Consider the following 57,671-nt stretch of genomic DNA (forward strand, 5'->3'; position numbering starts at 1 on the left):
TCGTCAACATTCAGAGCTTTCGTGTGTTTGAGTAGCCTGGCCCCGGCCACATTGCTATACGCAGCAACGGACCCCCAGGTCGAAGCACTAAAACAAGAACTCATGGAGTTGAAACAGCGTTACGAAGCACAACAGAACGCGCTGATGGTACTCGAGCAACGCGTTCGCCAAGTGGAAGAAGCACCTGCGACACCGGCTCCCAAACGCCTGACCAAATCCCCCGCCGAAACGACCCAGGGTGGCCAGACGGTGGCCGCTGGCGCGCCGGGAACCACGGGCAGTTCATACGGCCAATCGCTCAAGGATGATTCGGAGCCTGCGCAAAGCGTTTCCAACCTGTACGACGAAGCCAGCGGCTTTTTCGGCGGCGGCAAGTTCAGTGTCGAAACCGGCCTGACCTACACGCACTACGATACCCGTGCACTGGTGCTCAACGGCTTCCTGGCACTGGACTCGATTTTCCTCGGCAACATCAACCTCGACCGCATCAAGGCCGACAACTGGACCCTGGACCTGACCGCCCGCTACAACCTGGCACAACGCTGGCAGTTCGACATTAACGTTCCCGTGGTGTATCGCGAATCAACGTATTCCTCCGGTGGCGCTGGTGGCGCTGGCCCGGTGACGTCGGACGCAACCGTTACCCGCGACCCGACCATCGGCGATGTCAACGTTGGCGTTGCCTACAAGTTTCTGGATGAGTCGGCCAGTCTGCCCGACGCGGTCCTTACCCTGCGCGTCAAGGCGCCGACCGGTGATGACCCTTACGGCATCAAGCTGGTCAACGACCCGAACAACGATAACCTCTCGGTACCCGAGGACTTGCCTACCGGTAATGGTGTCTGGTCGATCACCCCGGGCATCTCGCTGGTCAAGACCTTCGACCCGGCCGTGCTGTTCGGCAGCCTGGCCTACACCTACAACATGGAAGAATCGTTCAGCGACATCAGCCCTCAAATCAACTCCAAGGTGCCTGGGGACGTGAAACTGGGCGATTCCTGGCAGGTCGGCGCCGGCATTGCATTCGCCTTGAACGAGAAGATGAGTATGTCGTTCTCGTTCACCGATCAGTTCGCCAGCAAGAGCAAGATCAAGCCGGATGGTGGCGATTGGCAATCGATTTCCAACAGTGATTACAACTCGGCCAACTTCAACATCGGCATGACCCTGGCCGCAACCGATAACCTGACGATCGTGCCCAACCTGGCCATCGGCCTGACCGAGGACTCGCCCGACTTTTCCTTCAGCCTGAAATTCCCGTACTACTTCTGATCGGCACTAACAAAAAAACCGCTTTTTCGGCGCAATGCTGTTCAGTTAAGAAGCGCTTAAAGCGAGTAAAAGCCCCCGTGGCGAGCGAGCTTGCTCGCGCTGGGGCGTGAAGCGCTCCCAACAAAGCGACTGCGGCCTTTCAGAACGAACTCGGCGATAGTTTTTGGGGCTGCTGTGCAGCCCAGCGCGAGCAAGCTCGCTCGCCACGGGGGATGTATTGAGCCCCCCTATCCTTAACTCAGCGCTTAACTGCAGCCAAGAACTTGCAGCTCAACGTATCTGATGCTTGTGCAACAAACGGTAGAACGTAGGCCTGGATATCCCCAGCACTTTGGCGGCGATGCTCAGGTTATCGCTGTGACGGATAAGTACATCACACAGGGCCTGGCGCTCGGCACGGGTCTTGTAATCCTCCAGGGTGCCCATGGGGGGCGCTACCGCCTGATGGCTGATCAACCCCAGGTCCCGGGCCTCGATCTGCCGACCTTCGGCGAGCACCAGCCCGCGGCGGACCCGGTTGGCCAGTTCGCGCACATTGCCCGGCCAGTCGTGCTTGCCCATGGCCACCAGGGCATCCTCGCTGAAAGTACGGGGGCGGCGTCCGGTTTCCTGGCTGTAGAAATGGGAAAAATGGTTGGCCAGCATCGGCAAGTCGCCGTGGCGTTCGCGCAAGGGAGCGGTGATCACCTGCAGCACGTTGAGCCGGTAGTACAGGTCCTCACGAAAGCGCTTGGCTTCGATGGCCGACTCGAGGTCGACGTGGGTAGCCGCCAATACCCGAACATCCACTGCAATCGGCTGGTTGCCGCCCACGCGCTCGATGTGCTTTTCCTGGAGGAATCGCAACAGATTGGCTTGCAGCTCCAGGGGCAGGTCACCGATCTCGTCGAGGAACAACGTGCCGCCGTTGGCGGCTTCGATACGCCCGACCTTGCGTTGATGGGCACCGGTAAAGGCCCCCTTCTCATGACCAAACAGCTCGGACTGGATCAAGTGTTCGGGAATCGCCCCGCAATTGATCGCCACAAAGGGTTTGCTGTGGCGTTGCGACTGGCGGTGCAAGGTTCTGGCCACCAGTTCCTTACCGGTGCCGCTTTCTCCGCGGATCAACACCGGGGACTCGGTGGGCGCCAGTTTGCTCAGCAGTTTGCGCAACTCCCGGATCGGTTTGCTGATGCCCAGCAGCTCATCCTCCAGCTGATCGATGTGGATCGTGCCCTTGCCACGTAGCCGCGCCATGCCAAACGCGCGGCCGAGTGTCACCTGGACCCGGGAAACGTCAAACGGCAAGGTATGAAAATCGAAAAACCACTCGCAGACAAAGTCACCGACATTCTGCAAGCGCAACATTTCCTGATTGAGGACAGCAATCCACTCCGCGCCACTACGGCTGATGAGCTCCTTGACCGCCTCTGGCCGCTCAAGATGAAAAGGCTGCAGACGCAGCAATCCGACGTCGCAGGTGCAATCGGCGGCGTTTTCGAGGGTGCTGCTGTCGACATCCCAACCGATGTCACGCAAGCCTGGTAACAAGCGGTGGCAATCCTCACAGGGATCTACCACCAACAAACGGCGCACTGCAGGTGTATCGATCATGACTGTTCCTTGACGCCAAAATAATAGAAAAGGTATTAGAAACAGTCGTTTGGCGGTCCTGCGGTTAACGTTAGCAAGATCTTGACGCTTACTTGTATCGATTAACGATAAGGTTAATCGTATTTTCGTTATAACAACCCCCCTGACAAGCCCGCTATCGATTGGAAACCTTTCATTCAGCTTTCAATGCAGCGCTTTATCTCGAGTATTTGAAAGAAAGATGAAATTTCTTTTGATTGTGTGTGACCTGCCCATGGGTTGCGGGCATCAGTACAAGTAACCAGCCGAACGGTAAGCCCAACCGACGGCACTTCACTTGATTGGGCACATAGAGAGAAGACCCCATGAACGCCCCGCTGCGTATCAACGAAGCTCTTTTGATTGCCGACCGCGCATTCACACCTTTCCAATGCGTGGCCTGGGCCCCACAGGACGGTACTGGCGAACTGACGCTGACTGTCATCGACCGCACCAGCAACCCTATTGGCCGCAAGCAGATCCCTTGCAGCGCCTACAGCGATCCGGCACAACTTGAAAACCTGCTCAAACAGGCCCGCGCCGAACTGAGCGAAGAAGGTTATCAACTGCAATCCTGGACGATGCCGCAGTAACTTGAAGAGCCGGTGGATGACTGCCAGGTCATCCACTTCTCTTTATAGGCTCCCTCCCCGCGCCCCCTGCCGACGGATGGGCCTTAGTTGGTCTTTAGTATTTGCCTGATGGCTGCATACTTATAGTTTTCGACGGGACTGGCGATCAACGGTCGTATGCGGCCGTTAAAACTCTAAACGTCTCCAAAAGACACTGTTCTGGCACAAAACGCCGCTCCGCCTGTGATTTCTGCCAGTTGTACATCGTCGCGATCAGCGCTTGAATGATGACATCGTGGAGTCCTCCCCTTGATTCTGGATCGGGTCGACCCACAGGGAGATGCGGCATGTCCACCCGTCACGCTTTTGCCTTCGCTGCGGCCCTCGAGCCGGCGGGTCAACTCGATACCAGCTTTGCATCCGCCGGCAAGGCCTGGGTCGACTTTGCCGGCAGCCAGTGGAGCATGGTCAACGATGTTGTCGTCGACGCCACGGGCCGGCTACTCGTGGCGGCCAAGGTAGGCATGAACGGCACCTGCCACTATGGATTGGCCCGGCTGCAGGCCGATGGCTCAGCGGATCCGGGCTTCGGCACCCGGGGCAGTTTGACCGGGCAGTTCGAAGGCGGCTTTGAAGCCACCGGCAGCAAGGTTCAGGAACTGCCCGATGGGCGGATCCTGTTGTCCGGCCTGCTGTATGAAACTCCCCATCGTACGCTGCCAGCCCTGGCGCGGTTTGATCAAGACGGACGTCCAGACCTGACCTTTGGCAATCAAGGCGTGCAGGTGGTGCGTCTGCCCGGCGATTTGTCCCGGGGGCTGCGAGACGACTGGTTACCTCCGGGAGTGCCCGGCGCCGAAGCCTGCGACACTCAGGTCCAGGCTGACGGCCGCCTCCTGCTGCTGGCCAATCATCACTATGAGCTCGCGGACCACGTGGGCATCCTGATCCGCCTTGAACCGGACGGAACACTGGATACCACCTTCAACGATCGTGGTTTTATCATGGTCCGCCACCTGCTACTCAACACCTGGCTTGCCCGCTTGTTGCTGCAAAAGGACGGCAGGATCGTGGTGGCCGGCTCCATCGATCTACCGCAGGAAGGCTTGCTTGCGCGCTATGACGGCGATGGGCAGTTGGACAGCAGTTTTGCCGAGCAGGGTTTTCTCAGTTTCCGCACCCAGGGCCGCAGTGCACAGGTCAGCCATGTCATCGAACAGCCTGATGGACGCCTGCAGTGTTTTGGCAGCAGTCGCGACCCCATGCACTGCCTAATGCTGAACGTACGCAGTGATGGCCGACCCGACAGTCGTTGCAATAGCGGACGTGCGCAGGTGTGCGAAATCGGTCGCATCCCCAGCCAATGGACTGCGGCCACTGTTTGCCCCGATGGTCGGGTACTGAGCGCAGGCTCGACCATCGGCGGGATTGAAGGGGATTTCCTGCTGGCGCGCTACCTGCCGAACGGACAGCTGGATCGCGGCTTCGGCAGGGGCAGAGGCTGGGTCCGTACCCGCTTGGGGCGCAGCCAGGACACGGCGACCTCGGTGGCGCTGCAGGCGGACCTGCGGATTGTGGTCGGTGGGCACTCCCTGGACGGCCACCATCGTGCCGTACTGGTGCGCTATCTGGGCTAACGCTTGCTATCCACGCGCAGCAATAATAATCAAGAACTTGATCTTCAAGGAGTGTTACGGCAAGTTGCGCGCTTCTTAAACAAAGGAGCAACCGATGTCCGGCTCAATGGCCCAGGCGTTTGCACATAATTTCCTCGGGCATTCACCTCGCTGGTACAAGGCGACCATTCTCGCGTTCCTGATTCTCAACCCCCTGGTGCTGTGGACCGCAGGTCCGGTGGCCGCCGGCTGGTTGCTGGTGGTGGAGTTCATTTTCACCTTGGCCATGGCGCTCAAATGCTACCCGCTGATGCCGGGCGGCCTGTTGATGGTTGAAGCGCTGCTGTTGCGCATGACCACGCCACAAGCCCTGTACGACGAACTGCTGCACAACTTCCCGGTGATCCTGCTGCTGATGTTCATGGTGGCCGGCATTTACTTCATGAAGGACCTGTTGCTGTTCCTGTTTTCCCGACTGCTGCTGGGGGTTCGCTCCAAGGCCGTGCTGAGCCTGATGTTCTGTTTCCTCTCGGCCTTCCTGTCGGCGTTTCTCGATGCCTTGACGGTCACCGCCGTGATTATCAGCGCCGCCGTGGGGTTCTACTCGGTGTACCACCGCGTGGCCTCGGGCAATGACCCACGCCAGGACAGCGAGTTCAGCAACGACGACAACCTGCCGGTGCTGCATCACGAAGACCTGGAACAATTCCGCTCGTTCCTGCGCAGCCTGTTGATGCATGGTGCGGTAGGCACGGCACTGGGCGGCGTCTGCACCCTGGTCGGGGAGCCGCAGAACCTGCTGATCGGCCATGAACTGGGCTGGCACTTCGCGGACTTCTTCCTCAAGGTCGCACCCGTCTCGCTACCGGTGCTGGTGGCCGGCCTGGTGACCTGTGTCTTGCTGGAGAAACTGCGCTGGTTTGGTTACGGCACCCTGTTGCCGGACAACGTCCGCACCGTGCTGGCCAACTATGCCGCGCAAGACAACGCAGAGCGTACCTCGCGCCAGCGTGCCGCCTTGTTGGTGCAAGGTGCGGCGGCGCTGATTCTGATTGCCGGCCTGGCACTGCACATAGCCGAGGTCGGGTTGATCGGCCTGATGGTGATCGTGCTGATTACCGCGTTTACCGGCATCACCGACGAACATCGGGTCGGCAACGCGTTCAAGGACGCCATGCCATTCACCGCCCTGCTGGTGGTGTTCTTCGCCGTGGTGGCGGTGATTCATGACCAGCAACTGTTTACCCCGCTGATTCACTGGGTACTGAGCCTGCCCACCGATCAGCAGCCAGGCATGCTGTTCATCGCCAACGGCGTGTTGTCGGCCATCAGCGACAACGTCTTCGTGGCCACCATCTACATCACCGAGGTCAAGCAGGCGTTCCTCTCCGGCCATATGAGCCGTGAGCACTTCGAAACCCTGGCGATTGCGATCAACACCGGCACCAACCTGCCTAGCGTCGCGACACCCAACGGCCAGGCCGCGTTTCTGTTCTTGCTGACCTCGGCCATCGCCCCGCTGATTCGCTTGTCTTACGGGCGCATGGTGTGGATGGCGCTGCCATACACCATTGTGATGGGGCTTCTGGGTTGGTATGGCGTGAGCTACTGGTTGTAATCGGTGCAGGCCAGTGTCCGGTACACACCTGCACTGGCCTTCGTCGATCCGTACCTGAACGCAGGTGGCGGCTGTCAGGTCGCCATCGCCAATCCCCCGGTGCAGATCGCTCTACAGCCTCATCCCAGGCTGTGCCAGACGCGACCATCGCGTACCAGCAACTCATCGGCGCCATTCGGGCCATCCTCACCGGCGGCGTAAGCCTGGACGCCGGCATCCTCCCTCCAGGCGTCGAGGAAGGGTTGCACCGCACGCCAACCGTTCTCGATATTGTCGGCACGCTGGAACAGGGTCTGGTCGCCGGTCAGGCAGTCGTAGATCAAGGTCTCGTAGCCCGTGGAGGGCTGCATTTCGAAGTAATCCTTGTAGGCAAACCCCAGTTCGATATTGGCCATGTCCAGCGCCGGGCCAGGGCGTTTGGCCAGCAGGTCGAACCACATGCCTTCGTTGGGTTGAATCTGAATCCTGAGGTAAGTCGGTTGCAGCTCATCGACTTCCGTATCGCGAAACTGCGCGTAGGGCGCAGGCTTGAAGCAGATGGCAATTTCAGTGTCACGCACGCTCATGCGTTTGCCGGTGCGCAGGTAAAACGGCACGCCCACCCATCGCCAGTTGTCGATCATGACCTTGAGTGCCACGAAGGTTTCCGTGGTGCTGTCGGGCGCAACGTTGGGCTCTTCACGATACCCGGGCAACGGTTTGCCGGCGATCTGGCCGGCGCTGTACTGGCCACGCACCGAATTGGCGCGCGCTTCTTCAGTGGACCACGGGCGAATCGCCCCGACCACCTTGGCCTTCTCACCGCGTACCGCATCGGCGCCAAAAGCCGCGGGCGGCTCCATGGCGACCATGGCCAGTAACTGGAACAGGTGATTGGGCACCATATCGCGCAATGCGCCCGTGTGTTCATAGAAGCTGCCACGGGTTTCGACCCCCACGGTTTCAGCCGCGGTGATCTGTACGTGATCGATGTAATGGTTGTTCCAGAACGCTTCGAACAGGCTGTTGGAAAACCGGCTGACCAGGATGTTCTGCACGGTTTCCTTGCCCAGGTAGTGGTCGATCCGGTAGATCTGCTTTTCGGTCATGACCTTGAGCAAACACGCGTTCAAGGCTTCGGCCGTTGGCAGGTCGGAGCCAAAGGGCTTTTCCACCACAACCCGGCGGAAGGCCTCCGCGCCCTCCTCCAGCAGCCCGGCCGAAGCGAGCCGGCGCACCACTTCACTGAAGAAACGCGGCGCGGTCGCGAGGTAGAACACCGCGTTGCCCGTGCCGCTTTCGGCGATTTTGGCCGCCAGCGCCTGGTAGGTGCTGTCATCCAGAAAATCGCCCTGGACGTAGCTGATGCCCTGGGCCAGTTTGGCCCAGAGCGCAGGGTCCAGGGTGTCGTGATGGCTACCGACCTTGTTGGCCGCTTCGGCGCGAATGAAGTCTTCGAGTTTTTTCGCGAAGTCCGCATCGCTGATGGCGTTGTGGTCGACTCCGATGATCCGCATTCCGTCCCCCAGCAACCCGTCGCGACGCAGGTTGTACAGCGCCGGCATCAGCAAGCGCTTGACCAGGTCGCCATGGGCACCGAACAGAAACAGCGTGGTCGGTGGTGCCGGTTGTGCCTTGGACTTCCTGCGGATCGAGGTCATTTTTTCGGGGTCTCGACATGGCCGCCAAAGCCGAAGCGCATGGCCGACAGGATCTTGTCGCCATAGGCGCCTTGCTGGCGCGAGCGGTAACGGGAAAACAGCGAGCTGGAGAGCACCGGCACCGGCACCGCTTGCTCCATGGCCGCTTCGATGGTCCAGCGACCTTCGCCACTGTCCGCCACGGAACCGGAGTAACCGTCCAGTTTTGGATCGCTGGCCAGGGCATCGGCGGTCAGGTCCAGCAACCAGGACGAGACGACGCTGCCACGGCGCCAGACTTCGGCGATGTCGGCCACGTTGAGATCAAAACGCTGGTCTTCCGGCAGGATTTCCGACGCCTTGGTCTTGAGGATGTCGAAGCCTTCGGCAAACGCCTGCATCATGCCGTACTCGATGCCATTGTGGATCATCTTCACAAAGTGCCCGGAACCTGCGGGGCCGGCGTGGATGTAGCCACGTTCGGCGCGATCATCCTCGGCCACCCGGTCCTTGGTCCGCGGAATGTCGCCCATGCCTGGGGCCAGTGTGGCAAACAACGGGTCCAGTCGCGTAACTTCGTCAGCGTCGCCGCCGATCATCATGCAGTAGCCCCGCTCCAGGCCCCAGACGCCACCGGACGTGCCCACGTCGATGTACTTCAGGCCTTTTTCCGCCAGCGCCTTGGCGCGGCGTATGTCGTCCTTGTAGAAGGTGTTGCCGCCATCGATGATCACATCGCCGGCCTCCAGCAACGTGCTCAAGGTATCGATGGTGTCTTCGGTCGGCGCGCCAGCAGGCAGCATGACCCAGACCGCCCGGGGTTTATCCAGTGCCGCGACCAGCTTCGGCAAGTCGGCGACGCCAGTAGCGCCCTCTTGCACGAGGGTATCAACGAATGCGGTATTGCGGTCATAGACCACAGTGCTGTGCCCGTTGAGCATCAGGCGCCGCGCAATGTTGCCGCCCATGCGGCCCAGTCCAATAATCCCCAATTGCATGTGCTGATGCTCCTTAACTACAAAAAATGGTGTGCCAATGGTTATAGCGCAGTGAGCCAAGTGAAGCTTAGTCCAGTGCGCTTCCACATAGTTTCCGGGCATTTTGCCCTAACTATAGGGATAACGTCCGCAACGTTGGCGAAGACACAAGGACAACAAAAAATAAAAAAGTTCCATTAGGAAGCGAAAGAAATCAAAATCGGTGCCGTTCGTGGCCCGGACCCGACTGTTGAACGGTTCGACCACTGTTGTGATACGCCATTTGCGAGGTGAGCAATGGGCTCAGTAGTAAACGCACTGCCTCCACAGACCCTTTACGTCACTGTTCGTCGTGACGAACTGCGCCAACTCAAGGCCGAACGCGAGCAGTTGCTCAACGAAGTCGCGCACCTGCGTCAGCAGCTACAGGCGCAGCGCGGCGAAGGGCTGCCTGCTCGTATGCCGATACGCTCGCTGGATTGATCCCCCCCGCCTGAACGGTTGCGCCTGCTTCCCCGGCAAGCGCAACGCACTGATCAAGACACCAGGGCACGCTATGCCGTCGGTGGAACGGCATCGAAAAAGTACTTTTTCGCGAACGCCGCCTTCATTCCCCCCGGGTACACCACTTTTCCAGCGTTGAGCTCGGGGTGTTGCACTTGATCCTTGACCGTGACGAACCGCAAGCGCGCCAGCTTCAGGTGAGCCTCAGCCAGGGTCAGGACCGATTTTGCCGTACAGTGAAAATGTGCGTACCACAGTACCTTTCCAGCACCCGCGCTGGTGCTGTCGACGATGTCGTATTCCAGTAAAAAGCTCGCTTGATCAGCCGTCGACTTGTCCGTCCAGGACGGGCTTTCGATACGAATTTCCCGCGCCTCCAGCAGATACTCGAAACTGCCGGCATTGGGTGGCAGTTGCTTGGTAATCTCGACGCGCAGCTTTTTCCCTTCGCGGGTCAAGCGCTCGCTGGCGCTCCTGAGGTCCTGCAATACCTTGACCGCCGCTCCATGGTCCGCGCCCGTAACACCTCGCATTCCTTGTTGAATTTGCACAGCCAGCTCCGAGAGTTTTTTTGCCTGAGACAAAAACCGGTCTTCCACACTGGCGGGCTCGCGGTACCGGGAGGCATCTTTTTTATAGTTTACGATCAGCTGGGTTATCCCCTCGACCAGTTTCCTGCCCTTGTCCAGCAGCGATTGGAGCGCCGGGGCCGGCTTCGGTGGACCTACAGGGACTTCAGGCTCCTCCTCCCGCTGCCGGTAAAGATCTTGCCCTGCATCCTTGTAGAAAATGATCTGCTTGTCCGTTGCGGCGTCCTGGACCACCACCGTTTCGCCGGTTTCACCTGAACTTTTCTCGCGGACATCGCCCACTCGAAAACCATCCGCCGTCTGGATCAGGCGCTCGTTGGGGCGTTTGATTCGTCTTCTGGACTTTTTCACCCGCTCTTCGGCAGGTTGCGCACCCTCTTGCCCTGCGGGCTCTTCCTGCACGTCTTCACTGATCGATTCGCTGAGCTCTGCTTCCGCGATAGCGCGCACCCGCCTCAGCGCCTCAAGGAACTTCTCGAGAAACTGCTGCGGTACGTAGCTTTGTCGATCGCCAACCTTGCGCAGGTTGGCCGCCATCAGTTCCGCATCGTTGTAAACATTGACCGCGTCCTGCAGCAGCTCGACACGCTGCCTGGGCTCAAACCCCTGCGTCGCGCTCAAGCGCAACACGTTGTCCGTCACCACCCCCAATTTCGCCTTGCCCAACCCTTCCAGCCCCGCGACTTCCGCCAGACTGGGCTCAACAAGCCCAGGGTCACCCGCCAATGCACCACGCAAACACAACAACTCGTGCACGATCAGCCAGTCGGTGGTTTTCACCCGCTTGTCCAGTATGTCCTTGAGATGTTGTGTCTCCGCCGACAGATAGCCGGTTCTTTGCAGATAGCCTTTTCGGACACTGCGATCCAGCACCTCCAGTTCTGTCATCAGGCTCTCGAGCCGGGAGCTGATCCTGATGCGCTCCGCAAACCCATTGATGATGCGTTTCCTGGCTTCCAGCAGCACACTGTACGGCACATCGGTGACCGCGGTGCGCAGCTCAAAGGCCAGTGGAAAAAGGGTCCGCAATGAAAGCCCCGACTCCTCCCATACCGCCGACACCCGAATCAGGTTTTCGTCGACAACACCATGGCTGGCGACGAGCGCCTGCAGATTCTCCACAATGGCGTCACGCTGGTAGTCCTTGTCTTTTGCAAGCAGGATCGCGATCTCCTCATACACCTTGATCAGGTCCAGATGACCGTCAATGAAGGTCCTGGCTTTCTTCTTGTAATCGAGGTCGGCGGCGTGCAATTTCTTTCTCAGCGCCACATGCTCTTCCTGCCGCCGGCTGCGCTCTGCACCGATAGCGGCGTCAATGGCCTTGGTCTTGTCGAGGATCTCATTGGCGATCGCCGTCGCTCTTTCCAGCGCCCCCTGCCCAACCTCCTGGGCCTGGGTGATACTGGCGTCCAGGCCCGGCAGGCGATCCTTGAGTCGTTTGACTTTCAGCGCACAGTCGGCACGTCGCTCCCGCAGTTGTGAATCGGCGAAGACATCCGACAGGTAGCGACTCATGCCTGGCCCACCCCCGCGCACACGAAACTCCGGTGCCACCTCCCAAAGGTCCTGGCCATTGTTCTTCAGTTCCAGCCCTTGTACCTGCCTCCCGAGATGATCGAGGATGATCACGTTGCCACCCTCGACGGGCCCGACATTGGCCCATCCGTACCCACGCAGGCGTGGCGGCACGTGTGCATACCAGCGTCCTTCCACTACCACGATGCCTTGGGGCGCCGGCGTCGTGATGATCGACCCGCGTCCGGCCTGTTCGGTTTGCAGGAAGCGCTCCAGCATTCGACGTGAGTTAGCCGATACCGGGGTAGAGAAATCCAGCACACTGTCGCTGATGGCGCTGGCCGCGCCGGGTCCAATAGCCGGCCTGATCACAGCCTTGACTTCAATGGCGCCCGGCCGGGAGACCACCGAGTGGTGCTCAAAGGGTTTGACCGGCGTACCCGCACCCGGTGAGAGACGCCGGATCAACAACGCCACCGCCAGATTGATCAACAGGTTGTAGGTAAAGTCCCTGGCCGGCTCGCTGTCGCCGCTCGCCAGTGGCTCAAGGGCCTCCAGAACCGCGGTTTCCACCACAAACAACCAGCCAGCGGCGGCTGCAGGTCCGCTAACAAAGGGTAATACCGTGTTAAGCACGCTATTGAAGATGATCAAGCCCATCTCTTTCAGGGTGTCCCAGCGGTACTCGGCATTGGACAGCGTCTGTTCGTCGGCCAACTGGGCCAGGACGTTGGCGTTGGCTTCATACAAATGAGCCAGTACCTTGTCGTCGAGCTGCTGCAGGTCGAATCGGGCGGGAGCCGATGGCCATAGCTCCGTTTCGAATATGATTCCCACCGGGTGGGGTTCCAGAAAACCGCCATTGTCATAGATTTTCCGCACATCAGGTGCCAGCCAGTCGAGGATGCTTTGCTGTAACGATGGATTGGACTTGCTTGGCGGGACCGACACCAGCGCGGGCCGAGGATTGTTGCTGACAATCTCAGCCATCAAGGCATCGAGCGAAGCAAACTCGATCAATGGTTCGGGGTACAGCGGCCGATACAGTACATGAGGTCCGGCTGTCACCTCTGCAGGGCCAAACACAAACATATCGGTCACCACATGCGTGTGGCTCGATACGTCGGTCTCGAAGGCCAGGGTCCTGGCCCGCATCACTTGCCCGCTCACACGCCGGGCTTGCGGGTCCGGCTCCATGATGGCCGCCACGCAGCGATACCCGGCGTCAGTGAACCCCGAGCGCTTCCTGATCCTGTTCTCCAGTGCCAGCATTGGCAATTGAACACGCAATTGGTCGGTAAACAGCTTTTCGCGCTCGGCTCGCTGTATCGGATCATCGAGCAGTAGCCTTTTGATTTCATCGGGGTAGTTCTTGCCGATGTCGGCATCGCGAATCAGGTCCCTGACCGTGTCAAGGGTCATCCAGGCCGGTGCCGCCGAGCCATCCTTGCACGTGAACTCAGAGGCCAGGAATGGCACGCCGGCAAGGTTGTTCAACGCTCGCTGTGTCAGGCTGAGGGTTTCACTGGTAAACCGCCCGGCTCCTGGCCCTGCGATAATCAGCAAACCGTCTTCATTGCGATACTGAGTGATGTCGACCTGGTCTGGATCCACCGCCTCGCCATACGCGGCCATCCCGTCCTGCAGGACTTCCCGGGCGAACTGCCCGGCCGTACGAATCCCGTGACTGTACGCCTGCCCCTTGCTCGCCAACTGGAGGGAGGCCAGGCGGAACATGTAGCGACTGTACTCCTGGGTCTCGGCGGGCGTGGCCAGTTCTAGCCAGTCAGGCAACTGGCTGCCGACTTCGCCATACAGTGCTTGTTCATACACTCCGGGGTTCTGCTTGAGCAAATGGGGAGCCAGATCCGTCAGGCTCGCATAGCGCTCTTCCAGCACTTTCAGGTCCTGGCCTTCGAATGCCCCGAAGAAGTTCAAGCCTTCCAGTTGATTGTTGAGCAGCGCCTGGGCCTGAGTCACAAAGGCATCGCCGAACGACTCATAGGGTTGCAACTCAAGCACGCTGAGCTCCTGTCGGCGCCCCCATTTGTCTGCCTCTGAATCAGCGAAGGCCTGGAACGTGTCGTAGGTCTCGATAACGCCACTGGCGCCGATCCCGATCACGATTTCCCGCCTCGAAACCTTGCGCACAGCCACCAGGTCAAACGCCAGGTGAGCCTTGTAGGTACGTCCGGCCCGGGCGCGATAGTCAATGAGGAAAACCTGTGTGCAGTCCGGCCCGTAGTGAGCCACTCGATCTACCTTGATGGGGCAACGAATGACTTGCAGGACGGTATCGACCTGCCCGGTATCCAGGAACGCGCCGCTGCCCGAAGGCCCCATGCTGACCAGCAATGCGCTTCTGAGCACATCGCTGAGCCATTGCCAGCGGCTTGTACCGTCGACCGCCGGCTCGTTCCAGTAATCCGTCAGCGCCTGCTGCAATGCAGCAACCATGACCTTGGGCAATCGTCGCAAGAGGTCTTCGACTTCGCGCATTTCGACGGCGAGCCGCCTGTTTTGCCCGTCGCTCAGAAAGTGATCATGGGTGAACGTCAATTCGGCCCTTGCAGTAATGGCGTGAATCATCACCTCGAACAGCGGTGTTGTGGTGTAACCGTCGATCCACGGACCCTCGAGCGCGACAAAGTGACTGCTGTCGCCCTCCCCCTCAAGTGCAGCACGGTTTGCGCTGCCCCAGTTGGGTGAGTTGAGCGAGGTCGTCAACACGTCGATATTCAGCCCGGGGTACCGATTATTCAGTGCCGCGCCGAACTGTTTCAGGGCCGCCGTGACCACTATCGGTCGCCCCTTGAACTCTTCATGTACCGCCTGCGCCAAGGTGTCGGAAACGTCCTCGGGTGTTGCGCGAGTGTCTGTCATTTCAGCATCCTGTTGTCATGGAATGAGCAGCAGGCACCCTGGCCTGCCTCAACCGGATGTAATGCGGTTTTACTGAAGATCGTGCGGTAACTAAGTATCTTCACCCATGAACTTCACAAACTTTTCACATCAACTTACCGATACTTGCAAACACTGTTGACGCTCGTTTTTCGAGCGTTTTTTTGTCACTGGCGCTCAACGCTTTTCGCTGTTGAAGTCATGAATCAGCTGGAGCGCTGAATGGCGATGTTTAAACGCAGCAATACGTCTGCGAAAGGTTTCGACTGGGCTGGCCTGGGCTGGCTGTTCCTGTTCTTCTGGTATTTTTCCGGCATTACCCAACTCCTCATCCTGTTGACCGGCACCTCCGGGTTCTCTGGCTTCCGCCAGGCCTTCGTGATGAGCACCATCTGGCTCGCGCCCATGCTGCTGTTCCCGGCGCGCACCCGCCTGCTGGCAGCCGTGATCGGTGTGGTGCTCTGGGCCTGCTCGATGGCAAGCCTGGGCTACTTCTTCATTTACCAGCAGGAATTCTCGCAAAGCGTCATCTTCATCATGTTCGAGTCGAACATCTCTGAAGCGGGCGAATACATGACGCAGTATTTTGCCTGGTGGATGGTCCTGGCCTTCCTGGCCCACACCGCGGTTGCCGTGTTGCTGTGGACCCGTCTGCGCCCGGTCTATCTGCCACGGGGCAAAGCGCTGCTGGCAGCCACCGCGATCCTGGTGGGGGTGATCGGTTACCCGCTGGTCAAGCAGACCGCGCGTACCGGCAGCCTGGCCGCTGGCTACGAAAAATTCGAAACCCGCATCGAGCCGGCCGTGCCCTGGCAGATGCTGGTTGCCTACCGCCGCTACGGTGAAACGCTGGCCAGCATGCAAGGCATGCTCGACAACGCCAGCCAGGTTCCCCCACTGCACAACCTCAAGGATACGATGGCCAACCAGCCGGCGACCCTGGTGCTGGTGATCGGCGAATCCACCAACCGACAGCGCATGAGCCTGTACGGCTATCCGCGTGCCACCACGCCGGAACTGGACAAGCTCAAGGATCAACTGGCGGTCTTCGACAACGTCATTACCCCGCGCCCCTACACCATCGAGGCGCTGCAACAGGTGCTGACCTTCGCCGACGAAGAGAACCCCGACCTGTACCTCAAGACGCCGTCGCTGGTCAGCATGATGAAACAGGCAGGCTACAAGACCTACTGGATCACCAACCAGCAGACCATGACCAAGCGCAACACCATGCTCACGACGTTTTCCGAGCAGGCGGATGAACAGGTGTACCTGAACAACAACCGCAACCAGAACGCTCGTCAGTACGACGGTGATGTGCTGCAGCCCTTTTCCAAGGCCCTGGCCGATGGCGCGCCGCGCAAGTTCATCGTGGTGCATCTGCTGGGCACCCACATGAGCTACCAGTACCGCTACCCGCCGAGCTTCGACACCTTCACCGATCGCCAGGGCGTTCCACCCGGTGTGAGCGATGACCAGTTGCCGACCTACAACAGCTACGACAACGCGGTGCGCTACAACGACTTCGTGGTCTCGAGCCTGATCAAGGACTACGCCAAGACCGATCCGAACGGCTTCCTGTTGTACCTCTCCGACCACGGCGAAGACGTTTTCGACTCCCCGGGCCATGGCACGCTGGGGCGCAACGAGTCGAAACCGACCGCGCCGATGTACACCATTCCGTTCATGGCCTGGGCCTCGCCGAAATGGCGCGACAGCCATGACTGGAACTTCGCGCAAGACCTGCAACGCCCGTACAGCAGTTCGCACCTGATCCATACCTGGGCCGACCTGGCAGGCTTGAGCTTTGATGAACTCGACCACAGCAAGAGCCTGGTCAGCGCCAGCTTCAAGCCTCGTCCGTTGTTGATCGGCAATCCTTATGAACGCGAGCAGCGGGCACTGATCGACTTCAGCCTGATGAAACCCAAAGCCGCTGTCGCGCCTGCGGTGGTCAAACAGTAAGCATGCCAGGGGGGCTGACTCCAGCCCCTCGCCTCCGTCTGCCGCCCATCCGGCAACATTCTGATACATCATCAGAATGGTAATTATTACGATTTATACTAAATCCCCCCGCCCTCCTTCGTCTTTGAGCAAACGGAATTTTCCATCGAAGACAAGGAGTCGGCTGCGATGTTCGCGCCTATCACCCGTTCCATGACCTTGACCCTGGGCCTGTGCAGTCTTGCCCTGTGCTCCACCGCCCACGCCGAGAGCGAACCAGGCACGTCGCAAGAGCTTGCCACCCGGCCGCTTGAACTGGACCCCACCAATGTTTCAGCCCAAGGCCTGGGCACCACCACCGAGAACACCGATTCGTACACTACCGGCGCCATGAGCACGGCGACGCGACTGAACCTTTCCATCAAGGAAACACCGCAGTCCGTATCGGTGGTGACGCGCCAACAGATGGACGACTTCAAACTCAACACCTTGTCCGAGGCCATGGGCCAGACCACCGGCATCGTGGTTCAGCACAATGACTCCGACCGGGTCAGCTATTCCTCCCGCGGCTACTCGATCAACAACTTCCAGATCGATGGCATGCTCAACACCTTCGGCCGCATGAAGTCCGACTCGGACACCATCATCTACGACCGCATCGAAGTCGTGCGCGGTGCCACCGGCCTGACCACCGGCGCTGGCGACCCTTCGGCCACCATCAACATGGTGCGCAAGCGCCCGACACAGCAATGGGAAGCCAGAACCGGGGTCAGCGGTGGCAGCTACGACGATTACTACAGTTACGTGGACGTCGGCGGCCCACTGGCGTTCGACGGTCGCCTGCGGGGGCGTAGCGTGCTGGCTTACCGCGACAGCCAGTCCTTTCGCGATCACTACCAACTGCAGCGCGAAGTCGGCTACGGGATCCTCGAAGCCGACCTGACCGATGACACGGTGCTGGCGGTGGGTTACGACTATCAGGACAAACAGGTCCAGGGGACCTCCTGGGGCACGGTGCCGTACTGGAATTCCAATGGCGACAAGGCCGATCTACCGCGCTCGACCAACATGGCGACGAAATGGAGCTCCTGGCCGCTGAAAGACAAAACCGCCTTTGCCAACCTGGACCAGAACCTGGGTAACGGCTGGCACATGAAAGCCGCCTATACCCATCGCGAAAGCGACACCGATGGCAAGGTCTACTACGGCGGAGGCGGCTTCCCCAATGACGATCGCAGCGGCATGACCGCCTACCGCGGTCACATGAAGGGCGAACAGAAAATGGAAGTCTACGACTTCAACTTCGCCGGTCCCTATCAGTTGCTGGGGCGCGAACATGAGTTGATGGTCGGTTATGGCGAAGCCGAGCGCAGCGCAAGCAACCCCTACCTGGTGGAAGCCCCGACGCCACCGGGCTACGACAACATTGCCGACTGGAAGTACATGGGCAACATCGCCAAGTTCCGGGACACCGACACCGGCATCGAAGGCTCGAACGACAGCACCCGGCAGAAGGCTGGCTACCTGGCCACGCGCCTGAGCCTGAGCGACCAGTGGCACGCCGTGCTGGGCAGCCGTTACGGCAGCTGGAAAACCAGCAGTAATTCATATTCATTCGACGACAACTACCAGCGTACTGGCAACGACCACAGCAGCCAGGAACAAAACGACATATTCACCCCGTATGCCGGGTTGCTGTACGACATCACCCCCGAGTACACCGCGTACGTCAGCTACACCGATATCTTCAAGCCCCAGACCGAACGTGACGCCAGTCATAAGTACCTGGACCCCATCGTCGGCAAAAACTATGAGCTGGGGCTCAAGGGCAGTTTGCTGGAGGAACGCCTGAACCTCGCCACCGCGGTGTTCTGGAGCAAGCAGGACAACGTGGCCGAACTGGATGATTCGGTACCGCCGGATCCGGTCACCGGTGAAGAGTTCTTCCAGTCGGGCGGCAAGGGCAACAAGGTCCAGGGATTCGAAGCCGAGGTGTCCGGCGAAGTGATGCCAGGCTGGAACATGACCGCCGGCTACACCTATACCCACTCGGTGAATGGCGAGGACAAACGCAACAACACCCAACAACCGTTGAACATGCTGCGCATTTCGACGGCGTATCGACTGCCGGGTGAATGGAATGCGCTGACGGTCGGCGGTGCCGTGAACTGGCAGAGCGATATCTACGACTTGGCGAGCCGCCCTGTCGGCCGCGATGCCAATGGCAAAATCGTGACGCAGGAAACCCGAATCCAGCAAGAGGCCTACTCCGTCGTAAAACTCATGTCGCGCTACGAGATCGACAAGCACCTCAGCGCCTCGCTGAACGTCGATAACCTGTTCGACGAGAAGTACTACGACAACGTGGGCTTCTACAACGGCGTGTTCTGGGGCGACCCGCGTACCGTCACCTTGAGCCTGGACTGGAAACTCTGACCGTCAGACACACAAAAAAACAGGCGCCTCGCAGGGGCAATGCCGCTCCTGTGGGAACAACTGTCTTGCTCACCTGGCTTGCTCTCCCCACATACAGGAGCGCCTACCCCGTGGCGAGCGAGCTTGCTCGCGCTGGGGTGCGAAGCAGCCCCAAAACCGGTAACCGAGGTCTTTCTGACAGACCACCATCGCCTTCCCGGGGCCGCTGCGCAGCCCAGCGGGAGCAAGCTCCCTCGCCACGACGACAGCGTTCAGTCAAGGAAGTGGCGTCGTACGCAGGCCCCGTGGCGAGCGGCCTTGCTCGCGCGGGGGTGCGAAGCAGCCCAAAAACCGCTAACCGAGGTCTTTCTGACAAACCACCATCGCCTTCTCAGGGCCGCTGCGCAGCCCCAAGACAGTCATCAAGGTCTTGCTGACAGACCGCCATCGCCTTGTCAGGGCGTGCTGCGCACGCCAGCGCGAGCAAGCTCGCTCGCCACAGGGACAGCGTTCACGCTTTATCGAACGGCGTTACTGCATACGCGAACCTTGTCGGAGCAACGGTCGTCACCCTGCCATTCACCGTCGCCAGTGGCCGCGCGCTAAAGCGCCTTGGTCCAGAACAGCATGCGCCCGTGGGCCGGATCGAACATGCCGGCAGAAAAGCCAAACTTGCCATAGGCCGCTTGCGCCACGTCGTTACCTTCCAGCACTTCCAGGGTGATCTTGCAGCAGCCACGCTGACGGGCAATGTCCTCGACCTTTTGCAACATCTTCTGGCTCAGGCCCAGGCCGCGAAACTTGCCGACTACCGAGACGTCGTGCACGTTGACCAATGGCCGGCAGGCGAACGTCGAGAATCCCTCGAAGCAGTTCACCAGCCCCGCAGGCTCGCCGTTGACGAACGCCAGGACGCTGAACGCATAAGGACGCTTGGCCAGTTCGGCCGGCAGTTGCTGCAGGGCATCGGCCGCCAATGGCGAACCGCCGCCCATGGGGTCTGTCGCGTAGTGATCCAGCACCAGGCAGATCGCCTCGGCGTGTGTCGGATTGCTATAGCTGGCCTGGAGAACCAGGATTTCTGCGGATTCCATTTCCATCCTCGATCTGACGATCAATGTGCATCCCTGCGGGTATCGCTTGGGGCCAATGACATTAACGTGCCGCGCGGACCGGAACAACCATGAACTGGCCCCGCGCCACCGTTTTGTGCGCCCATTGCCGATTCAATTCGAAGCGCCCCAGATCTGCGCCTCGGTCCAGCCCAGCTCGGCAAAATCCCCGGCCCTGAGGTGGGATTCCCCGGCGCAAAAGAACTCATCCAGTTGCGGCGGTGCCACCGGGGTGCCACTGAGCATTGCATGCACCTGCCCACGATGGTGGATCTGGTGTTCGAACAGATGGGAGAGCAGGCGCAGGCGCGTGTCCTGCTGGGGAACTTGTCGGGCGATGGTCACCCGCCGAGTGAGCCCGGCATCCCTGAGCGGCTCGCAATAAGCGATCAGGCGCAGATCAACCTGGTGTTGTTCGCGCATCAGTTCGGCGCTGCAGGCAAAGGGCTCTTCATCCTGGAAAAACACATCGCACTGCGGATGCGGCTCCTCGCCACGCAACTCGCGCTCCAGAGCGTCGACGTAGAACCCGTCGCACGTCAGGATGTGATTGAGGGTGGCCTTGATGCTCGGGAAAAAGCTCACCCTCCGAGCCTCGAATTCGCTCTGGCTCAACTGGCCGCAGGCCTTGCCCAGACGGTGATTGGCCCAGGCGTTCTGGTAGGCCATGGTCAACAAATGATGGGACAGCGGCTGGTTCATGATGTCTCCTCCCGCGTTTCACCGCACCACGAAACGCTGCAATTGCATTTCCTTCAAGCGGCTCAGGGTGCGGCGAAACGCAAATTCCAGGTAGCCCTCGGTATAGAGCTCATCCATCGGCACCTGCGCCTCAAGATACAACGGCACCTTACGGTCGTAACATTCATCGACCAGCGCAATGAATCGCCGCACGCTGTCGTCGTGTACCGACAACTGCGGCAGCTCACGGTCGCCGGCGTCCACGCGTTCGCTGCCGTCCTCGGTGCCGCGGGCAATGCGGCCGGGGCGCTGCCGAGCGCTGAGGTTGGGGACGTCGCTGATCAGCATGGCGCTGAAGCGATCACACAGGGCCATGAAATCCATCGCCGCGAACGGTTGTTCGCAGACATCGGCATAGCGACACCAGAGCACGCTGTCAGTGGCCTTGACCACCGCCAGCGAGCGATAACCCAGCATGACCGGTTCGCTGGACACCGGCTGGTCGTGTACCAACTGCCGAAACACCTCATCCATGACACTCGGGCATTCGGGTGCCCGGACCCAATAGCGTTGCAGGCCGACGCCAGGGTGCAGTCGATGGTCTTCACCACCATCCACCGCCACCACTTCCAGATGGTTCTTGATCGCGGCGACGGCCGGCAAGAAGCGCTCGCGGTTGAATCCGTCCGCGTACAGCTGCTCCGGTGGTTGATTGGAGGTGCAGACCATCACCACGCCTTCATCGAACATCACCTGGAACAACCGCCCCAGGATCAGGGCGTCGCCGATATCGCTGACGAACAACTCGTCGAAACACAGCACCCGCACTTCCTCGCTCAACTCGCGGGCCAGCGCCCGCAGCGGGTCGGCGGTGCCGGTCAGTTGAAACGAGCGCTGGTGCACCCAGCCCATGAAGTGATGAAAGTGCTGGCGCCGGGCAGGCACGCGCAAGGTCTGGTAGAACTGATCCATCAACCAGGTCTTGCCCCGCCCCACTGGCCCCCAGAGATAGACACCGCTGATCGGCGTCAGGCCCTGGTGCAAGTCTTCGTGGCACTGCTGCAGTACCCGGGCCGCATGTTCTTGTGCCGCATCCGGGACAAAGTGGTTTTCCGTGAGCGCGTGCTGGTAGGCACTGAGGGGCGAATCGAAGGTCATGGCGGCCCGTTTAGACAGTCAAAGGCGCCAAGTATGGCACGTCCATCGGCGCAGCCCGGTAATCACTCCCACACCCAGGCGTGGGAGTGATCATCCCGAGGGTTAACGGTCTACCTTGTGCCTGGCTGCGTACAGGCACAGCATCTCCATGGCCAGGGTCGCCGCGGCCAGTGAGGTGATTTCGGCGCTGTCGTAGGCCGGAGCGACTTCCACCACATCCATGCCCACCAGGTTGATCCCGCGCAGCCCGCCGAGAATTTCCAGGGCCTGCACCGTGCTCAAGCCGCCACACACTGGCGTGCCGGTACCCGGGGCGAAGGCCGGGTCCAGGCAGTCGATGTCGAAGGTCAGGTACACCGGGTTATCACCGACCCTAGCGCGAATCGCTTCGATAATCGCCTCACACCCACGCCGATGCACCTGCCGGGCATCCAGCACCTCGAAGCCCTGATGATCGTCATTGGTGGTGCGCAGGCCGATCTGCACGGAGCGGGCGGGATCCACCAGCCCCTCCCTGGCGGCGTGCCAGAACATGGTGCCGTGATCGATCCGCTTGCCCTCTTCGTCCGGCCAGGTGTCGCTGTGGGCATCAAAATGGATCAAGGACAACGCGCCATGTCGCCGGGCATGGGCCTTGAGCAATGGATAACTGATGAAATGGTCGCCGCCGAAGGTCAGCATCGCGCACCCGGCGCCGAGTATTTTCTCGGCGTGGGCCTCGATGCTGTCCGGCACCGACTCCGGAACACCGGAGTCAAAATTGCAATCGCCATAGTCAATCACGGCCAGGTGATCGAAGGGGTCGAACGTCCACGGCCAGTGGCGTTCCCAGGCAATCCCGGTGGATGCCGCGCGAATCCCCCGCGGTCCGAAACGTGCGCCGGGGCGGTTGCTGGTGGCGGTGTCGAACGGCACGCCGCTGACCACCACGTCGACACCGCGCAGGTCACGGCTGTAACGCCGGCGCATGAAGCTGGTGATACCGGCATAGGTGCTTTCAGCGGCGGTCCCGTACAGGCTGTCGCGAGTCATGGCCTGGTCGTTCAGTTGAGAGATATCCATCAAGCATTCCTGGTTATTGGCGGCTACGGAAAGTGGTCCACAGGCGAGTGCGCTGGCGCATGTCCTTGAGGCTCATGCTGCGGTCGGCGTACAGCCGGCCGCGCACATCGGCAGGCGGGTAAATGTCGGGGTCGTTGCGCACGGCGGCATCAACCAGGGGCGTCGCGGCCTGGTTGGCCGAGGCAAAGAACAGGGTGTTGGTCAGCGCGGCCACGGATTCGGGGCGCAGCATGAATTCAATGAACGCCTGCGCGGCCTCGGGGTGCGGTGCATCCGCCGGGATCGCCAGGTTGTCCTGCCACACCAGGGTGCCCTCCCTGGGAATGCGATAGGCCACTTCAAAGGGTTTGTTGGCCTTGCGTGCCTGATCGGCCGCCAGGCTGGCATCGCCGTTGTACGTCAGCGCCAGGCACGCGCTGCCGTTGGCCAGGTCGTTGATCTGGCGACCGCTGGCGACGTACAGCACCGAAGGCTGCAATTGATGCAGCAAGGCTTCGGCGGCGGCCAGATCGTTTTTGTCGGTGCTGTACGGATACTTGCCCAGGTAATGCAACGCGAGGCCGATGACTTCCTGGGGCGAATCGATGATCGCGATGCCGCAGTCCTTCAGCTTGCTGGCGTATTCGGGCTTGAACAGCAGGTCCAGGCTATTCAGCGGCACACCCGGCAAACGTTGGGTCACGGCCTCGACATTCATCCCCAGGCCCAGGGTGCCCCAGGTATAGGGCACGCCATAACGGTTACCCGGGTCGACGGCGGCGAGTTTTTCCAGCAGGTCCGGATCAAGGTTCGCGTAGCCTTTGAGCGTGTCCAGGGGGATCGGCTTCAGCGCCCCGGCCGCCAGCCCGCGGGCCAGCACACTGGAGGATGGCACCACCACGTCGTAGCCGCTGCCGCCGGTAAGCAATTTGGTTTCCAGGACTTCCGGGGTGTCAAAGGTGTCGTACCGCACACGAATCCCGGTTTCCTGCTCGAAGCGTTGCAGGGCTTGCGGCGCGACATAGTCAGCCCAGCTATAGAGATTGAGCACTTTTTCCTGCGCCTGCGCCGGGAAGGCCAGGGCCAGCACCAATGCGGGGAATACGAACCTGATCGCCGTAGCCATGACAAGCACCTGAGTCATTGAGGTGACTGCAGCTTGCCGTGGAAGATACATTGCTGGAATATTAAGTTTATTAACCTGACTTTATGCCGGAGTAATGTTTGATGCTCGGTCAACTCCACGATCTGGACCTGCACCTGCTGCGCCTGTTCGCCAGTGTCGTTGAATGCGGCGGTTTCAGTGCCGCCCAAGGTGAACTGGGGTTGAGCCAGTCAAGCATCAGCCAGCAAATGGCCAAGCTGGAAACCCGCCTCGGCTATCGCGTGTGCAGCCGGGGCAAGGGCGGTTTCAAGCTCACGCCCAAGGGCGAGCAGTTGCTACTGGCGACCCGCGGGCTGTTCCAGTCCATCGAGGCGTTCCGGCATCAGTCCAACGGCGTCGCCGGCCGGCTGATCGGCGAAGTGCGCCTGGGGCTGTCCGAGGCCCTGGATCAATCGGTGCTGCAACAGGTGGCCGAGGCCATCAGGCGTTTTCGTGAGCGCGATGAATCGGTGCGCATCGAGCTGATCAGTGCCATGCCCGGTGAAATGGAACGCTTGCTATTGCAGCAACGCCTGGACCTGGCCATCGGTTACTTTTCCCAAGTGCAAAGCGCCTTCGACTACCGCCCGCTGTTCAGCGAACCCCAGCACCTGTACTGCGCGACCGGGCACCCGCTGTTCCATGACCCGGCCCCGGATGCCGAGGCCATGGGCAACACCGACCTGGTGGACCACCCTTACCGCTTCCTGCGCAATGACGAACCGCTGCACAGCAAGCGCAGTTCGGCGCGCTCGGAACAGGTCGAAGGCACCCTCGCCTTCATCCTGTCGGGCAAACACATCGGCTACCTGCCCGAGCATGTCGCCCGTTCGTGGGAAAACAGCGGCCTGCTCAAGGCCATCGGCCAGCCGGCGCTGAGTTTTGAGGTGACGTTCCACCTGGCCCGACACCGCGCCCAGGTGCCGGGGGATGCGCAGCGGGCGTTCGAAGAAGATTTGCTGGCCGCGTTCAACCGGCCATGCAGTCACCCGTAACAGGGGTTCAGGAGCCACGGTATTCCCGGTATCTCCAATAACTTTCAATGCTTTAGGCGTTTGTCGCTTTAGGCCGCAGTGCCTTTCTGGCATTCTGCGCCTCCATTTTCTGACCTGGCCTAAATGGCACCCTCCCCGTGACCTCATCTGACCACTCGAAAACTGCCCCGCGTTCCGACCTGATTTACGGTCTCTACGATCGCCCGCACCTCACCGCTACGGTGTTTGCCGCCTTGCAGCACGTGCTGGCGAGCTTCGTCGGGATCATCACCCCCACCCTGATCATGGGCAGCGCCCTGGGCCTGCACAGCGAAATTCCGTACCTGATCAGCATGGCGCTGTTCGTTTCCGGCCTGGGCACCTTCGTCCAGGCGCGGCGCTTTGGCCCGGTGGGTTCCGGTCTGTTGTGCCTGCAAGGCACCAGTTTTTCGTTCATCAGCGTGATCCTCAGTGCCGGCTTCATGGTCAAGGCCCGGGGTGGCGGCACCGATGAGATCCTCTCGACGATTTTCGGCGTGTGCTTCTTCGCCGCCTTCATCGAAGTGGTGCTCAGCCAGTTCATCGGCAAGCTGCGGATGCTGATTACCCCGGTGGTGACCGGCACCATCATCACCCTGATGGGGCTGTCGCTGATCAAGGTGGCCATGACCGACATCGCTGGCGGCTTCGGCGCGCCGGACCTGGGCGGTGCCCACCACCTGGCCCTGGCGGCCTTGGTACTGGGGGTGATCGTGGTGCTCAACCGGGTCGATGTGCCCTTCCTGAGGCTGGGGGCCATTGTGATCGGACTGACCCTGGGTTACCTGCTCGCCTGGCTGATGGGCGATGTCGATTTCTCCACCATGACCGACGTCCCGCTGATGAACGTGCCGGTGCCCTTCAAGTACGGGTTCAACTTCGACTGGGTGGCGTTCATTCCGGTGGCGGTGATCTTCCTGGTTTCGCCGCTGGAAGCCGCGGGCGACCTGACGGCCAACTCGATGATTTCCCAGCAACCGGTCAAGGGTCCGGTCTACATTCGCCGGATCAAGTCCGGCCTGCTGGCCGACGGCCTCAACTCGGCGATGGCCGCCGTGTTCAACAGCATGCCCATGGTGACCTTTGCCCAGAACAACGGGGTCATCCAGCTCACGGGCGTGGCCAGCCGTTATGTGGCGTTCTTCATTGCCGGCCTGCTGGTGCTGCTGGGGCTGTTCCCGATGATTGGCGCGGTACTGCAACTGATGCCCAAGCCGGTACTCGGTGGCGCGGAACTGGTGATGTTCGGCACCGTGGCCGTCGCCGGGATCAAGATTCTCGCCGAGGCCGGGCTGCATCGTCGCAACATGCTGATCGTGTCGATCTCCCTGGGCATGGGCCTGGGCGTCGCGGCCGTGCCGGAAGTGCTGCGCGAACTGCCCAAGGCCTTGCACAACATCTTCGAATCGCCGATCACCGTGGGCGCATTGTGCGCTATCGTGCTGAATATCTTTCTGCCCGAAGAATTCATCGAGCTGGAAGAAGACGATTTCGACCCGGAAGCTTCGATCCTCCAGGTCATGGAGAATCCGGACGTCAAGCCGCACGGCGAATCCCTCGAGCCTGGCGCGGCCTTACAGGCACACCGCTGATGCCGCTCAAGGGACGAGCCGCTGGCGGTTCGCCCCTTGTTTTCGAGAGTTCATCGATGCGCAGATTCCTCGCGATTGGCCTTTCCCTGTTGCTGCTCGGCCTGAGTGGCTGTGCCCTGCTCCCCAACCGTGATCCGCTGGACATCAATGTGGTCGGCATAGAGCCCTTGCCCAGCCAGGGCATGGAACTGCGCTTTGTGCTGAAACTGCGCGTACAAAACCCCAACGAAACCCCTGTCGACTACAACGGCGTGGCCCTGAACCTTGAGGTCAATGGCCAACCGCTGGCCTCGGGCGTGAGCGATCAACGGGGCTCGATCCCGCGTTTTTCCGAGGCGCTCATCAGCGTACCGGTGAGCGTTTCGGCATTCTCGGTGCTGCGCCAGACCCTGGGGCTGGACCCGACACAATCCCTCGACAAGCTGCCCTACGTACTGCGCGGCAAACTGGCCAGCGGCGTGTTCGGCACGATGCGTTTTGTCGACAGCGGCCAGTTGAGCATCGCCGGGCCCAATACCGGGATCTGGTAGATTCAACGTTACCGTCCATCGATCAGCATGCTGGTGCCTCAGATAAACCGCACACCGGGCTTCGGCCGCTCGTCCACGTTCAACTCGAACACGTCCGGGCGCGCATAGTGCCCGACCACGTCGTAGTCGTAACGGGCGCGCACCAGTTCATCGGTGTCGATCTGCGCCGTCAGCAACCCTTCACCGCCTCGCAGCGGCCTGGCCCTGCTGCCCTGCCCGCTGGATCTGCCGCGCTACCCGATTGAACTGGGTTGGCGCACCAGCAACCAGCTCGATCCGTTGCTGCTGAAAGTGCGTGACGCGATAGTTGCCAGTTTTACCCGGGGCAACGCCTGACCACCTTCGTCCGCAAACTGGCGGTTACTTGGCGGCCATCAGCCGATTGACTTCGCTGCGCACCATGTTGGCGTATTCCGGCGGGGACATGGCGTCCAGTTCGGAGCGGACCCACTCGGCCCATTTGCCTTTGCGCTTGGAGCGCTCCCCGAACAAGCGGGCGGCCTCGCCCTTGGACTTGCCCAGGTTGGCTTGCCAGAGGTCGAACAGACGGGACTTCTCATCTTCAAGCGCCGCGCGCTCGGCAAGGGGTTTGTCGGCCAGATTGAAACTCATGGGAATTACCTGCGGCATAAAATAGGCGACATCTTACACTGTAGGCGGACTTCTCCAGAGATGGATTTCCCGGAGCATGGCGGGTGTCAGGCAACCAGGCTGCAACTTTTGCCTGACACCTACACTCCATTGCTCACAGCCCCTTTACCTGCAAGGAGTTACCCGATGGCTCGCACAAGCGCCGCGCAAGACGATCAAATCAAGGATCAGACCTTCAGTGAGCTACAAGCGCTGATCGAGGAGTCGGAGAAATTGCTCAACCGCAGTGCGTCGCTGGTGGGTGACGAGGCCGAAAACCTGCGCGGGCAAATTGCACTCAAACTGCAACAGGCCAGGGATGCCATGTCCAGCGCGCGAGCGCGTACCCAGCCGGTGGTCGATGCGACCGAAACCTACATTGGCAGTCACCCTTGGCAATCCGTGGCCATCGCCGCCGGTTTTGGCCTGGTGGTCGGACTGCTGCTGGGACGTCGCTAACTCCCTGAGTAGCCGACTTCAAGCGAGCGCCTGATGATGTGGGAGCATCTGTCTTGATCACATGTCAGCTCTCGTCAAGCATGAGGCTTGCGAACACCTACCCTGTGGCGAGCGAGCTTGCTCGCGCTGGGCTGTGCAGCAGCCCCAAAACCGGTCACCGGGTTTTATCTGAAAGCCTGCAATAGTCTTGTTGGGGCTGCTTCGCCCTGGAGCGCCAGCCCGGCCCAGCGCGAGCAAGCTCGCTCGCCACGGGGCAGCTTCACTGCCCCGCCAACTCCCGCAATTGCGCCAGCGTCTGGGCATCCAGCACGATGCCTTCCGTAGCGGCCCTGGCACGCTCGCGATGGCGGCGGTCACCCGGCAAACGCCGCAGCCCGACCCCGTGCATCTGCCGCACCAGTTCCTCGCTGCGCTCGGCGAATCCCTGCCCGGCAGCCTTGCTCGGGTCGATGACAATCAATAACTGGCCGGTCCACGGGGTTTTCGCCCCGGGATGGTTGGACCAGTCGAATTCGAACGAGAAATTGCCACCGGTCAACGCAGCGGCCAGCAGCTCGACCATCATCGACAGGGCCGAACCTTTATGCCCGCCAAAGGGCAGCAATGCGCCCCCCTCCAGGATCGCCTTGGGGTCGGTGGTCGGCTGGCCGAGGCTGTCCACCCCCATGCCGGGCGGCAGGCGTTCGCCTTTGCGCGCAGCAATCTGCACATCACCGTGGGCAATGGCGCTGGTGGCCAGGTCAAACACAATGGGGTCGGCATTGGCCCTGGGCGCAGCGAAGGCAATCGGGTTGGTACCAAACAAGGGACGATCGGCACCATGGGGCACGACGCAGGTCATGCTGTTGACCACGCTCAGTGCGACCAGGCCTTCATAGGCGAACGGCTCGACATCCGGCCAGAGCGCTGCAAAGTGATGGGAGTTGCGAATCGCCATGACCGCGATCCCTGCACTGCGGGCTTTCTCCACCAGCAATGCGCGGCCGGCGGCCAGCGCCGGTTGGGCAAAGCCGTTGCCGGCATCGACCCGGACAAAACCCGAGGCCACGTCCTCTACCACTGGCACTGCCTGGCCATTGACCCAACCGCTGTTGAGCGTCGATACGTACCCGGGAATCCGGAACACCCCATGACTGTGGGCGCCATCGCGTTCGGCACCGGCGCAGTTGGCGGCCAGCACCGAGGCGACCTCGGGGCTCGTGCCGTGTCGGCGAAAGATCGAATCCAGAAGGTCAACCAACGCTTCGTACGACAAGTGAGGCGAGGCTGCATTGACAGCATGATCGTGTGGCACAGACATCTGAAGCTCCAGAATTTTTATTGGAGGGGGGCAACAGCGTTCGCGGGACCTTACCGGCGGATTAAACACCGTTTTGCGCGCCCACTGTCAACTGCCTTTGCGCCACTGCACCGCCAACAGGACCCGGTTTCCGACTCGGTGATCCAGCCCTCGGCAAGCCATTCCGGACGATCCCGCGAGCATCACAAACGCCCGGTTTCATTGACCTTTTCCTCACCCCGAATCAGGATACTGCCCTGCCATGTCCTGACTCGAGGCTGGAGACAACAGCAGAACCCTTTCATTGATCTGCAATCGCCATGATCGCGGTTCTCGCCAACTCACTGCCAAGGTTAAAATGTGGGAAATCAGGAAGCCTCAATGAGCGAAAAGCCCCTCTCGCAAGCAGAACTCGACGCCGTCACCGACGCCGCAGCGCATTGGTGCATGCGCCTGCACTCCAATGACTGCACGGCCGCCGAGCGTCAGGCGTTCGAGCGATGGCGCGATGCCCACCCGCTGCATGCGGTCGAGTATGAAGCGATGCTGGAAATCTGGGAGGTGTCCGAACACTTGCCGCGAGCGCAGAACCTGCCGCACACCGCGCAACGGGCACCACGCCCTGGCTGGCGGCCGCTGGCCATAGCCGCTGCCGTCAGCCTGCTGGCCCTGCCGCTGGCCGCCTTCAGTGGCTGGCAAATGGGCTGGCTGCCCAATGCCTACGAGCATTTCGAAGCGCAGAACACCTTGCGTACGGTGACCCTGGGGGACGGCAGCCAGGTGGAGTTGAACCTGGGCACCGAACTGACCTACAGCAACTACAAGGACCAACGCCGGGTGACCCTGAATAAGGGCGAAGCCTTCTTTCGCGTGAGCCACGACACGCTGCACCCCTTTGTGGTCAAGGCCGCCGATGGGCAGGTCCGGGTGACCGGCACTCGGTTCAACGTCTGGAAATATCAGGATCAGGTGCGCGTGACGCTGGTGGAAGGCTCGGTACTGGTCACCAGTAATGACGCTCTTGGCGGTGACGGCCTGCGCCTCGATCCGGGCATGCAGGCTCGCTACAAGAGCGGCGACTATCAACCGCAGATCAGCCAGGCCTATGCCGATGACAGCTCCCTGGCATGGCGCAATGGCAAGCTGGTTATCGACAACCTCGCCCTGAACGAAGCGCTACCCCTGATCAATCGCTACCTGGGAACTCCGGTGATGGTCGCGGACCACGCCACAGGCATGATCCGCATTGGCGGTGTCTACAACATCAGCGAGCTGAAAACCCTCGTCCCCTCGCTGCCCAAGGTGCTCCCGGTTTACCTGAGCCGCAACGAAGCAGGCAACCCGGTGCTCAACTCCCTGCCTGCCCCACCTGCCAGGCACTGAAAAGGCCGCACCCTGGTCGGCTTCACAGGCGTCGGGGCAGTTTGACCAGATCCAGTGCGGTAATCGACCTGACCCAGTCCCCCCTGGCACTGTTCGGGCCGACCTTGTGCAGTGGCTACGGCGTATGTCGGCACCGGTCTCGACCCTCTGAGTGAGTGCCTGTGCCGATAAATGACGCTGCAGGGAACCGACCCTCCCCTGGGAAAGACCACTCGGACGAAGAAGCGGAATGTGGCTTGCCATAGGAACGAATCAGCGGACAATCATTTAAAGCGCGCCAGCCTGAAATGACGGCACCTGACGTGTTTTCGACAAATTTTCTACATTCAGGCCTTCATCATTTGTGCCGCTCGTTCGTCTTAATGATAAGGAGCGTTCAACACAATTTCCTGGCCAGGTTCTGAAAAGGAGTTTTTCGCATGTACAACTCGCAACTACCAACGGATGGTAAAGCCGCGCCAAAGGGCGTTTCCCTTAGACTGGATACCGGCGTATTCGCCAAAAGCACCGAGCGCCAGGGCAACGAGCGCATCAGGCTGCTGCTTAAAAGCTACGGCCTGCGTACAAGCCTTATCCGCCTGAAAGTGATCGACGCGCTGCTGTCCGCCGCCCAGGCCGGTCAGCCCGTGGGGGTACGCGGGGTGCACAGCCACCTGCTGGAACTGGATATCCCCCTGTCCTTTCTCAGCGTGCGTGAGGTACTCAAGCGCCTGTGCAGCGAAGGCCTGATCGTCCTGAACGCCGACAAAAGCTACAGCCTGCATCCACAGGCTGCGGCCTTGCTGGAATCGCTCAGGGCTTGACCTTGCGGCGCAACACCCCGTTGAGCACCACCACCAGCACCGCCACGGTGATGGCGACGTACTGGAACAGGGTTTCGCTGATGATCCCGGCATTCTGCAGATAAGACAGGCCAAACATGATCCCCAGAACGGCCAGGGTGATCAGAAACGAGTATTTCAAACGTTGCGACTGGGTCATTGCGGGGGTCCTGAATCTGAAAGTTGGTATCCGGCGTGCATCCTGCTGCCCACCACGTCCATACCCCCGTTCGGGAGTGAGCGGCAGCCAGCGGGCGCTCATGTTACATGCCCGTGGGGCATTTGGGCGCTATGGGTTCGAATCACCCTGTATTCGCCTGCTTCTGGCATGCGCGCCTTGCACCTGACAAATCTGTAATCCACGCCTCAGTTTCCTGACAGCACGGGCTGTTTAAGGTCTCGTCGAACCTGAAGCATCAGGGATGACGGGACTTTGTTATGCCTTCAACACCTTCAAGACGCTCTTTCATCAAAGGCCTCACTGCCGGCAGTGTACTGGCGGGCGCGGGCCTGTGGCGACCACCGGCCTGGGCCGTGACTGCCGACAATCAACCCTCCACGTTGCGCGGTAGCCAGTTCGACCTGTGGATCGGCGAAGCACCGGTCAATTTCACCGGCACCCCGCGCACCGCCATGACCATCAACGGTGGCATTCCCGGCCCGTTGCTGCGCTGGCGCGAGGGCGACACCGTGACCATCCGCGTGCGCAACCGGTTGCAGCAGGACACTTCGATTCATTGGCACGGGATCATCCTGCCGGCCAACATGGATGGCGTGCCAGGCCTGAGTTTCCAGGGCATCGCCCCCGACGGTCTCTACGAATACCGCTTCACGCTGCACCAGAACGGCACCTACTGGTATCACAGCCATTCGGGCCTTCAGGAGCAGGCCGGGGTCTATGGGCCGCTGGTGATCGACGCCCGCGACCCGGAACCCTTCGAGTACGACCGCGACTACGTGGTGATGCTCAGCGACTGGAGCGACCAGGCCCCGGAACACCTGATGCGCACCCTGAAAAAACAGTCCGACTACTACAACCGGCACAAGCGCACCGTGGGCGACTTCATCGAGGACGTCAGCCGCGACGGCTGGGCGACCACGGTGGCTGACCGCACGATGTGGGCCGAAATGAAGATGAGCCCCACGGATCTGGCAGATGTCAGCGGCGTGACCTACCGCTACCTGATGAACGGCCAGACCCCGGAGACCAATTGGACCGGCACGTTCAAACCCGGGGAAAAACTGCGCCTGCGGCTGATCAACGGCTCGGCCATGAGCTACTTCGACGTGCGCCTGCCCGGTTTGAAAATGACCGTCGTCGCCGCCGACGGACAGTACGTGCAACCGGTCAGCGTCGACGAATTGCGGATTGCCGTGGCGGAGACCTATGACGTGATCGTCGAGCCGGGCAACGAGCGGGCCTACACCCTGTTTGCCCAGTCCATGGACCGCAGCGGTTTTGCCCGGGGCACCCTGGCGCTGAGCCAGGGGCTCAGCGCCGCAGTGCCCAGCCCCGACCCGCGACCGCTGATCAGCATGGCCGACATGGGCATGGACCATGGCGCGATGGCGGGCATGGCAGGCATGGCAGGCATGGACCATAGCCAGATGAGCGGCATGGATCACGCCGGCATGACAGGCATGGGCAACGCCATGCAAACCCACCCGGCCTCGGAAACCGACAACCCGCTGGTGGACATGCAAACCATGAGCCCCAGCGCCAAGCTCGCGGACCCGGGCATCGGCCTGCGCAACAACGGCCGCCGTGTGCTGACCTATGCCGACCTGAAAAGCACGTTCCCCGACCCGGACGGGCGCGAACCCTCGCGCACCCTTGAGTTGCACCTGACCGGGCACATGGAGAAGTTCGCCTGGTCGTTCGACGGCATCAAGTTCAGCGATGCCCAACCGCTGCGCCTGACCTACGGCGAGCGCCTGCGCATCACCCTGGTCAACGACACGATGATGACCCACCCGATTCATCTCCACGGCCTGTGGAGCGACCTGGAGGACGAGCAGGGTCGCTTCCAGGTGCGCAAGCACACCATCGACATGCCGCCCGGGACCCGTCGCAGTTATCGGGTGACCGCCGACGCACTGGGCCGCTGGGCCTATCACTGCCACCTGCTGTTTCACATGGAGATGGGCATGTTTCGTGAAGTGCGTGTCGATGAACCGGGGAGCCCGACATGAAGTCCCGCCTGTTGCTAGCCGGCCTGCTCGGCCTTTACATGAACACGACCCAATCGGCCGAGAGCATGGACCATTCCGCCATGGGGCACGGCGCAATGCCGGCCATGGACCACAGTCAGATGGGTGCCATGGATCACAGCCAGATGGCGCCCACGGCCAGCCGCACACCGATACCGGCGCCGAGCGACGCCGATCGCCGCGCGGCGTTCCCGGCGGTCAACGGCCATGGTGTGCATGACAAGGCGATCAATGGCTTCTGGCTGGTTGACCAGCTGGAGTACCAGGATGCCGATGACGGCAGTGCCCTGGCCTGGGACATGAGCGGCTGGATCGGCGGCGACATCGATCGGCTCTGGGTCCGCTCCGAGGGTGAGCGGACCAACGGCCACACCGAGAAAGCCGAGGTCCAGGCCCTGTGGGGACATGCCATCGGCCCGTGGTGGGACGTGGTGACCGGGGTCCGCCAGGATTTCAAACCCGGTTCACCGCAAACCTGGGCGGCATTCGGGTTGCAAGGCCTGGCCCTGTATAATTTTGAAACACAAGCAACCTTCTTCGTTGGCGAAAACGGTCAGAATGCGCTCCGCGTGGAAGGCGAATACGACATCCTGCTGACCAACAAACTGATTCTGCAGCCCACCGCCGAGGTCAATTTCTACACCCGCAACGACCCTGGGCGCAGTATCGGCGCCGGGTTGGCCAACACCGAAGCCGGTGTGCGCCTGCGTTACGAAATCGTCCCCGAGTTTGCACCCTACATCGGCGTGACCTGGAGCAGCACTTACGGCAACACCGCCGACTACACTGGCGAAGAAGGCGAAGACCGCCGTCAAGCGCGATTCGTCGCCGGCTTGAGGCTCTGGTTCTGAACCTATGAATGTAACGATCGATACGAGAATTTATATGCGCAACTCACTTCGTCTGGCCGCCCTTGGCGCCCTGTTCATCAGCACCCAGGCCCTGGCAGCCGAGCTGATTCCGATCGATGTCCACCGCGATGCCAATTGCGGCTGCTGCAAAGCCTGGATCTCGCACCTGCAAGACAACGGCTTCGAGGTCACCGACCACGTCGAGCCCGACATGAGCGAAGTCAAGCAGCGCCTGGGCGTCGCCCCGCGCCTGGCCTCGTGCCATACGGGTGTGATCAACGGCAAGTTCGTCGAAGGCCACGTTCCGGCCGCACAAGTGCGGGCCCTGGCTACGCGCGACGACTTGCTGGGCATGGCGGTACCGGGCATGCCCACCGGCTCGCCAGGCATGGAGATGGGCGACCGGGTCGACGCCTATCAAGTGATCGGCCTGACAAAAAATGGCACCGATGAAGTGATCGCCGACTACCCGGCCCGGTAATGCTGCTGGGTTACCTTGGGTTGTTCGTCGCGGCGTTTGGCGCCGCGACACTGTTGCCCTTGCAGTCCGAGGCCGTACTGGTGGGGTTGTTGCTCAACGGCCAGCACTGGCTGTGGCTACTGCTTGCGGTCGCCACCCTGGGCAATGTGCTGGGCTCCCTGGTGAACTGGTGGCTGGGGCGTGGCATCGAGCGCTTCAAGGACCGTCGTTGGTTCCCGGTCAGCCCGGCCCACCTGGAAAAAGCCCGCCGGCACTATCAACGCTACGGCCATTGGTCCTTGCTGTTGAGCTGGCTGCCGATCATCGGCGATCCGCTGACCCTGGTCGCGGGCGTGATGCGTGAGCCCCTCGGGCGCTTCCTGCTGATCGTCACCCTGGCCAAAGGCGCCCGCTATGCCGTGCTGGCCCTGGCGACGCTGGGCTGGACGGCCTGAGGTAAATCTCCAGACTTCGACGTCCCTCGGCACCGGCGAATCAGCAACGCGGGTATTCCCGCGTTACGCCAGAAGCCCTGCACAAACGCCCGATGATCGTCTGCTTATGCACATCGCTTAGCCGCTGGTAGGCCCATATGTATAAACCGCCGATTTCCAATCGGGTTATCTGATCAAGAAAGGTATTCAGGTTATTGTCCGTCAAACCGATGGCCGTCAATGCCAGAATGACCTTTGCGGGTTGGGCGCCATGGCTGATCGAGCGCTCCAGGGCTTGTCCTACATAACGGGCAATCTCGTCATCGGTCCACATTTTGCTGCCATAGCAGTAATGGACGAGGTGGTCGCACTGCCCGGACTCAATGACTTTCAGCACTTTGGCATTCAGTGCGGAGCCGGAAGTCGTGGTGGGTGCACAATACGAGTAACCGGCAATAAACCCGTAGCTGGTCTGCTTGCCTTGCTGTTTGAGCTGGCCCATCGCATCGATGACCAGGTCGATGTTCATGTTGCATTCATCATCAAAGTCTACCCCGTCCCAGCCACCTGCAGCCGTGGCATCGAGAATGGCCTGAACATCGGCCTGGTTACCCGGCATTGCACGAGGGGAGCAGAAACCACCCCCATACGTCCAGCGTGTCGAACCGCTGTACTGTTCAAATCGTGGTGCCTGGGAGCCGGCAGGGCTCCAGCCGGGGTTGCTTTGCGTACCGGTTGTCAAACCTGACAGGTTGGTGACCATGCCGTACATCATGTCGGTGAATTCTGGCAAGGGTTCGTGACTGAGTTGCTGGCTCCATCCGCCCAGCAGATAACGTCCTTGTGTCATGCGACTATCTCCTGATTTCGCTACCTATTGGCGAGCGTCGACCGACGCTTCAGGGCACAGTCAAGCAGGTTCAGAAAGCAACACAATGGATTTAATATTCCTTTACAAACAATAATTTTTCACACAGTCCTGATGCCCTTTCTCTCATCGTCGTGACAGCAATGTCCTGTACTTTCCACGCCGTAACGCCACTTCCTCCAGCCCCTTTTCTGAAGCCCCGCCCTCTCATTCCCTCCAGGCACATGCGGTTCGTTGCTGCAAAGAGCGCTCGCAACACCCACTGTCGCGACCCGTCATGCCTTCCACGTCGACGCCCCCAATGCGCGAAGCAACAACTCGGGTTCCAGCGCACTGACCTGCCGGCCGTCATCGCTGCACATGGCCTCTCCCGCCAACAAGGCGTTGATGATGGCCTCTTCCACCGCTTCGGCCGCCGCGCTGAACAGCGGTGAAATGTGATCGTTGTTGAGCATGGCCAGGGCGGTGCTCAGGGGCAGGTCCTTGCGCCCATAGTCAGCCGGCGGCAGGTCCTGGTTGCCGGTGGCGAATGCCAGGAAAATATCACCACTGGAGTCCTCGGTCCCGCCGCCGGTACGGGCGATACCAATGGACGCCCGTTGTGCCAGGCGCTGGCACTGGTGCGGCAGCAGCGGTGCGTCGGTGGCCAGGATCACCACGATCGAGCCCATGCCTGGGGTGCCCTGTTGCGCGAAGGGCGAATCGACCTGTGACAACTGCCGGCCAACCGGGTAGCCGTCGACCCGCAACTCACAACGCTTGCCATGATTGGCCTGCACCAGTGCGCCGACGGTATAGCCGCCCTGCCCGGCCGGCAGCCGACGGGACGCGGTGCCGATCCCACCCTTGAATTCGTGGCAGATCATCCCGGTCCCGCCCCCCACGGCGCCTTCGGGCACCGCACCGGTCGCGGCATTGTCAGCCGCTTGCCGTACGTGCTGCGCCCCCACGTGCTGGCCCCAGATGTCATTGAGCACACCGTCGTAGGTTTCCATCACCACCGGCATGCACCAGTAGGTTGCCGGGTCCGCCAGGCTGTCGCGCTCCAGCGCGACCAGGGCATCGCGCACCACGCCAACGCTGTGGGTATTGGTGATAGCCATGGGCGTTGCCAGCAACCCGGCTTCGCGAATCCATTCCAGCCCCGTGGCATCGCCATTGCCGTTGAGCACGTGGCAACCGGCGAAACAGGGTTGCAGCCGCGCATGACCGGCACGGGGTTGAATCACCGTCACGCCGGTCCTGACCTGCTTGCCGTCGACCCGGTCCTTGAGGGTGCTGTGCCCGACCCGTACGCCCGGTACATCGGTAATGGCATTGAACGGCCCCGGTACTCCCAAACCCAGGCGGATGCCCAGTTCACGTGCGCGCATGACGTCTCCTTCACGATTGACTGCACCGGCTGGAGCCGGCGAAAGACCGCTACTCTAGGGACCGCGCCCGCAAGCGCCAATCACCCCGTTGGGGTATGCGGGCGGCGGCACTGCCCACGATCATGGTCAATAATTAGAGCATTGCAGCCGCCCCGGGCGACCGCAGGTCGGGCAGCAAGGCTGCTCGATGAGCCGTTTGATTCAGATCAACCCCTCGCCCGCGGATCACGGCACGATCGGTTCACCACTTCAACGCCCGACGACGGATCGTTGCCCCAAGGACTCGCGTCACGGCGTTCATCACGGGAGAGTTGCCATGTCCGGTCAATCACGTTTCATGCTGGTCGTCTCACCACTGATGGAACACAGCGCGGCGTTCGACAGGGCCGCGGCACTGGCCAGAGCCGAAGGGGCCGCGCTGCATATCGTGGCCTTCGACTACCTGGAAGGCCTGGCCACCGCCAGCCTGGTCAACGAGCAGGCGATGGAGCAGATGCGCCTGGGCTACGTCGAGCGTCACCGCCAATGGCTGGAAGAACAGGCCAGGCCCTTGCGCAAACTGGGGCTGACCGTCACCACCGAGGTCACCTGGGTGGAAAACCCGTTGCAGGAAATCCTGATTCACCTCAAGGAACAGCCCATGGATGCGCTGATCAAGGCCCTGAAGCACGAGTCGCTGATTTCACGACTGATGTTTACCCCGCTGGACGTGCACCTGCTGCGCGAGTCCCAGGTGCCGCTGCACTTCGTCAGCCATGACGCTCGTGCCCTCCCGCGCAGGATCGTCGCCGCCGTAGACCCCTTCCATAGCGGCAACAAGCACCTGGACCTGAACAACCGGATACTCCACGAAGCGGTGAAACTGGCCAGTGCCTGCGACGCTCAGGTCGATGTGGTCTACGCCCATGACCTGTCGAGCCTCGACACCGATGAGTTCGATTTTCGCAGCAGTACGGCGATCTTCACCCCCGGCACGGCCAAGACGCTGTTCGACGTCCAGGCCGAGGCCTTCAACACACTGGCCGAGCAAAACGGCATTGCCACCGAACAACGCCACATGGTCATGGGCAACCCGGTCAAGGTCCTGGTCAATTACGTGCAAGCCCATGAAGTGGACGTGATCGTCATGGGACGGGTCAGTCATCGCGGGTTGGCGCGCCTGGTGGGCAGCACCGTGGAGAGTCTGTTGTACAAAATGCCCTGCAGCATGTGGATCGTCTCGCCCCAGGGGCCTGCCGAGTAAACCGTGAGCCCTGGCGAAATGCTTCGCCCAGGGCTCGATCCAGCGCCTCAACTGCCAGTGCGGACCTTGTTCCACAATCGCGTACGGATCCGGTCGATGTTCAGGGGCATGGCTTCAAGAGCGAACAACTTGCCCATCATTTCCGGGCTTGGGTACACCTTAGTGTCGTTCTTGATGGCCGGATCGATCAGGCGGTCGGCCTGTTCGTTGCCGTTGGCGTAGTGCACATAATTACTGATGCCGGCCATGACATCCGGGCGCAGCAGATAGTTCATGAAGGCGTATCCGGCCTTCTCGTCCGGCGCGTCCACCGGCATGGCGACCATGTCGAACCAGATCGCCGCGCCTTCCCTGGGAATGGCGTAACCGATGTCCACCCCGTTTTTCGCCTCCCTGGCGCGGCTTTCGGCCTGCAGGATGTCGCCGGAGAACCCGACCGCCACGCAAATGTCGCCGTTGGCCAGGTCGCTGGTGTATTTGGAGGAGTGGAAATAGCTGACGTAAGGCCGGACCTTCATCAGCAGGGCCTCGGCTTTCTTGTAGTCGGCCGGGTCCTTGCTGTGGTGCGGCAGGCCCAGGTAATTCAACGCCGCGGGCAGCAACTCCGGACCGTTGTCGAGGATCGCCACCCCGCATTTCTGCAGTTTTTCCATGTATTCGGGCTTGAAGATCAAGTCCCAGGAGTCTACCGGTGCGTTGTCGCCCAGCACCGCCTTGACCTTGGCCACGTTGTAGCCAATCCCGGTACTGCCCCACAAATACGGAAAACCGTGCTCGTTACCCGGGTCGTTGGTTTGCAGGGCCTTGAGCAAAACCGGGTTGAGGTTTTTCCAGTTCGGCAACTGGCTCTTGTCGAGGGTTTTCAATGCCCCGCCCTCGATCTGCCGCGCCATGAAGTGGTTGGAGGGAAACACCACGTCATACCCCGACTTCCCCGTCATCAACTTGCCGTCGAGGGTTTCGTTGCTGTCGTAGACGTCATAGCTGAAGCCGATACCGCTTTGTGCCTGGAAGTTTTTCAGGGTGTCCGGCGCGATGTAGTCCGACCAGTTGTAGATCTTCACGGTGTCGGCCGCCTGGCTCAGTGATGCGGCAAGCATCAGGGGCGCCAGCGCGAAGGAAGCAAGGGATAAGCGGATCATGATTCGATTCCTGTATGACGTTTTTATTGGCAGGTTTTCGCTGGGTCAGAGGATCAGAAAATCAGCACGTAGGTTTTGCGCACGGTCTCCTCGATGTCCCAGATACCGGTGCTGTTGGCCGGCAACATCAGGGCGTCGCCCGCTTCGATGGACAGGGGCTCGCCGTTGTCCGGGGTAAAGGTGCAACGTCCCTGGACGAAGTGACAGAATTCTTGGGCGACGATCTGGCGCCGCCAGCGTCCGGGGGTGCACTCCCAGATACCGGTCTCGACGCCATCGCTGCGCTCCACACTGGTGGTCGAGGTCACGGCCACGGGTACGCCCAATGGCACGGCGACCGGTGACGACGCCTCCAGCGTCATGTGCGGGGTGTTCTTGAACTGGGTAATACTCATGCCGATACCTGTCGATGAGGGGAAACGAAGTTACTGCATGAAGCCTTCCATGAAGCCCGCTATCCGGCAGGCCAGCCGGCGCCGCCACGGCGCGCTGTTCAGGTCGGCCAGGGTCTGGTCTTCATGAATGAAACTGCGAATGATCGCGTTGTAGCCCAGCCAGCGCAGCGGTTCGGGCTCCCAGGCCTTGAGCGCATCCAGCCCGCCCTGGGGGATGACCCAGGGTTGGTGAACCCGTTCGGTGTCGTGCCCGAGGATCAGGTCCGCGAGCGTCCGGCCGCCGAGATTGCTGGCACCGACGCCTTCGCCGCCGTAACCGCCCGACAGTGCGATCCCGCTGCGTTGATCGCAGAGCATGTGGGGTTTGAACCGTCGGGACATGCCCAGGTTGCCGCCCCAGGAGTGCGTGATCTTGACGTCCTTGAGCTGGGGGAAGAGTTCGCCGAACAGGTAACGCCGCAGGTGGACTTCACCCTCGCTCAGGTCGAAGTCGTGCCGCAGCTTGCCGGCAAACCGATAACCGCCACGGGCACCAAACACCAGCCGGTTGTCGGCGCTGCGCTGGCCGTAGGTCACCTGGCGGCTGCTTTCGCTGAACGCCTGCCCATGGTCCAGGCCGATTTCATCCCAGGTCGCGGCCGACAACGGCTCAGTGGCAACCAGCAGGCTCTGCACCGGCAACTGATAGCGCCCCAAGGGTGCCAGTGTCGCGGCATAGCCTTCCACGGCCGGCACGATCCAGCGGCTGCGCACTGTCGCGTTGGCAGTCTTCAGGCTCCCGGGCTGCCAGTCACTGACCGGACTGTTCTCATAGATCTTTACCCCCATGCGTTCCACCGTCCGCGCCAGGCCGCGCACCAGTCTGGCTGGCTGAATCGTCGCGCAGTGCGGCGCATGAATACCGCCGTAGGGCCTGGCTATGCGGATCTGCCGGGCCAGCTCTTCGGGGGTCAACCAACGGTAGTCGTCCGGGGTCAGGCCCTGCCGGTACAAGCTGTCCAGGTAGCCCCGCAGACTGACCTCCTGCTCGGGGTAGCGCGCGGCACAGTAAAGCACGCCACCTTTGCGAAAATCGCAGTCGATACCTTCTCGTTCGGTGACGATCCGCACCTCGTCAGGAATGCCGTGCAGCAAGTCATAGGAGGCGCGGCGCTGTTGGGGGGACAGCCCGGCGAGCAGGCGGTCTTCACCCAACAGATTGCCCATCACCCAACCGCCGTTGCGTCCGGAGGCGCCGAAACCGGCCGTTTGCGCCTCAATGATGGCGACGTTCAACTCCGGCGCCTGGCGCTTGAGGTAGTACGCGGTCCAGAGGCCCGTGTAGCCAGCGCCAATGATCGCCACGTCGACGTCCAGGTCCCGCTCAAGGGAAGGCCGGGCCAACAACGGCTCTTCCAATTGGTCCATCCACAAACTGATCGTGCGCCACGCTGGCATGCAAGACTCCGCCACTCAAGGTTTAGATGGCGGTGATCCTAGTGCCTGGGCTCAGTGGCTGTCTTGTGCGCGTGCACGCAAAGAAATTTCCCGGACATAGGCCTTGGGCGACATCCCGGTGTGCTGGCGAAAACAGGTGTAAAACGCCGACAGGGAATTGAAGCCGGCGGCAAACGCCAGTTCATCGATACGCAGGGGGACGGGGGCGGTCTCCAGGGCAGCCAGCAAGTGCCGCAGCCGCGCCTGATTGACGTAGCGGTAGAAGCTCTGACCCAGCACCTGATTGAGCAAGTAGGAAATCTGGTTGCGGCTGTAGCCACACGCCTTCGCCACCGCTTCCAGGTCCAGCCCAGGCTCAAGATAGGGTTGCTGATGTTCGAAATACTGCTGCAGGTCCTGCGCCATGAAACTCAACTGGCGGGGTGAAAGCCCCAGTCGACTGACCGCCGGGCGCCCACTGCCGGCCGGTTTGCTGAGGGGGTGTTCGTGCACCAGCGATGCGTACTCGTTGACCCGCCAGATCAGGCCGTCGCGCACCGTGATCGCCTCGCTGGAACGGAACGACACCAGCCCCTCACCGCCGCGCAAGGTCATGCGGTATTGAATGAACGCCGTGTCACCGTCCAGGCGAATCCGGTCCGAATGCTCCAACGCTTCCTGGGGATCGCGGGGCATGCTGTTGCGCACGTACTCACGCAGTTCACTGAGCCCCAGGACGCGGTTCTGGAAAAAGTCGTGGTACTGGATGTCCGGGTGGTACAGCGCCATGACGCCGTCCAGGTCCCGATGCTTCCAGCTCAGGTGATAACGCAGCACCGTCTCGCCGGTGGCCTGGGTTTGCAACGGGCCATCATCGTGGGCAGGCATAAGGTGCTCGGCAACCGAAAAACCGAGCTTGCCGAACTTGCGCCAAGGCTTCAATGGTCAATTCGAGGGTCGGTCACCGCCGAGCCTTGTCACTGGTGCGACAGAGCGTGATCGAGCACAGGCTGAATCCCGGTCAATCGACAGCCGGCAGGCAAATTTCACGGCCCGTCGTAAAGTCAGTGCTACCGTTAAAACTCCACAGGGTTGGGCCAATGACGGCTCATCCTCCCCTGACAGAAGCCGAAGGAAGCGCTTGATGACGAAGGCGGGTCACCCATGCACAGGACTGAGTTCAGCAAGGTCACGTTCCCCAACGCCTGCCAGTTGATGCGCTGGCATTTTCACCCGATTGGATTCGAAGCCACCATGGACGCACCGGACAGCATGATCCTCCGGTTGTTTGACCGGGCCAGTGGCAAGACCATGGTCTCCATCGCCGGGATCCCCTGCGCTACCTTGATGAATGCCACCGATGTCGAGCGAATAATCGAAGCGGTGGAGGATGAACTGGAAGCCTTCATCCCACCGCTCACGTTCAAGCACATGGCTTGAGCCTGGAGGTCAAGGAAACTGGCATCGTACACAGGCCCCGTGGCGAGCGAGCTTGCTCGCGCTGGGCTGTGCAACAGCCCCAAAATCGGCCACCGCGGTTTATCTGAAAGCCTGCAGTCGTCTTGTCGGGGGCGCTTCGCGCCCCAGCGCGAGCAAGCTCGCTCGCCACAGAAGCCCCGCGTTCAGTCAGGAAAGTCGCGTCGTACACAGCCCCCGTGGCGAGCGAGCTTGCTCGCGCTGGGCTGTGCAGCAGCCCCAAAATCGGCCACCGCGTTTTATCCGAAAGCCTGCAATCGTCCTGTTGGGGGCGCTTCGCCCTGGAGCGCCAGCCCGGCCCAGCGCGAGCAAGCTCGCTCGCCACAGAAACCCCGCGTTCAGTCAGGAAAGTCGCGTCGTACACAGCCCCCGTGGCGAGCGAGCTTGCTCGCGCTGGGCTGTGCAACAGCCCCAAAATCGGCCACCGCGTTTTATCTGAAAGCCTGCAATCGTCCTGTTGGGGGCGCTTCGCCCTGGAGCGCCAGCCCGGCCCAGCGCGAGCAAGCTCGCTCGCCACAGAAGCCCCGCGTTCAGTCAACGAAAGTCGCGTCGTACACAGACCCCGTGGCGAGCGAGCTTGCTCGCGCTGGGCTGTGCAGCAGCCCCAAAATCGGCCACCGCGGTTTATCTGAAAGCCTGCAATCGTCCTGTTGGGGGCGCTTCGCCCTGGAGCGCCAGCCCGGCCCAGCGCGAGCAAGCTCGCTCGCCACAAAAGCCGTGTTCACGCTGAAACGGTTTTACTGCCTACATTGCTCGCACGCTGGTCGGCGAAGAAAGGCTTGCCGGAGGCGATCCTGTCGGACGCCCTGGGCAGGTTCACCGAGCTGCCTTCCTGAGGATCAACGTACCAATGGCAATGCTTCGCGGCACGGGTAATGCCGACATAGGCCAGGCGCAGGATCTCGTCTTTCTGCGCCGAGTCATAGGGCTCGGCATCACCGTCCTTGCCCAATCCGGCCAGGCGATAGACCTGGTTCTTGTAGGGCGAGCAGGTCAAATGCTGGCAATCACCCAACAGGAACACCGCATCCGCCTGCAGCCCCTTGGCGCTGTGGAACGTCAGTTGCTTGAGCCGCCTGGCCTCGAAAGGCAAGCTCGAATCAGCATTAACTACAGCTGAAATATGCTGCTCAATCAATAACTTATCGCTACTTTTTCGATACAACATCAAGATTGAATCGCCATTGCGATAGTGCTCCGCCAAGCGCTTGGCCAGCGCCCCGTCGTCACGATCGTGGATGCTGACCGGCACCAGTTCCGCCGTTTCACCACAGGCCTTGGCTTTCTTGCCCGGGATCGCCGGTGCCGCCCGCACGATATGCTCGGCGGCATCGATGATGTGTTGATGGCTGCGGTAGTTGTCGCTGAGCATCACCCGCGTGGTGCCGGGGGACGGGAACTCCTTGTTGAACTCCATGAAGTATTTGGGCGAACTGCCGCGCCAGCCATAGATCGATTGCCAGTCATCGCCCACACACAGCAATGAGGAACGCTGGGCACCACGCCCCACGTGCATGGCCGGTCCACGGCGGCGGATCTCCCCCAGCGTGGCGCGAATCCAGGAGACGATCTGCGGGGAAACGTCCTGGAACTCGTCGATCATCAAGTGCGACATCGGTCGTAGTAGCTCGTCGCTGAGCAGCTTGAGGTTCTCCGGCGAGTGCTCGCTGAACAAGGCGAACATGCGGTTGTAGGTCATCACCGGTGGCGACTGATCCAGCAGGTGATCCTCAAAGGTGCGCCAGAACAGGCTCAGCGCCTCGAAGAAAAAGCGGTCCGGGTCGTCCTTGGCGAAACTCATCTGGCCCACGGCCGCCGGAACGTCCAGCCCGAGGTTCTCGATAAAGCTCGCGGCGGCGACAAAGCAATCCAGCAGCGGCGCCCCCGCCAGTTCACCCTTGACCTTGTAGTCGAACCCGGGACCGGCACTGGCATCACCCGCGAGCGTGGCCAGAACACGCTTTGAAGAGTCATAGCTATCAAGCCAAATCAATGGTTTATGACAGAAAGCTCGAAACAGGGTTCGTTTTACCGCCCACTCCGCACGCACGCTCAGCTTGGCGTTTGGCCGGCTGAGCTGAGGATTTTCCCGGGGATCGAAGCCCAGCACCACCCAGGCATCCAGGCTCGGGATGTAGCCATGGCAATGGAACATCGAGCCATTGATCTCAAACGTCTGGCGACTGGGTTCGATGCCCTTGATCGGCCAGGCGCCGGCACGAAACCACAAGTCCTCGAGGGTATCGCACAGCTCTTCATCGCGCTTGGCGGCCAGTTCGGTCACCGCCATGCGCTTTTGCACCTCGGGGTGATCACGCTCCAGCTCCTTGAGCTGCAAGGCGTGGCGCGACAGCGGCGTGATCAGTTCGCGAAACCGCTCGTTGTCGGTGAACAGGCGATGAAAACAGGCGTTGAGTTGCTGGCGCTGCGTGTCGTTGATCCGCAGATCGAAAGGGTTGCTGTCGACCTCAGTCTCATTGAACAGCGAGCGCTCGTTGAGGTTCTCGAAGGCTTGCAGGCGCTCGAACCCCGGCAGGCTGCGGACCATCGGCAAGATGCGCGAGTGGAAGGTGCGCACCAGGTCCCGGGCATCCTTTTGCGACAGTGCGCGGCCCCAGGTGGCGAACAGCGCGATCAGCTTGTTGATGAAGTCCTTGCGCGACTCGCGGGTGAACGTCACCACCGTCAACGAATCCAGCTCGAACCCCAGGTAGTGGGTCAGCAGCAGAATGCGCAACGCCAGGGTGGTCGACTTGCCGGCGCCCGCCCCGGCAACCACCGAGGTCGACGGCGTGTCGCTGAAGATCATCTTCCACTGCGCCGCGCTAGGTTGCGCGTGCGCCGGCAACAGCCGTGCGACGTCGGCCTTCATGCGTTTTTTGATCTCGGCGCCCAGGGGCAGCCGCCAATCGTCGAACAGGTGGTCATCCACGCGTGGCGCCGGGTGCTCGGTGCAGCGACTGTCGCGGATCAACAAGACCTGGCGGCCCTCTTCGATCCCGTCCGCCTTGCCTTCCTTGTAGCCGTAGTCCACACCCGCCGTATGCCCACTGCGAAACCCGTCGGCCTGGCCGTGCAGCCAGGACGCCCGGTGCTGCGCGCGCAAACGTGTCAGGCCGTGGCCAAAAAAGCGCGCGGCCAGCCGTTTGAGCCACGGCATTTCGGCCAGGGGCAAAAGCTCGGGAGGAAGATCGGGGATGTTTCGTGGCACGCTGACTCCAGGGTGTGAGGCTGTTGGCGCTATGGTGTCTTCATTTGCCGACGAGTTCTAGTCAAATGCTTATCCTTCATTGGCTTAAGCGATGAACTGAAGGCTGGTCCGTAGAATTCATTCGACTTCATATATCTAATAAACAGATTGTTTTCAGGCATTTTTTACGCTTTTTATCGATTCGTTGCTAATGGATGATGCACACCATCAACCACCGGTTCTCGTTGTATGACGAACCTTTCAGGAGACGATCATGCTTGAACTCAGACCCTTTGCCTCCCTGGGCGGCGCCCATCACGGCTGGCTGGATGCCCATCACCACTTTTCGTTCGCCGAGTACCATGACCCCAAGCGCATGAACTGGGGCAACCTGCGGGTCTGGAACGACGATGTGATTGCCCCCGGCACCGGTTTCCCCAGGCACCCGCACCGCGACATGGAAATCATCACCTATGTTCGCGAAGGCGCCATCAGCCACGAAGACAACCTGGGCAACAAGGGCCGCACCGAAGCCGGTGATGTCCAGGTCATGAGCGCCGGCACCGGGATCGCCCACAGCGAGTACAACCTGGAGTCGACGGCCACCCGGATCTTCCAGATCTGGATCATCCCCAACCAGACCGGCACAGCGCCGTCCTGGGGTGCCAAACCGTTCCCCAAGGGACAGCGTGAAGGGTTCGTGACCCTGGCCAGCGGCAAGGACGGCGACGACCAGAGCCTGCGCATCCGCGCCGACGCCCGGTTGGTGGCCGCGAACCTGAAAGCCGGGGAAAGCGCCGAATACCGGCTGGACAACGGTCGACGCGCCTACCTGGTGCCCGCCACCGGGGTGATTGAAGTCAATGGCGTGCGCGCCCAGGCGCGAGACGGCGTGGCGATTGCCGACGAGCAAGTGCTGCGCGTAACCGCCCTTGAAGACAGTGAAATCGTGCTGGTGGACCTCGCTTGATGCTCTGAGGCCCAACGAAAAAGGGGTGACCGCAGTGGTCACCCCTTTTTTGTGCTGCCCGGGCGAGCCTCGCGCTTACTGGCTGATTGCGCCATCCACCAGGGTTTGCGCCTCTTGCACCAGTTGCTTGAGGTGGTCGTCGCCGATAAAGCTCTCGGCGTAGATCTTGTAGATGTCTTCGGTGCCCGAAGGACGGGCGGCGAACCAACCGTTCTCGGTCATGACTTTCAGGCCGCCAATGGCCTGGTCGTTGCCCGGCGCCTTGCTCAGGATGCGCTGGATCGCTTCACCGGCCAGTTGGGTCGACGTGACCTGTTCTGGCGACAATTTGCCCAACAATGCCTTTTGCTCTGGATTGGCCTTGGCGTCTACGCGTACCGAGAAGGGTTCACCCAACTCATCGGTCAGCGCACGGTACGCCTGGCTTGGGTCGCGCCCGGTACGGGCGGTCATTTCCGCGGCCAGCAGGGCGGGAATCAGTCCATCCTTGTCGGTGCTCCAGACGCTGCCATCCTTGCGCAGGAACGACGCACCAGCGCTCTCTTCACCACCAAAACCCAGCGAGCCGTCGAACAGGCCGTCAGCGAACCATTTGAAGCCCACCGGCACTTCGTACAGGCGACGGTTCAGGCGCTTGGCCACCCGATCGATCAGACCGCTGCTGACCACGGTTTTACCCACGGCCGCATCGGCGCGCCATTGCGGCCGGTTCTGGAACAGGTAGTCGATGGACACCGCCAGGTAGTTGTTCGGTGCCAGCAAACCACCGGACGGGGTGACGATGCCGTGACGGTCGTGGTCCGGGTCGCAGGCGAAGGCAACGTCGAAGCGCGACTTGAGACCGATCAGGCCTTGCATGGCATGGCTGGAGGATGGGTCCATGCGGATCTGGCCGTCCCAGTCCACCGACATGAAGCGGAATGTCGGATCGACCTGAGTGTTCACCACGTCGAGGTTCAAGCGGTAGTGTTCGGCGATGGCCGACCAGTAGCGCACCCCTGCTCCGCCCAGCGGATCCACGCCCAGGCGCAGGTTGGCCCCGCGAATGGCGTCGAAGTCGATCACATTGACCAGGTCGGCGACGTAGGTGTTGAGGTAGTCATGGCGGTGGGTGGTCTCGGCCTTCAGCGCCTGTTCGTAGCTGATGCGCTTGACCCCGGCCAGCTTGTTGGCCAGCAATTCGTTGGCCTTGGCCTCGATCCACTTGGTGATGTGGGTATCGGCCGGGCCGCCGTTGGTGGGGTTGTACTTGTAACCGCCGCTTTGCGGTGGGTTATGGGACGGCGTGATGACAATGCCATCCGCCAGCCCCGACGTGCGACCACGGTTGTAGCACAGGATGGCGTGGGAAACGGCCGGGGTCGGCGTGTACTCATCGCCTTCGGCGATCATCACCGTCACCCCGTTGGCGGCCAGTACTTCCAGCGCGCTGGCACTTGCCGGCGTCGACAGCGCATGGGTATCGATGCCGACAAACAACGGGCCGTCGATGCCCTGGGCTTCGCGATACAGGCAAATGGCCTGGCTGATGGCCAGGACATGCCATTCATTGAAACTCAGCTCGAACGAGCTGCCACGGTGCCCCGACGTACCGAACGCAACGCGCTGGGTGGCCACCGAGGCATCGGGCTGGCCGGTGTAATAGGCCGTAACCAGTCGCGGGATATCGACCAACAAGGCTGCTGGTGCCGGTTTGCCCGCAAAAGGACTGAGTGTCATGCAAAACCTCTGAAAGAGTGGGGTTCAGGAATAGGAGCGCAGTTTACTGGCAGTTTGACCACAGAGCGATGGGATCGATCCTGAACCCGGCAGGATATTTTCCACCCCGCTCAATCCGTGAGCTCCAGCCGCAACGCATCCGCCAACATTGCCATTGCCGTCTCCAGGTCATGCTGGCCACTGAACCCGTGGCTCAGGCGCACATGCTGTGAATGCAAGCCCTGCAGGCTGAACAGCTCCCCCGGGGCAATCACCACGCTTTGCTTGAGCATGCGCTGAAACACCCGTCGCATATCCACCGGTCGCAACGAACGCGCCCACAGGGTCGCCCCACCCGCCGGGTCGACCCACTCCAGTGAATCTCCCAGGCGTTCACACACCACCTGGATCATCCGCGCCTTGCGTTCGCTGAGCAGCCGCCGCAGCACCTGCAAGTGCTGATCGATGCGCCCGCTGCTGTACAACCGCGCGATGGCTTTCTGGCGGATGGGCGACAGGCGAAAGGAGCGCAGCAGGAAGTTGCGTTGCAGCTCGGCACTCAGTTGGCGCGACAGCAGGTATCCGTAGGGCGCCTCGGGCCCCATGAATTTTTCGAAGGTGGAGAACACGATCAAACGCTCAGGATCGAGCAGGTCACGAAAGCGCTGCCCATTCGGCTCGTGCCCCAGTTCACCGTACACATCGTTCTCCAGCACCCAACAGTCGTGCTGCTGCAACAGCCGCGCGACGCGTTGGCGATTGTCCGCGGACATCAGGCTGCCCCGGGGCATGCTGACACCGGACGACAGCATCGCCAGGCGCACGGTTTCGGTGGTGAGCAAACGCTCCAGCAGTTGAAGGTCGAGGCAGCCGGTGTCGGCGATGGGCAATTCGATCACCTGCACACCCCCCGCCTGGAGCAGACGCAGAATCGCCCAGTCGCAGGGCGACTCCACCAGCACGGTCGCGCCCCTGAGGCCCAGCACCGACATCAGGATTTCCAGCACGCCCCGCAAGTCCGCACCGATGTAAACGTCGTCGGCGTGCCAGTAACGCGTGGGTGAGGTGGTGTAGCGCGCCGCCAACGCGGTACGCAGTTCCAACTCACCGCAGGGTTGTGAGTGAGGTTGCTGCTGGCGGGGATACTGGCGAACCAGCTCTCTTTCCAGCAACAACAACGGACTGTCCAGGGACTGCAACAGCGCAGGCTCGTCGGTACTCATGACCAGCATGCCCGGACGCCGGGCACTGACGTACAGTGTTTCAAGCAAGTCATTGCCACCGCAGAACGAAGCGTTCAACGACACCGGCATCGCGTAGTAACCCGATTTGGCGACCGAATACACCCGCCCCTCTTTCTCCAGCAACGAGTAAGCGTACTGGATAGTGGAAATCGACACGTTCAGGCGCTCGGCCAACTGCCGCAGGGACGGCAGCTTGATGGGGGTCTCGCTCCCTATTTCATTGATCAGGCAGGTCAGGTAGCGGTATACGGCCTGGTAGGCAAAGTCAGTCTCTCGCAGCCCTTTCATGGGAAACGGCCGATCACAAGGTAAACCCGCGATACCACAACGGTCCGCCGCCGTACCCAGTGCCCCGGCGCGTGCCGTGAAATCCGCCAACTCCTGCATTTTGAATCAGTCAAACCAGGCTCCTTAGCGTCTCGCGGACAGATCGCACGGTGTATCTGTCTCACCGGAGCGGGGTTGCCCCTCGGCGCACGCGGCCTGACCGACCACCTCACGCCCGATGCCCGGCACCGACCGCATGCCGTAGAGCGCACGAATCAAATGGAGTGGCAAGCCGCTGACATCCACCATCCATTGCATGACCTGCTCGGCGACCGCGTTACCCTGCAGCGCCTTGTAAACTTCAGGCATCGCCACCAGCATCCCGGGATGACAGCGTCGCAAAAACCGCTCCAGCCCCGCCGCCCCGTCGGCAAAGGGGGTAAAGAGCAAGCACAACTGCTGCGCTTCACTGAGCCCCAGGGTCTGCTGCGCCTCGATGTTGGCCTGGATACGTCGTTCGGCGAGGGTCTGCAGATTGCCGTACAGGTCCAGCGCCTGATCACAGAATCGCTCGGGCACCTGCCTTTTACGCATCATCAGCAGCGCTCGCTGGATGTATCGGGCAAAACCCTGCTCGTAGGTCTGGCCTTTGAGGTAACTGGCTTGCAAACCGCGAAAGTGCGCCGACAACAAGGGGCTGGCGAATGAATTCTCGCGTAACTGGGCATCCACTTCATCAGGCTGTAGCCCAAGGAATTCGGTGAGTAGCGGCCAGCGCTCGTCCATATTGCCGGTCACCAGGTCCTGGATATCGATGTAGCTGGCAGCACGCTGTGCATCAAATCGTTCCTGCGGCCGCCACTCGACCCGTTCATGGCCCGCGTAGAGCTCGCGGTGAAAATCGGGTCGCAGTTGCTCGAGTGTCGAGAATAACCCGTCAAAACTCTGTTCTGGCTCAAGGGGCACCTGCAACCCTGCCCGCACTGCGCCTCGCAAGAGCCCTGCGAGAAACTGCTTTTGCTGACGTAGCGTTTCACCGCCGATCAAGGCATCGACGCCACCGTCCCAACGGGCTATCTGCCCATAGAACTCACCCATGGCCAGATAACCGTCATCACAGGCCTCAAACACACCGCCAACTCCACGAAGGTGGCCGAGCATCAGCGTGTTCGTCCGATTCAACTCACGCCCGGCATCCGAAATCGGCGTTGAATGGCTGAACGGCAGGACCTCGCGATTATCGGCCATCAACACTTCGACCCTGGGGTCATCGTAGACAAACAGGGCGCTGTAGCTGCGGTGAAGCGCCTCCATGATCGCGGGGGTCGTTGTGCCCATCCGCAGGGTGGCAACACGTAGCTGGAAGGTCGACGGCGCCCTGCCCGCAATGCTCAGTTGCGCCGCCCGCAAAAACGCTAGGATGTAGCAACTGTCCGGTGTGCCGGAATGGTTCATGAGCACTTTGTAATGACCGATTCTTTCCGTTCCCCCGGCCGCGACCACCAGGCGTTGAATCAAAAGTTGCAGGGCCGTACGTTCCGCCCTGGAAAAGAAACTCAGCAACCGTTGCAACACTTGCTGGTAGACATAGTTCATCGCTTGATCATGAATAGCGCTCATCGTATTTACCTGGTACTCAATAAATCGGCAGTGCACAAACAACCATCAACCCGCGCAAGCAACGGCCGGAGATAATTCCTTAATGCGGTCTTAAGTTTCTGTTATCGAATGCTAGCACTTTGATTGCTACCACTCTGTGACACGATTGTCCGGCAATAACGCCAGCCACCCCATCAGCCGCCTACAGACCTGTAAGCAACGGGCTTTGACGGCAGCCCCATAGAGCCTAGGAAGTTTCCGACAACGTCCCACAAACAATGAGTACAGAAAATAAAGAACACCAAACAGAGAGAGACCCAGGTAACTAACCGGTCTTTTACTTGTCGACTTTCGACGCAAGGCGCAGAGACTCCATGGTTCGCACACCCGACGCCTGAATCAGCACTTACTAAAAAACAACGCCCTGCCATGACTCTTTCCTTGAGATGAAAGTAATCATTCAATTATCAGGGCTTAGTTAATGATTAGAAGATACAGATCAGAAGTAAAAACCAGTTCAGTTGCTGAACCAGAGGATCACAATCCACGGCAATCAGCGAATCGACCGCCGGGTAAAAAGCAAAGAGCCCGCTATTGCGGGCTCTTGTACAGGGTCATAGCGGTTCGACTTGCAGCGCCACCCGTTCGCGGCACGGACATTCGTCCATGTAGCGGTGTGCCTCGACAAACTCGGCGAACGGGAAGACCCGAGTCTTGAGCGGCGACAGCACGCCATCGGCCGTCAGTTGGTTGATTTCGCGCAGGGCCCTTTGCAATGCGCCCTGGTCCTGGGCGATGCCCAACTCCGGCTTGCCGGTAAAGTTGCCGATGCAGTGCACGAAAAACTGAATGTTCTTCTGGAACGCCGCACAGGCCGGAAACGGTGTCTGGTTGCCGCCTTGCAGGCCATACAGCACCAGGCTGCCACGGGGCGCCAGGACATCGCCGAGCAACGACATCTGCGGGCCGCCAAGGCCATCGAATACCACATCCACACCGCGGTTGCCGGTGAGCTTGTTGATCTGCATGAGCAGGTCCTGCTCTTCGGTGACAATCACCTTCTCGGCACCGAGGGACAACAGGTATTCACGCTCCTGCAAGGTCTTGGTCGCGGCAATCACCCGCACACCCAAGGCCTTGCCCAGTTGCACGAAGGCGGGACCGGCACAGTGGCTGGCATCGGTGACCAGGGCGAACTGACCGGGCTTGACCCGGGCCAGGTCGGCGTAGGCGAAATAAGCGATCAGCAGCGGCGTGTAGTGCACGGCCGCATCGACCGGGCTGAGTACATCGGGGTAACGAGTCAACGCCGTACGAGGCAACACGATCTGCTCGCCGTACACCGGGTAATCATTGGGGCTTTGCGCCGGGAAGCTGGCTACCTTGTCGCCAACGGCCAGATCGTCCACGCCCTCACCCAACGCCGTCACCACGCCAGCCATCTCACTGCCCAGGCCGGACGGCAGCCGTGCGTGAGACGATGCCAGGTTCTGACGCCAGAGCGTGTCATACCAACTGATGCCAATCGCCTCGACGCGCACCTGCACTTCGCCCGGCGCAGGCAGGGCGACCGCATGCTCTTCGCATTGGAGCACTTCGGCCGGACCAAACTTGTGAAAACGGATCGTGCGGGACATCGCAAACCTCGTCAAAGTAACCTCTAATGCCATGAACTTTATCCGGGCTTTCTGGCCAAGACCATCAGTGGCTATTAATAGTCGACATGCCTGTCATTGATTCCGCAGCCCCGGCAATCCGTCAATAGACATAGAAAACCGAACCAGCATTGTGGGAAAAATGAATTACTCGGTGCAGAGTAACAGCCTTTCCCCGTAAGATTCATGCCGGCCATTGTTCTCAAATGGCCGCACTCGTCAAGTTTGCTGACTCTGCCAGGACTCCAGATGAATCGTAATGACCTGCGTCGTGTCGACCTGAACCTGTTGATCGTGTTTGAAACACTGATGCACGAACGCAGCGTGACCCGCGCCGCGGAGAAGCTGTTTCTCGGCCAGCCAGCCATCAGCGCGGCGTTGTCTCGCCTACGCGGCCTGTTCGATGACCCGCTGTTTGTTCGCACCGGCCGTAGCATGGAACCCTCCGCCCGCGCGGTGGAAATCTTCGCCCTGCTCTCGCCGGCCCTGGACTCGATTTCCACCGCGGTCAGCCGAGCGGCCGATTTCGACCCGGCCACCAGCACCGCGGTGTTCCGCATCGGCCTGTCGGATGACGTGGAGTTCGCCCTGCTGCCCATGCTGCTCAAGCGTCTGCGCGCCGAAGCCCCCGGGATTGTCCTGGTGGTGCGTCGGGTCAATTACATATTGATGCCGAGCCTGCTGGCCTCGGGCGAAATTTCCATCGGTGTCAGCTACACCACCGACCTGCCCGCCAATGCCAAGCGCAAAGTGCTGCGTCGCAGCCTGCCCAAACTGCTGCGCGCCGACACCATGCCCGGGGCCTTGAGCCTGGACGACTTCTGCGCCCGCCCCCACGCACTGGTGTCGTTTGCCGGCGACCTCAGCGGCTTTATCGATGAAGAACTGGAAAAGCTCGGACGCAAGCGCCACGTGGTGCTCGCCGTGCCGCAGTTCAATGGCTTGAGTACGTTGCTGGCGGGCACCGACATTGTCGCCACCGTGCCGGACTACACCGCCGAAGCCCTGACCGCCGCCGGTGGCGTGCGCGCCGAAGATCCGCCACTGCCGACCCGCAGCTTCGAACTGCACATGGCCTGGCGCGGCTCCCAGGACAATGATCCGGGCGAGCGGTGGCTGCGTTCGCGCATACAAATGTTCTTTGGCGATCCTGATAGCCTCTGAAGAGCCTCACGCAATACCCCGATGTTGATGTCCAACTTTCCGGGGTCAGATCAAAAGAGGCGGACACCATCGCCCTTTGATGCAGGAGTTCGGAAGGTAACGTGGCCGGATGTTTACCGAACGTTACGCTTGAGGCCGGAGTTTCGGAAAGCCCACGGTTACGCCTCACCCGGCAATTCCCTGCGGCCTGCGGCCAGCCGCAGCATCCTGTCGCCGATGCGTGAGGACGGTGAACAGCTTGGTCGATTCAACGTTCGCAGCTTGATACGCGAGCTTGATTTAGTCAGTAAACAACCCGGATCACATGCCTGCAAACGAGCGACGGTAGAAAGACTCGATATCCCGGTTTGGCGTTAGCGCAGCAGGTCGATGTTCTCGTCGATTCGGCCTTGAATGATATCAAGGGCGTCTTGGGTGATCGCGTGTGGGCAAATGTTCTCGGCGATGGCCCCAAACTGGCTCGCGACGCGGCAAATTCTGTCAATGATGCCGCCAGCAGTCGCCGCTGAGACCTCTGCTTCATCTGCAAGTCTGAGCATCGCTTCTCGATCAATCTCCAAGGCCTCGCCCATCACGTCCATCTGGTGATAACCGCCTGGTCCCTCGCAGAAAGTCACGTCGTAGGCCGGCGCCAGCCGCCATGCACCGGACGGCGACATGACGTAGGCGAAGTTTTTGGGGTGGTCGTCTCGGTTGTTGAACGCGACATTGAAGACGGCACGCTCGAAGGCGATAGCTTTCTCTCGCACATCGTTGGTGCACATCTGTGTCGCACGCAAGAAGTTGACATAGTCCAAGGCCCCCGGTGACTTGTAGTCAGCCCCGGTAAAGGCTGCAAGGCTTTGCATGGGCACGCGCTGACCGCCCATACGATCAAAGCGTTTACTCGCGAAGGCTGCCAGCCCGTTGGGCAGATTGAAGTGCTGCGTGTCCGGGGTCTCGATGCCGCACATGCGCAAGCACTCGGCATAGACCATTTCGATAGCACACACCTCGGGATGTTCTTCTTTTGCCGGGAACTTAATCAGCCAGGCTTCAAAGCCCGGCTTGGCGGCGGTGGTAAAGGCTCCTGTTTGAGGATCGCGATAGACCAACGCCTTTGGCCTTGCGCCTTGAGGCGAGCCCCCCACCAGCAGCAACGTCTGCAGGAATTCCCCACCTTCACCATTGAGAACTTCCTGAATCTCAGCCGCAAGCAGCTCAAGGGGGATATGCGCTTCCGGCTCCCGCCCCTCGGGCGCCACGGGCTCGAACGACATTGCCCCCATGGCATTCTTGCCAATATAGCCCAGCCGCTCCAGAGCGCCGATGCGTGCTGTGTTGAGGCCGCGGCGCCTGAACAACCGGTCCATCAGCAGCATGCCCCAACCGTCAGGTAAAGAGTCGTAGACAGCCCCTGGCAGGCCTAACTGATGGGCCGGAAAGCCTCGACGTAACTGGGGGCCGTCCAATGGAAGTGTGTAGGACGACAGCTCCAAGCCTCTACTCTTCGCTTCATTGCTGTACTCGAACACAATCTGCGGGCGACCGGTGATAGCGGTCGTAGACACAAGCGTGCCCCACAGCCAACGTTCACCCCAACCATCGTAGTAGACGTCAACTTGCTCAAGCATTGTCGGACTTCCTCTTGGCACGATGACGATTGACACTGTTTTCGTATCGGCGAATGTCTTCAAGGCTGTCCAGCTTTGGCAAGAACAGTCCTTCGAGCTCCTTGGTTCGTCCAAGGACCATGGCCACACGGACCACATTCTCGAACCCGACATTGCGCCCAGCTTCGAGGTTGGACACGGTATTGGTCCCAATACCGGCGCGACCGGCCACATCGGCTTGCGTCATCTGTAGCGCCAGCCGCTCCGTGCGCAGGCGATTGCAGAGCCGCTTGACGATCTCACTCGGCTTACTGAAGCTTAAATCCAACATAGCGTGCCTTCCGTCGCTAAACACCACTTAACACCCAAAATTATAGAATTAACCACAGTCCAGTTCAACGCTCGTAATTCCCAGTATTT

46 protein-coding genes and 3 pseudogenes (1 of these 49 running past the window's edge) are annotated in these 57,671 nt (G+C 60.9%); 23 read left to right on the forward strand and 26 right to left on the reverse strand.

Annotation, left to right across the window (positions count from 1 at the left end; genetic code table 11):
- A protein-coding gene (locus CKW25_RS09955) for a hypothetical protein (protein WP_095079010.1) crosses the window boundary here: on the forward strand, window positions 1–1,272 show its 3' portion. The gene continues 9 nt to the left of window position 1, outside the view; only the last 1,272 of its 1,281 coding nucleotides appear in the window; the start codon falls outside the window, past its left edge; it ends in the stop codon at window positions 1,270–1,272.
- A gap of 270 nt (window positions 1,273–1,542) precedes the next feature.
- Here the strand turns inward: CKW25_RS09955 and CKW25_RS09960 are convergent, their stop codons facing one another.
- Complete coding sequence (locus CKW25_RS09960) at window positions 1,543–2,868, reverse strand: sigma-54 dependent transcriptional regulator (RefSeq protein WP_095079011.1); 1,326 nt, start codon at window positions 2,866–2,868, stop codon at window positions 1,543–1,545.
- Window positions 2,869–3,212: 344 nt separating this feature from the next.
- Here CKW25_RS09960 and CKW25_RS09965 point away from each other — a divergent pair, with 344 nt between their 5' ends.
- From CKW25_RS09965 to nhaB, 3 genes are all read left to right on the forward strand, one after another.
- On the forward strand, window positions 3,213–3,479 hold the full coding sequence (locus CKW25_RS09965; RefSeq protein WP_095079012.1) for a hypothetical protein: 267 nt from the start codon (window positions 3,213–3,215) through the stop codon (window positions 3,477–3,479).
- 326 nt (window positions 3,480–3,805) lie between these two features.
- A complete protein-coding gene (locus tag CKW25_RS09970) occupies window positions 3,806–5,095 on the forward strand; it encodes a hypothetical protein (protein ID WP_095079013.1) in 1,290 nt (429 codons plus the stop codon).
- 94 nt (window positions 5,096–5,189) lie between these two features.
- On the forward strand, window positions 5,190–6,692 hold the full coding sequence (nhaB, locus tag CKW25_RS09975; RefSeq protein WP_095079014.1) for a sodium/proton antiporter NhaB: 1,503 nt from the start codon (window positions 5,190–5,192) through the stop codon (window positions 6,690–6,692).
- Between the two features lie 119 nt (window positions 6,693–6,811).
- Here nhaB and zwf read toward each other — a convergent pair whose 3' ends face one another.
- Together zwf and gnd are read right to left on the reverse strand one after the other, a co-directional pair.
- Complete coding sequence (zwf, locus tag CKW25_RS09980; RefSeq protein WP_095079015.1) at window positions 6,812–8,332, reverse strand: glucose-6-phosphate dehydrogenase; 1,521 nt, start codon at window positions 8,330–8,332, stop codon at window positions 6,812–6,814.
- Window positions 8,329–9,411, reverse strand: coding sequence for a phosphogluconate dehydrogenase (NAD(+)-dependent, decarboxylating) (gene gnd / locus CKW25_RS09985; RefSeq protein ID WP_256577952.1), 1,083 nt, complete (start codon window positions 9,409–9,411; stop codon window positions 8,329–8,331). Before gnd ends, zwf begins: the two co-directional genes overlap by 4 nt.
- Window positions 9,412–9,585: 174 nt before the next feature.
- Between gnd and CKW25_RS09990 the strand changes: the two genes are divergently transcribed.
- Window positions 9,586–9,771, forward strand: coding sequence for a DUF6026 family protein (locus CKW25_RS09990; RefSeq protein ID WP_095079017.1), 186 nt, complete (start codon window positions 9,586–9,588; stop codon window positions 9,769–9,771).
- 71 nt (window positions 9,772–9,842) lie between these two features.
- On the opposite strand, the gene CKW25_RS09995 is transcribed toward CKW25_RS09990, so the two are convergent.
- A complete protein-coding gene (locus tag CKW25_RS09995; RefSeq protein ID WP_095079018.1) occupies window positions 9,843–14,783 on the reverse strand; it encodes a dermonecrotic toxin domain-containing protein in 4,941 nt (1,646 codons plus the stop codon).
- A 240-nt stretch (window positions 14,784–15,023) separates the two neighbouring features.
- Between CKW25_RS09995 and CKW25_RS10000 the strand changes: the two genes are divergently transcribed.
- Window positions 15,024–16,766 (forward strand): phosphoethanolamine transferase CptA, encoded by a 1,743-nt coding sequence (locus tag CKW25_RS10000; protein WP_095079019.1) that lies wholly within the window; start codon window positions 15,024–15,026, stop codon window positions 16,764–16,766.
- Window positions 16,767–16,934: 168 nt separating this feature from the next.
- The gene (locus CKW25_RS10005) at window positions 16,935–19,181 is read left to right on the forward strand and encodes a TonB-dependent siderophore receptor (protein ID WP_095079020.1); all 2,247 of its coding nucleotides are present in this window, start codon (window positions 16,935–16,937) and stop codon (window positions 19,179–19,181) included.
- Between the two features lie 581 nt (window positions 19,182–19,762).
- On the opposite strand, the gene CKW25_RS10010 is transcribed toward CKW25_RS10005, so the two are convergent.
- The 5 genes from CKW25_RS10010 to CKW25_RS10030 form a co-directional block, all read right to left on the reverse strand.
- Window positions 19,763–20,254, reverse strand: coding sequence for a GNAT family N-acetyltransferase (locus CKW25_RS10010; RefSeq protein ID WP_095079021.1), 492 nt, complete (start codon window positions 20,252–20,254; stop codon window positions 19,763–19,765).
- Between the two features lie 132 nt (window positions 20,255–20,386).
- Window positions 20,387–20,974: a DinB family protein gene (locus CKW25_RS10015; protein WP_095079022.1), complete on the reverse strand. Its 588-nt coding sequence runs from the start codon at window positions 20,972–20,974 to the stop codon at window positions 20,387–20,389.
- An 18-nt stretch (window positions 20,975–20,992) separates the two neighbouring features.
- Window positions 20,993–22,111, reverse strand: a complete 1,119-nt coding sequence (gene zapE / locus CKW25_RS10020) for a cell division protein ZapE (RefSeq protein WP_095079023.1) — start codon at window positions 22,109–22,111, stop codon at window positions 20,993–20,995.
- Window positions 22,112–22,213: 102 nt separating this feature from the next.
- Window positions 22,214–23,173, reverse strand: a complete 960-nt coding sequence (speB, locus tag CKW25_RS10025; RefSeq protein ID WP_095079024.1) for an agmatinase — start codon at window positions 23,171–23,173, stop codon at window positions 22,214–22,216.
- 13 nt (window positions 23,174–23,186) lie between these two features.
- Window positions 23,187–24,278: a polyamine ABC transporter substrate-binding protein gene (locus CKW25_RS10030; RefSeq protein ID WP_095079025.1), complete on the reverse strand. Its 1,092-nt coding sequence runs from the start codon at window positions 24,276–24,278 to the stop codon at window positions 23,187–23,189.
- A gap of 101 nt (window positions 24,279–24,379) precedes the next feature.
- Here CKW25_RS10030 and CKW25_RS10035 point away from each other — a divergent pair, with 101 nt between their 5' ends.
- The 3 genes from CKW25_RS10035 to CKW25_RS10045 all read left to right on the forward strand — a co-directional run bounded on the left by CKW25_RS10035 (window position 24,380) and on the right by CKW25_RS10045 (window position 27,431).
- The gene (locus CKW25_RS10035; RefSeq protein ID WP_095079026.1) at window positions 24,380–25,291 is read left to right on the forward strand and encodes a LysR family transcriptional regulator; all 912 of its coding nucleotides are present in this window, start codon (window positions 24,380–24,382) and stop codon (window positions 25,289–25,291) included.
- A 137-nt stretch (window positions 25,292–25,428) separates the two neighbouring features.
- The gene (locus CKW25_RS10040; protein WP_095079027.1) at window positions 25,429–26,901 is read left to right on the forward strand and encodes a nucleobase:cation symporter-2 family protein; all 1,473 of its coding nucleotides are present in this window, start codon (window positions 25,429–25,431) and stop codon (window positions 26,899–26,901) included.
- 56 nt (window positions 26,902–26,957) lie between these two features.
- On the forward strand, window positions 26,958–27,431 hold the full coding sequence (locus CKW25_RS10045) for an LEA type 2 family protein (protein ID WP_095079028.1): 474 nt from the start codon (window positions 26,958–26,960) through the stop codon (window positions 27,429–27,431).
- A gap of 38 nt (window positions 27,432–27,469) precedes the next feature.
- On the opposite strand, the pseudogene CKW25_RS10050 reads toward CKW25_RS10045, so the two are convergent.
- Window positions 27,470–27,634: pseudogene (locus CKW25_RS10050) on the reverse strand (carbon-nitrogen hydrolase family protein); the annotation flags it as partial.
- Here CKW25_RS10050 and CKW25_RS10055 point away from each other — a divergent pair.
- Window positions 27,624–27,767 (forward strand): annotated as a pseudogene (locus CKW25_RS10055) (LysR family transcriptional regulator); the annotation flags it as partial. The pseudogenes CKW25_RS10050 and CKW25_RS10055 overlap by 11 nt on opposite strands.
- 24 nt (window positions 27,768–27,791) lie before the next feature.
- On the opposite strand, the gene CKW25_RS10060 reads toward CKW25_RS10055, so the two are convergent.
- Window positions 27,792–28,043: a hypothetical protein gene (locus CKW25_RS10060; RefSeq protein WP_095079029.1), complete on the reverse strand. Its 252-nt coding sequence runs from the start codon at window positions 28,041–28,043 to the stop codon at window positions 27,792–27,794.
- Window positions 28,044–28,208: 165 nt separating this feature from the next.
- Here CKW25_RS10060 and CKW25_RS10065 point away from each other — a divergent pair, with 165 nt between their 5' ends.
- Window positions 28,209–28,520: a YqjD family protein gene (locus tag CKW25_RS10065; RefSeq protein ID WP_095079030.1), complete on the forward strand. Its 312-nt coding sequence runs from the start codon at window positions 28,209–28,211 to the stop codon at window positions 28,518–28,520.
- 259 nt (window positions 28,521–28,779) lie between these two features.
- On the opposite strand, the gene CKW25_RS10070 is transcribed toward CKW25_RS10065, so the two are convergent.
- Window positions 28,780–29,820, reverse strand: a complete 1,041-nt coding sequence (locus CKW25_RS10070) for an Ldh family oxidoreductase (RefSeq protein ID WP_095079031.1) — start codon at window positions 29,818–29,820, stop codon at window positions 28,780–28,782.
- A 360-nt stretch (window positions 29,821–30,180) separates the two neighbouring features.
- On the opposite strand from CKW25_RS10070, the gene CKW25_RS10075 reads away from it, so the two are divergent.
- Entirely contained in the window at window positions 30,181–31,182 is a 1,002-nt protein-coding gene (locus CKW25_RS10075; protein WP_095079032.1) for a FecR family protein, read from the forward strand.
- 419 nt (window positions 31,183–31,601) lie between these two features.
- Window positions 31,602–31,985 carry a fe2+ zn2+ uptake regulation protein gene (locus tag CKW25_RS10080; RefSeq protein WP_095079033.1) on the forward strand — a complete coding sequence of 128 codons (384 nt, stop codon included), beginning with the start codon at window positions 31,602–31,604 and terminating at the stop codon, window positions 31,983–31,985.
- Here the strand turns inward: CKW25_RS10080 and CKW25_RS10085 are convergent.
- Window positions 31,975–32,163, reverse strand: a complete 189-nt coding sequence (locus CKW25_RS10085; RefSeq protein ID WP_095079034.1) for a hypothetical protein — start codon at window positions 32,161–32,163, stop codon at window positions 31,975–31,977. The genes CKW25_RS10080 and CKW25_RS10085 overlap by 11 nt on opposite strands.
- A 278-nt stretch (window positions 32,164–32,441) precedes the next feature.
- On the opposite strand from CKW25_RS10085, the gene CKW25_RS10090 reads away from it, so the two are divergent.
- From CKW25_RS10090 to CKW25_RS10105, 4 genes are read left to right on the forward strand one after another with little or no spacing between them, the layout of a single operon-like run.
- Window positions 32,442–34,196 carry a copper resistance system multicopper oxidase gene (locus tag CKW25_RS10090; RefSeq protein ID WP_095079035.1) on the forward strand — a complete coding sequence of 585 codons (1,755 nt, stop codon included), beginning with the start codon at window positions 32,442–32,444 and terminating at the stop codon, window positions 34,194–34,196.
- A 38-nt stretch (window positions 34,197–34,234) separates the two neighbouring features.
- On the forward strand, window positions 34,235–35,065 hold the full coding sequence (locus tag CKW25_RS10095; RefSeq protein ID WP_371854996.1) for a copper resistance protein B: 831 nt from the start codon (window positions 34,235–34,237) through the stop codon (window positions 35,063–35,065).
- A gap of 34 nt (window positions 35,066–35,099) precedes the next feature.
- Window positions 35,100–35,546, forward strand: coding sequence for a DUF411 domain-containing protein (locus tag CKW25_RS10100; protein WP_095079037.1), 447 nt, complete (start codon window positions 35,100–35,102; stop codon window positions 35,544–35,546).
- The gene (locus CKW25_RS10105) at window positions 35,546–35,980 is read left to right on the forward strand and encodes a YqaA family protein (protein ID WP_095079038.1); all 435 of its coding nucleotides are present in this window, start codon (window positions 35,546–35,548) and stop codon (window positions 35,978–35,980) included. Before CKW25_RS10100 ends, CKW25_RS10105 begins: the two co-directional genes overlap by 1 nt.
- Before the next feature lie 40 nt (window positions 35,981–36,020).
- Here CKW25_RS10105 and CKW25_RS10110 read toward each other — a convergent pair whose 3' ends face one another.
- Complete coding sequence (locus CKW25_RS10110) at window positions 36,021–36,809, reverse strand: hypothetical protein (protein ID WP_095079039.1); 789 nt, start codon at window positions 36,807–36,809, stop codon at window positions 36,021–36,023.
- Window positions 36,810–37,102: 293 nt separating this feature from the next.
- A complete protein-coding gene (locus tag CKW25_RS10115; RefSeq protein ID WP_095079040.1) occupies window positions 37,103–38,200 on the reverse strand; it encodes a P1 family peptidase in 1,098 nt (365 codons plus the stop codon).
- A gap of 316 nt (window positions 38,201–38,516) precedes the next feature.
- On the opposite strand from CKW25_RS10115, the gene CKW25_RS10120 reads away from it, so the two are divergent.
- Entirely contained in the window at window positions 38,517–39,443 is a 927-nt protein-coding gene (locus CKW25_RS10120) for a universal stress protein (RefSeq protein ID WP_095079041.1), read from the forward strand.
- Between the two features lie 47 nt (window positions 39,444–39,490).
- Here CKW25_RS10120 and CKW25_RS10125 read toward each other — a convergent pair whose 3' ends face one another.
- The 4 genes from CKW25_RS10125 to CKW25_RS10140 are packed head-to-tail and all read right to left on the reverse strand — an operon-like array spanning window position 39,491 to window position 43,284.
- Window positions 39,491–40,585, reverse strand: coding sequence for a polyamine ABC transporter substrate-binding protein (locus CKW25_RS10125; protein WP_095079042.1), 1,095 nt, complete (start codon window positions 40,583–40,585; stop codon window positions 39,491–39,493).
- 53 nt (window positions 40,586–40,638) lie between these two features.
- Window positions 40,639–40,980: a cupin domain-containing protein gene (locus CKW25_RS10130; protein WP_095079043.1), complete on the reverse strand. Its 342-nt coding sequence runs from the start codon at window positions 40,978–40,980 to the stop codon at window positions 40,639–40,641.
- Window positions 40,981–41,010: 30 nt separating this feature from the next.
- Complete coding sequence (locus tag CKW25_RS10135; RefSeq protein WP_095079044.1) at window positions 41,011–42,417, reverse strand: FAD-binding oxidoreductase; 1,407 nt, start codon at window positions 42,415–42,417, stop codon at window positions 41,011–41,013.
- Between the two features lie 51 nt (window positions 42,418–42,468).
- Window positions 42,469–43,284, reverse strand: a complete 816-nt coding sequence (locus CKW25_RS10140; RefSeq protein ID WP_095079236.1) for an AraC family transcriptional regulator — start codon at window positions 43,282–43,284, stop codon at window positions 42,469–42,471.
- Between the two features lie 276 nt (window positions 43,285–43,560).
- Between CKW25_RS10140 and CKW25_RS10145 the strand changes: the two genes are divergently transcribed.
- Complete coding sequence (locus CKW25_RS10145; protein WP_095079045.1) at window positions 43,561–43,836, forward strand: DUF1652 domain-containing protein; 276 nt, start codon at window positions 43,561–43,563, stop codon at window positions 43,834–43,836.
- Between the two features lie 757 nt (window positions 43,837–44,593).
- On the opposite strand, the gene CKW25_RS10150 is transcribed toward CKW25_RS10145, so the two are convergent.
- On the reverse strand, window positions 44,594–47,083 hold the full coding sequence (locus CKW25_RS10150; RefSeq protein ID WP_095079046.1) for a UvrD-helicase domain-containing protein: 2,490 nt from the start codon (window positions 47,081–47,083) through the stop codon (window positions 44,594–44,596).
- A 253-nt stretch (window positions 47,084–47,336) separates the two neighbouring features.
- Between CKW25_RS10150 and CKW25_RS10155 the strand changes: the two genes are divergently transcribed.
- Window positions 47,337–48,032, forward strand: coding sequence for a pirin family protein (locus CKW25_RS10155; protein WP_095079047.1), 696 nt, complete (start codon window positions 47,337–47,339; stop codon window positions 48,030–48,032).
- Window positions 48,033–48,107: 75 nt separating this feature from the next.
- Here CKW25_RS10155 and pgm read toward each other — a convergent pair whose 3' ends face one another.
- The 4 genes from pgm to CKW25_RS10175 form a co-directional block, all read right to left on the reverse strand.
- The gene (gene pgm / locus CKW25_RS10160) at window positions 48,108–49,751 is read right to left on the reverse strand and encodes a phosphoglucomutase (alpha-D-glucose-1,6-bisphosphate-dependent) (protein ID WP_095079048.1); all 1,644 of its coding nucleotides are present in this window, start codon (window positions 49,749–49,751) and stop codon (window positions 48,108–48,110) included.
- Between the two features lie 110 nt (window positions 49,752–49,861).
- Window positions 49,862–51,262: a PLP-dependent aminotransferase family protein gene (locus tag CKW25_RS10165; RefSeq protein WP_095079237.1), complete on the reverse strand. Its 1,401-nt coding sequence runs from the start codon at window positions 51,260–51,262 to the stop codon at window positions 49,862–49,864.
- Window positions 51,263–51,385: 123 nt separating this feature from the next.
- Window positions 51,386–52,861 (reverse strand): hypothetical protein, encoded by a 1,476-nt coding sequence (locus tag CKW25_RS10170; protein WP_173919072.1) that lies wholly within the window; start codon window positions 52,859–52,861, stop codon window positions 51,386–51,388.
- Window positions 52,862–53,454: 593 nt separating this feature from the next.
- Window positions 53,455–54,477, reverse strand: coding sequence for a zinc-dependent alcohol dehydrogenase family protein (locus CKW25_RS10175; protein ID WP_095079049.1), 1,023 nt, complete (start codon window positions 54,475–54,477; stop codon window positions 53,455–53,457).
- Between the two features lie 267 nt (window positions 54,478–54,744).
- Here CKW25_RS10175 and CKW25_RS10180 point away from each other — a divergent pair, with 267 nt between their 5' ends.
- A complete protein-coding gene (locus CKW25_RS10180; protein ID WP_095079050.1) occupies window positions 54,745–55,659 on the forward strand; it encodes a LysR family transcriptional regulator in 915 nt (304 codons plus the stop codon).
- 105 nt (window positions 55,660–55,764) lie between these two features.
- Window positions 55,765–56,004: pseudogene (locus CKW25_RS10185) on the forward strand (IS3 family transposase); the annotation flags it as partial.
- 8 nt (window positions 56,005–56,012) lie between these two features.
- Here CKW25_RS10185 and CKW25_RS10190 read toward each other — a convergent pair.
- Both CKW25_RS10190 and CKW25_RS10195 read right to left on the reverse strand, forming a co-directional pair.
- The gene (locus tag CKW25_RS10190; RefSeq protein WP_095079051.1) at window positions 56,013–57,272 is read right to left on the reverse strand and encodes a type II toxin-antitoxin system HipA family toxin; all 1,260 of its coding nucleotides are present in this window, start codon (window positions 57,270–57,272) and stop codon (window positions 56,013–56,015) included.
- Complete coding sequence (locus CKW25_RS10195; RefSeq protein WP_095079052.1) at window positions 57,265–57,582, reverse strand: helix-turn-helix transcriptional regulator; 318 nt, start codon at window positions 57,580–57,582, stop codon at window positions 57,265–57,267. Before CKW25_RS10195 ends, CKW25_RS10190 begins: the two co-directional genes overlap by 8 nt.
- Window positions 57,583–57,671: the final 89 nt, after the last annotated feature.

This window comes from Pseudomonas sp. Irchel s3h17 (genome assembly GCF_900187505.1).
Classification (GTDB): domain Bacteria; phylum Pseudomonadota; class Gammaproteobacteria; order Pseudomonadales; family Pseudomonadaceae; genus Aquipseudomonas.

What these genes read in the sequence shown, in the direction of transcription:
- CKW25_RS10115 (WP_095079040.1), bottom strand. Translation starts at nt 38,200, where the DNA reads ATGCGCGCACGTGAACTGGGCATCCGCCTGGGTTTGGGAGTACCGGGG.
- CKW25_RS10070 (WP_095079031.1), bottom strand. Translation starts at nt 29,820, where the DNA reads ATGTCTGTGCCACACGATCATGCTGTCAATGCAGCCTCGCCTCACTTG.
- CKW25_RS10120 (WP_095079041.1), top strand. Translation starts at nt 38,517, where the DNA reads ATGTCCGGTCAATCACGTTTCATGCTGGTCGTCTCACCACTGATGGAA.
- CKW25_RS10105 (WP_095079038.1), top strand. Translation starts at nt 35,546, where the DNA reads ATGCTGCTGGGTTACCTTGGGTTGTTCGTCGCGGCGTTTGGCGCCGCG.
- CKW25_RS10165 (WP_095079237.1), bottom strand. Translation starts at nt 51,262, where the DNA reads ATGAAAGGGCTGCGAGAGACTGACTTTGCCTACCAGGCCGTATACCGC.
- CKW25_RS10100 (WP_095079037.1), top strand. Translation starts at nt 35,100, where the DNA reads ATGCGCAACTCACTTCGTCTGGCCGCCCTTGGCGCCCTGTTCATCAGC.
- CKW25_RS10130 (WP_095079043.1), bottom strand. Translation starts at nt 40,980, where the DNA reads ATGAGTATTACCCAGTTCAAGAACACCCCGCACATGACGCTGGAGGCG.
- CKW25_RS09970 (WP_095079013.1), top strand. Translation starts at nt 3,806, where the DNA reads ATGTCCACCCGTCACGCTTTTGCCTTCGCTGCGGCCCTCGAGCCGGCG.
- CKW25_RS10125 (WP_095079042.1), bottom strand. Translation starts at nt 40,585, where the DNA reads ATGATCCGCTTATCCCTTGCTTCCTTCGCGCTGGCGCCCCTGATGCTT.
- CKW25_RS10010 (WP_095079021.1), bottom strand. Translation starts at nt 20,254, where the DNA reads ATGGAATCCGCAGAAATCCTGGTTCTCCAGGCCAGCTATAGCAATCCG.
- CKW25_RS09990 (WP_095079017.1), top strand. Translation starts at nt 9,586, where the DNA reads ATGGGCTCAGTAGTAAACGCACTGCCTCCACAGACCCTTTACGTCACT.
- zwf (WP_095079015.1), bottom strand. Translation starts at nt 8,332, where the DNA reads ATGACCTCGATCCGCAGGAAGTCCAAGGCACAACCGGCACCACCGACC.
- CKW25_RS10095 (WP_371854996.1), top strand. Translation starts at nt 34,235, where the DNA reads ATGAACACGACCCAATCGGCCGAGAGCATGGACCATTCCGCCATGGGG.
- pgm (WP_095079048.1), bottom strand. Translation starts at nt 49,751, where the DNA reads ATGACACTCAGTCCTTTTGCGGGCAAACCGGCACCAGCAGCCTTGTTG.
- CKW25_RS10005 (WP_095079020.1), top strand. Translation starts at nt 16,935, where the DNA reads ATGTTCGCGCCTATCACCCGTTCCATGACCTTGACCCTGGGCCTGTGC.
- CKW25_RS10110 (WP_095079039.1), bottom strand. Translation starts at nt 36,809, where the DNA reads ATGACACAAGGACGTTATCTGCTGGGCGGATGGAGCCAGCAACTCAGT.
- CKW25_RS10195 (WP_095079052.1), bottom strand. Translation starts at nt 57,582, where the DNA reads ATGTTGGATTTAAGCTTCAGTAAGCCGAGTGAGATCGTCAAGCGGCTC.
- speB (WP_095079024.1), bottom strand. Translation starts at nt 23,173, where the DNA reads ATGGATATCTCTCAACTGAACGACCAGGCCATGACTCGCGACAGCCTG.
- CKW25_RS10135 (WP_095079044.1), bottom strand. Translation starts at nt 42,417, where the DNA reads ATGCCAGCGTGGCGCACGATCAGTTTGTGGATGGACCAATTGGAAGAG.
- CKW25_RS10035 (WP_095079026.1), top strand. Translation starts at nt 24,380, where the DNA reads ATGCTCGGTCAACTCCACGATCTGGACCTGCACCTGCTGCGCCTGTTC.
- nhaB (WP_095079014.1), top strand. Translation starts at nt 5,190, where the DNA reads ATGTCCGGCTCAATGGCCCAGGCGTTTGCACATAATTTCCTCGGGCAT.
- gnd (WP_256577952.1), bottom strand. Translation starts at nt 9,411, where the DNA reads ATGCCCGGAAACTATGTGGAAGCGCACTGGACTAAGCTTCACTTGGCT.
- CKW25_RS10155 (WP_095079047.1), top strand. Translation starts at nt 47,337, where the DNA reads ATGCTTGAACTCAGACCCTTTGCCTCCCTGGGCGGCGCCCATCACGGC.
- zapE (WP_095079023.1), bottom strand. Translation starts at nt 22,111, where the DNA reads ATGACCTTCGATTCGCCCCTCAGTGCCTACCAGCACGCGCTCACGGAA.
- CKW25_RS10015 (WP_095079022.1), bottom strand. Translation starts at nt 20,974, where the DNA reads ATGAACCAGCCGCTGTCCCATCATTTGTTGACCATGGCCTACCAGAAC.
- CKW25_RS10180 (WP_095079050.1), top strand. Translation starts at nt 54,745, where the DNA reads ATGAATCGTAATGACCTGCGTCGTGTCGACCTGAACCTGTTGATCGTG.
- CKW25_RS10030 (WP_095079025.1), bottom strand. Translation starts at nt 24,278, where the DNA reads ATGGCTACGGCGATCAGGTTCGTATTCCCCGCATTGGTGCTGGCCCTG.
- CKW25_RS10140 (WP_095079236.1), bottom strand. Translation starts at nt 43,284, where the DNA reads ATGCCTGCCCACGATGATGGCCCGTTGCAAACCCAGGCCACCGGCGAG.
- CKW25_RS10145 (WP_095079045.1), top strand. Translation starts at nt 43,561, where the DNA reads ATGCACAGGACTGAGTTCAGCAAGGTCACGTTCCCCAACGCCTGCCAG.
- CKW25_RS10075 (WP_095079032.1), top strand. Translation starts at nt 30,181, where the DNA reads ATGAGCGAAAAGCCCCTCTCGCAAGCAGAACTCGACGCCGTCACCGAC.
- CKW25_RS10000 (WP_095079019.1), top strand. Translation starts at nt 15,024, where the DNA reads ATGGCGATGTTTAAACGCAGCAATACGTCTGCGAAAGGTTTCGACTGG.
- CKW25_RS10170 (WP_173919072.1), bottom strand. Translation starts at nt 52,861, where the DNA reads ATGAGCGCTATTCATGATCAAGCGATGAACTATGTCTACCAGCAAGTG.
- CKW25_RS10175 (WP_095079049.1), bottom strand. Translation starts at nt 54,477, where the DNA reads ATGTCCCGCACGATCCGTTTTCACAAGTTTGGTCCGGCCGAAGTGCTC.
- CKW25_RS10190 (WP_095079051.1), bottom strand. Translation starts at nt 57,272, where the DNA reads ATGCTTGAGCAAGTTGACGTCTACTACGATGGTTGGGGTGAACGTTGG.
- CKW25_RS10085 (WP_095079034.1), bottom strand. Translation starts at nt 32,163, where the DNA reads ATGACCCAGTCGCAACGTTTGAAATACTCGTTTCTGATCACCCTGGCC.
- CKW25_RS09960 (WP_095079011.1), bottom strand. Translation starts at nt 2,868, where the DNA reads ATGATCGATACACCTGCAGTGCGCCGTTTGTTGGTGGTAGATCCCTGT.
- CKW25_RS10080 (WP_095079033.1), top strand. Translation starts at nt 31,602, where the DNA reads ATGTACAACTCGCAACTACCAACGGATGGTAAAGCCGCGCCAAAGGGC.
- CKW25_RS10090 (WP_095079035.1), top strand. Translation starts at nt 32,442, where the DNA reads ATGCCTTCAACACCTTCAAGACGCTCTTTCATCAAAGGCCTCACTGCC.
- CKW25_RS10065 (WP_095079030.1), top strand. Translation starts at nt 28,209, where the DNA reads ATGGCTCGCACAAGCGCCGCGCAAGACGATCAAATCAAGGATCAGACC.
- CKW25_RS09965 (WP_095079012.1), top strand. Translation starts at nt 3,213, where the DNA reads ATGAACGCCCCGCTGCGTATCAACGAAGCTCTTTTGATTGCCGACCGC.
- CKW25_RS09995 (WP_095079018.1), bottom strand. Translation starts at nt 14,783, where the DNA reads ATGACAGACACTCGCGCAACACCCGAGGACGTTTCCGACACCTTGGCG.
- CKW25_RS10060 (WP_095079029.1), bottom strand. Translation starts at nt 28,043, where the DNA reads ATGAGTTTCAATCTGGCCGACAAACCCCTTGCCGAGCGCGCGGCGCTT.
- CKW25_RS10045 (WP_095079028.1), top strand. Translation starts at nt 26,958, where the DNA reads ATGCGCAGATTCCTCGCGATTGGCCTTTCCCTGTTGCTGCTCGGCCTG.